General features: G+C 43.7%; 61 protein-coding genes and 1 other annotated feature (1 of these 62 running past the window's edge). Of the genes, 53 read left to right on the forward strand and 8 right to left on the reverse strand.

The features are described 5' to 3' along the window. The 4 genes from ctaG to FHS45_RS04295 form a co-directional block, all read left to right on the forward strand. Positions 1-705: the 3' portion of a cytochrome c oxidase assembly factor CtaG gene (gene ctaG / locus FHS45_RS04280; protein WP_062445678.1), read on the forward strand. 204 nt of this gene lie to the left of the window's left edge; the window shows 705 of its 909 coding nt (coding positions 205-909); its start codon lies off the left edge, out of view; its stop codon occupies positions 703-705. 199 nt (positions 706-904) lie between these two features. Next, positions 905-1,360 carry a DUF420 domain-containing protein gene (locus tag FHS45_RS04285; protein ID WP_062445679.1) on the forward strand — a complete coding sequence of 152 codons (456 nt, stop codon included), beginning with the start codon at positions 905-907 and terminating at the stop codon, positions 1,358-1,360. A 120-nt stretch (positions 1,361-1,480) separates the two neighbouring features. Beyond that, positions 1,481-1,981 carry a GNAT family N-acetyltransferase gene (locus tag FHS45_RS04290; protein WP_062445681.1) on the forward strand — a complete coding sequence of 167 codons (501 nt, stop codon included), beginning with the start codon at positions 1,481-1,483 and terminating at the stop codon, positions 1,979-1,981. Then, positions 1,982-3,145, forward strand: coding sequence for a GNAT family N-acetyltransferase (locus tag FHS45_RS04295; RefSeq protein WP_062445683.1), 1,164 nt, complete (start codon positions 1,982-1,984; stop codon positions 3,143-3,145). It begins immediately after the preceding gene. A 74-nt stretch (positions 3,146-3,219) separates the two neighbouring features. On the opposite strand, the gene ytvI is transcribed toward FHS45_RS04295, so the two are convergent. Beyond that, positions 3,220-4,278 carry a sporulation integral membrane protein YtvI gene (gene ytvI, locus FHS45_RS04300; protein ID WP_062445686.1) on the reverse strand — a complete coding sequence of 353 codons (1,059 nt, stop codon included), beginning with the start codon at positions 4,276-4,278 and terminating at the stop codon, positions 3,220-3,222. Between the two features lie 142 nt (positions 4,279-4,420). Continuing rightward, positions 4,421-4,792: a YugN family protein gene (locus FHS45_RS04305; protein WP_062445688.1), complete on the reverse strand. Its 372-nt coding sequence runs from the start codon at positions 4,790-4,792 to the stop codon at positions 4,421-4,423. A gap of 182 nt (positions 4,793-4,974) precedes the next feature. Here FHS45_RS04305 and FHS45_RS04310 point away from each other — a divergent pair, with 182 nt between their 5' ends. Both FHS45_RS04310 and FHS45_RS04315 read left to right on the forward strand, forming a co-directional pair. Next, positions 4,975-5,403 (forward strand): CBS domain-containing protein, encoded by a 429-nt coding sequence (locus FHS45_RS04310; protein WP_062445689.1) that lies wholly within the window; start codon positions 4,975-4,977, stop codon positions 5,401-5,403. Positions 5,404-6,158: 755 nt separating this feature from the next. Beyond that, a complete protein-coding gene (locus tag FHS45_RS04315) occupies positions 6,159-7,241 on the forward strand; it encodes a CAP domain-containing protein (RefSeq protein ID WP_062445691.1) in 1,083 nt (360 codons plus the stop codon). Here the strand turns inward: FHS45_RS04315 and FHS45_RS04320 are convergent. After that, complete coding sequence (locus FHS45_RS04320; RefSeq protein WP_062445693.1) at positions 7,238-7,576, reverse strand: hypothetical protein; 339 nt, start codon at positions 7,574-7,576, stop codon at positions 7,238-7,240. The genes FHS45_RS04315 and FHS45_RS04320 overlap by 4 nt on opposite strands. Before the next feature lie 87 nt (positions 7,577-7,663). Between FHS45_RS04320 and ylbD the strand changes: the two genes are divergently transcribed. From ylbD to FHS45_RS04335, 3 genes are read left to right on the forward strand one after another with little or no spacing between them, the layout of a single operon-like run. After that, positions 7,664-8,059 carry a spore coat protein YlbD gene (gene ylbD / locus FHS45_RS04325; RefSeq protein ID WP_062445695.1) on the forward strand — a complete coding sequence of 132 codons (396 nt, stop codon included), beginning with the start codon at positions 7,664-7,666 and terminating at the stop codon, positions 8,057-8,059. A 6-nt stretch (positions 8,060-8,065) separates the two neighbouring features. Next, positions 8,066-8,302 (forward strand): YlbE-like family protein, encoded by a 237-nt coding sequence (locus FHS45_RS04330; RefSeq protein WP_062445697.1) that lies wholly within the window; start codon positions 8,066-8,068, stop codon positions 8,300-8,302. Between the two features lie 57 nt (positions 8,303-8,359). Further along, positions 8,360-8,797: a YlbF/YmcA family competence regulator gene (locus FHS45_RS04335; RefSeq protein WP_062445700.1), complete on the forward strand. Its 438-nt coding sequence runs from the start codon at positions 8,360-8,362 to the stop codon at positions 8,795-8,797. Between the two features lies 1 nt (position 8,798). Here FHS45_RS04335 and FHS45_RS04340 read toward each other — a convergent pair whose 3' ends face one another. Further along, on the reverse strand, positions 8,799-9,128 hold the full coding sequence (locus FHS45_RS04340; protein ID WP_062445701.1) for a hypothetical protein: 330 nt from the start codon (positions 9,126-9,128) through the stop codon (positions 8,799-8,801). Between the two features lie 152 nt (positions 9,129-9,280). Here FHS45_RS04340 and FHS45_RS04345 point away from each other — a divergent pair, with 152 nt between their 5' ends. Continuing rightward, on the forward strand, positions 9,281-9,556 hold the full coding sequence (locus FHS45_RS04345; RefSeq protein ID WP_062445703.1) for a YlbG family protein: 276 nt from the start codon (positions 9,281-9,283) through the stop codon (positions 9,554-9,556). 115 nt (positions 9,557-9,671) lie between these two features. Here the strand turns inward: FHS45_RS04345 and FHS45_RS04350 are convergent, their stop codons facing one another. Continuing rightward, positions 9,672-10,061 carry a DUF7147 family protein gene (locus FHS45_RS04350; protein ID WP_062445705.1) on the reverse strand — a complete coding sequence of 130 codons (390 nt, stop codon included), beginning with the start codon at positions 10,059-10,061 and terminating at the stop codon, positions 9,672-9,674. A gap of 446 nt (positions 10,062-10,507) precedes the next feature. Here FHS45_RS04350 and rsmD point away from each other — a divergent pair, with 446 nt between their 5' ends. Both rsmD and coaD read left to right on the forward strand, forming a co-directional pair. Further along, a complete protein-coding gene (gene rsmD / locus FHS45_RS04355) occupies positions 10,508-11,056 on the forward strand; it encodes a 16S rRNA (guanine(966)-N(2))-methyltransferase RsmD (RefSeq protein WP_062445708.1) in 549 nt (182 codons plus the stop codon). Between the two features lie 12 nt (positions 11,057-11,068). Continuing rightward, a complete protein-coding gene (gene coaD, locus FHS45_RS04360; RefSeq protein ID WP_062445711.1) occupies positions 11,069-11,551 on the forward strand; it encodes a pantetheine-phosphate adenylyltransferase in 483 nt (160 codons plus the stop codon). Positions 11,552-11,592: 41 nt separating this feature from the next. Here coaD and ylbJ read toward each other — a convergent pair whose 3' ends face one another. Beyond that, positions 11,593-12,807 (reverse strand): sporulation integral membrane protein YlbJ, encoded by a 1,215-nt coding sequence (gene ylbJ / locus FHS45_RS04365; protein WP_062445713.1) that lies wholly within the window; start codon positions 12,805-12,807, stop codon positions 11,593-11,595. Between the two features lie 169 nt (positions 12,808-12,976). Here ylbJ and FHS45_RS04370 point away from each other — a divergent pair, with 169 nt between their 5' ends. Both FHS45_RS04370 and FHS45_RS04375 read left to right on the forward strand, forming a co-directional pair. Next, entirely contained in the window at positions 12,977-13,759 is a 783-nt protein-coding gene (locus FHS45_RS04370) for a patatin-like phospholipase family protein (protein WP_062445715.1), read from the forward strand. A 1-nt stretch (position 13,760) separates the two neighbouring features. Continuing rightward, positions 13,761-14,786 carry a SepM family pheromone-processing serine protease gene (locus FHS45_RS04375; RefSeq protein ID WP_062445716.1) on the forward strand — a complete coding sequence of 342 codons (1,026 nt, stop codon included), beginning with the start codon at positions 13,761-13,763 and terminating at the stop codon, positions 14,784-14,786. Between the two features lie 40 nt (positions 14,787-14,826). Here FHS45_RS04375 and FHS45_RS04380 read toward each other — a convergent pair whose 3' ends face one another. Beyond that, positions 14,827-16,056 carry a nucleotidyltransferase gene (locus FHS45_RS04380; RefSeq protein WP_062445717.1) on the reverse strand — a complete coding sequence of 410 codons (1,230 nt, stop codon included), beginning with the start codon at positions 16,054-16,056 and terminating at the stop codon, positions 14,827-14,829. Positions 16,057-16,447: 391 nt separating this feature from the next. Between FHS45_RS04380 and FHS45_RS04385 the strand changes: the two genes are divergently transcribed. From FHS45_RS04385 to FHS45_RS04400, 4 genes are all read left to right on the forward strand, one after another. Beyond that, positions 16,448-16,972, forward strand: a complete 525-nt coding sequence (locus FHS45_RS04385) for a YceD family protein (RefSeq protein WP_062445720.1) — start codon at positions 16,448-16,450, stop codon at positions 16,970-16,972. 46 nt (positions 16,973-17,018) lie between these two features. Further along, entirely contained in the window at positions 17,019-17,192 is a 174-nt protein-coding gene (rpmF, locus tag FHS45_RS04390; RefSeq protein WP_028782672.1) for a 50S ribosomal protein L32, read from the forward strand. A 201-nt stretch (positions 17,193-17,393) separates the two neighbouring features. Then, positions 17,394-18,164 carry an enoyl-CoA hydratase/isomerase family protein gene (locus FHS45_RS04395; protein ID WP_062445722.1) on the forward strand — a complete coding sequence of 257 codons (771 nt, stop codon included), beginning with the start codon at positions 17,394-17,396 and terminating at the stop codon, positions 18,162-18,164. Positions 18,165-18,794: 630 nt separating this feature from the next. Next, positions 18,795-19,265, forward strand: coding sequence for an RsfA family transcriptional regulator (locus FHS45_RS04400; RefSeq protein ID WP_062445726.1), 471 nt, complete (start codon positions 18,795-18,797; stop codon positions 19,263-19,265). Between the two features lie 135 nt (positions 19,266-19,400). Here FHS45_RS04400 and FHS45_RS04405 read toward each other — a convergent pair whose 3' ends face one another. Beyond that, positions 19,401-19,895 carry an N-acetyltransferase gene (locus tag FHS45_RS04405; RefSeq protein WP_062447904.1) on the reverse strand — a complete coding sequence of 165 codons (495 nt, stop codon included), beginning with the start codon at positions 19,893-19,895 and terminating at the stop codon, positions 19,401-19,403. A gap of 164 nt (positions 19,896-20,059) precedes the next feature. On the opposite strand from FHS45_RS04405, the gene FHS45_RS04410 reads away from it, so the two are divergent. The 35 genes from FHS45_RS04410 (at position 20,060) to FHS45_RS04580 (ending at position 57,522) form a co-directional block, all read left to right on the forward strand. After that, entirely contained in the window at positions 20,060-20,947 is an 888-nt protein-coding gene (locus FHS45_RS04410) for a 2-dehydropantoate 2-reductase (protein ID WP_062445728.1), read from the forward strand. Continuing rightward, entirely contained in the window at positions 20,940-21,323 is a 384-nt protein-coding gene (locus FHS45_RS04415; RefSeq protein WP_062445730.1) for a DUF3397 domain-containing protein, read from the forward strand. The genes FHS45_RS04410 and FHS45_RS04415 overlap by 8 nt, the downstream gene beginning before the upstream one ends. A gap of 82 nt (positions 21,324-21,405) precedes the next feature. Further along, positions 21,406-23,031, forward strand: coding sequence for a bacillithiol biosynthesis cysteine-adding enzyme BshC (gene bshC / locus FHS45_RS04420; protein ID WP_062445732.1), 1,626 nt, complete (start codon positions 21,406-21,408; stop codon positions 23,029-23,031). A gap of 198 nt (positions 23,032-23,229) precedes the next feature. Beyond that, complete coding sequence (mraZ, locus tag FHS45_RS04425) at positions 23,230-23,661, forward strand: division/cell wall cluster transcriptional repressor MraZ (RefSeq protein WP_062447906.1); 432 nt, start codon at positions 23,230-23,232, stop codon at positions 23,659-23,661. 26 nt (positions 23,662-23,687) lie between these two features. Next, complete coding sequence (rsmH, locus tag FHS45_RS04430) at positions 23,688-24,665, forward strand: 16S rRNA (cytosine(1402)-N(4))-methyltransferase RsmH (protein WP_062445734.1); 978 nt, start codon at positions 23,688-23,690, stop codon at positions 24,663-24,665. Next, the gene (ftsL, locus tag FHS45_RS04435; RefSeq protein ID WP_062445736.1) at positions 24,665-25,027 is read left to right on the forward strand and encodes a cell division protein FtsL; all 363 of its coding nucleotides are present in this window, start codon (positions 24,665-24,667) and stop codon (positions 25,025-25,027) included. The genes rsmH and ftsL overlap by 1 nt, the downstream gene beginning before the upstream one ends. A gap of 23 nt (positions 25,028-25,050) precedes the next feature. Beyond that, positions 25,051-27,258, forward strand: coding sequence for a penicillin-binding protein (locus FHS45_RS04440; RefSeq protein WP_062445738.1), 2,208 nt, complete (start codon positions 25,051-25,053; stop codon positions 27,256-27,258). Positions 27,259-27,336: 78 nt separating this feature from the next. Continuing rightward, complete coding sequence (locus tag FHS45_RS04445; RefSeq protein WP_062445739.1) at positions 27,337-29,259, forward strand: stage V sporulation protein D; 1,923 nt, start codon at positions 27,337-27,339, stop codon at positions 29,257-29,259. 205 nt (positions 29,260-29,464) lie between these two features. Next, complete coding sequence (locus FHS45_RS04450; protein WP_062445741.1) at positions 29,465-30,937, forward strand: UDP-N-acetylmuramoyl-L-alanyl-D-glutamate--2,6-diaminopimelate ligase; 1,473 nt, start codon at positions 29,465-29,467, stop codon at positions 30,935-30,937. Continuing rightward, positions 30,937-32,298, forward strand: a complete 1,362-nt coding sequence (locus FHS45_RS04455; RefSeq protein WP_062445743.1) for a UDP-N-acetylmuramoyl-tripeptide--D-alanyl-D-alanine ligase — start codon at positions 30,937-30,939, stop codon at positions 32,296-32,298. Before FHS45_RS04450 ends, FHS45_RS04455 begins: the two co-directional genes overlap by 1 nt. 35 nt (positions 32,299-32,333) lie before the next feature. Continuing rightward, positions 32,334-33,320: a phospho-N-acetylmuramoyl-pentapeptide-transferase gene (gene mraY, locus FHS45_RS04460; protein WP_062445744.1), complete on the forward strand. Its 987-nt coding sequence runs from the start codon at positions 32,334-32,336 to the stop codon at positions 33,318-33,320. Then, on the forward strand, positions 33,317-34,666 hold the full coding sequence (gene murD / locus FHS45_RS04465; protein WP_062445745.1) for a UDP-N-acetylmuramoyl-L-alanine--D-glutamate ligase: 1,350 nt from the start codon (positions 33,317-33,319) through the stop codon (positions 34,664-34,666). Before mraY ends, murD begins: the two co-directional genes overlap by 4 nt. A 93-nt stretch (positions 34,667-34,759) precedes the next feature. Next, complete coding sequence (gene spoVE / locus FHS45_RS04470) at positions 34,760-35,842, forward strand: stage V sporulation protein E (RefSeq protein ID WP_062447910.1); 1,083 nt, start codon at positions 34,760-34,762, stop codon at positions 35,840-35,842. An 892-nt stretch (positions 35,843-36,734) separates the two neighbouring features. Continuing rightward, positions 36,735-36,905, forward strand: coding sequence for a hypothetical protein (locus FHS45_RS04475; protein ID WP_166761359.1), 171 nt, complete (start codon positions 36,735-36,737; stop codon positions 36,903-36,905). 90 nt (positions 36,906-36,995) lie between these two features. Beyond that, positions 36,996-37,823, forward strand: a complete 828-nt coding sequence (locus FHS45_RS04480) for a cell division protein FtsQ/DivIB (RefSeq protein ID WP_062445746.1) — start codon at positions 36,996-36,998, stop codon at positions 37,821-37,823. Further along, complete coding sequence (locus FHS45_RS04485; protein WP_062445747.1) at positions 37,807-38,508, forward strand: DUF881 domain-containing protein; 702 nt, start codon at positions 37,807-37,809, stop codon at positions 38,506-38,508. The genes FHS45_RS04480 and FHS45_RS04485 overlap by 17 nt, the downstream gene beginning before the upstream one ends. Before the next feature lie 5 nt (positions 38,509-38,513). Then, on the forward strand, positions 38,514-39,239 hold the full coding sequence (locus FHS45_RS04490; protein WP_062445748.1) for a DUF881 domain-containing protein: 726 nt from the start codon (positions 38,514-38,516) through the stop codon (positions 39,237-39,239). Further along, on the forward strand, positions 39,239-39,607 hold the full coding sequence (locus tag FHS45_RS04495) for a small basic family protein (RefSeq protein WP_062445749.1): 369 nt from the start codon (positions 39,239-39,241) through the stop codon (positions 39,605-39,607). Before FHS45_RS04490 ends, FHS45_RS04495 begins: the two co-directional genes overlap by 1 nt. Before the next feature lie 183 nt (positions 39,608-39,790). Further along, positions 39,791-41,095 (forward strand): cell division protein FtsA, encoded by a 1,305-nt coding sequence (ftsA, locus tag FHS45_RS04500; protein ID WP_062445750.1) that lies wholly within the window; start codon positions 39,791-39,793, stop codon positions 41,093-41,095. 74 nt (positions 41,096-41,169) lie between these two features. Beyond that, complete coding sequence (ftsZ, locus tag FHS45_RS04505) at positions 41,170-42,339, forward strand: cell division protein FtsZ (RefSeq protein WP_062445751.1); 1,170 nt, start codon at positions 41,170-41,172, stop codon at positions 42,337-42,339. Between the two features lie 697 nt (positions 42,340-43,036). After that, a complete protein-coding gene (gene spoIIGA / locus FHS45_RS04510; protein WP_062445752.1) occupies positions 43,037-43,948 on the forward strand; it encodes a sigma-E processing peptidase SpoIIGA in 912 nt (303 codons plus the stop codon). Between the two features lie 16 nt (positions 43,949-43,964). Beyond that, positions 43,965-44,684, forward strand: coding sequence for an RNA polymerase sporulation sigma factor SigE (gene sigE / locus FHS45_RS04515; RefSeq protein ID WP_062445753.1), 720 nt, complete (start codon positions 43,965-43,967; stop codon positions 44,682-44,684). 118 nt (positions 44,685-44,802) lie between these two features. Then, positions 44,803-45,582, forward strand: a complete 780-nt coding sequence (gene sigG, locus FHS45_RS04520; protein WP_062445754.1) for an RNA polymerase sporulation sigma factor SigG — start codon at positions 44,803-44,805, stop codon at positions 45,580-45,582. A 309-nt stretch (positions 45,583-45,891) separates the two neighbouring features. Further along, positions 45,892-46,158, forward strand: coding sequence for a YlmC/YmxH family sporulation protein (locus tag FHS45_RS04525; RefSeq protein ID WP_062445755.1), 267 nt, complete (start codon positions 45,892-45,894; stop codon positions 46,156-46,158). A 63-nt stretch (positions 46,159-46,221) separates the two neighbouring features. Then, positions 46,222-47,046 (forward strand): peptidoglycan editing factor PgeF, encoded by an 825-nt coding sequence (gene pgeF, locus FHS45_RS04530; RefSeq protein WP_062445756.1) that lies wholly within the window; start codon positions 46,222-46,224, stop codon positions 47,044-47,046. A 1-nt stretch (position 47,047) separates the two neighbouring features. Further along, complete coding sequence (locus FHS45_RS04535; protein WP_062445757.1) at positions 47,048-47,716, forward strand: YggS family pyridoxal phosphate-dependent enzyme; 669 nt, start codon at positions 47,048-47,050, stop codon at positions 47,714-47,716. Between the two features lie 27 nt (positions 47,717-47,743). After that, positions 47,744-48,190: a cell division protein SepF gene (locus tag FHS45_RS04540; RefSeq protein WP_062445758.1), complete on the forward strand. Its 447-nt coding sequence runs from the start codon at positions 47,744-47,746 to the stop codon at positions 48,188-48,190. A 4-nt stretch (positions 48,191-48,194) separates the two neighbouring features. Continuing rightward, positions 48,195-48,458 (forward strand): YggT family protein, encoded by a 264-nt coding sequence (locus FHS45_RS04545; RefSeq protein WP_062445759.1) that lies wholly within the window; start codon positions 48,195-48,197, stop codon positions 48,456-48,458. Between the two features lie 683 nt (positions 48,459-49,141). Continuing rightward, on the forward strand, positions 49,142-49,915 hold the full coding sequence (locus FHS45_RS04550) for a YlmH family RNA-binding protein (protein ID WP_062445760.1): 774 nt from the start codon (positions 49,142-49,144) through the stop codon (positions 49,913-49,915). Between the two features lie 88 nt (positions 49,916-50,003). Further along, a complete protein-coding gene (locus FHS45_RS04555; protein ID WP_062445761.1) occupies positions 50,004-50,513 on the forward strand; it encodes a DivIVA domain-containing protein in 510 nt (169 codons plus the stop codon). Positions 50,514-50,585: 72 nt separating this feature from the next. Next, positions 50,586-50,815: a binding site (T-box leader), on the forward strand. A 120-nt stretch (positions 50,816-50,935) separates the two neighbouring features. After that, positions 50,936-53,692 (forward strand): isoleucine--tRNA ligase, encoded by a 2,757-nt coding sequence (gene ileS / locus FHS45_RS04560; protein WP_166761360.1) that lies wholly within the window; start codon positions 50,936-50,938, stop codon positions 53,690-53,692. A 153-nt stretch (positions 53,693-53,845) separates the two neighbouring features. Continuing rightward, positions 53,846-54,319, forward strand: a complete 474-nt coding sequence (gene lspA / locus FHS45_RS04565) for a signal peptidase II (RefSeq protein ID WP_062445762.1) — start codon at positions 53,846-53,848, stop codon at positions 54,317-54,319. Next, the gene (locus tag FHS45_RS04570; protein WP_082412046.1) at positions 54,316-55,224 is read left to right on the forward strand and encodes an RluA family pseudouridine synthase; all 909 of its coding nucleotides are present in this window, start codon (positions 54,316-54,318) and stop codon (positions 55,222-55,224) included. Before lspA ends, FHS45_RS04570 begins: the two co-directional genes overlap by 4 nt. Positions 55,225-55,395: 171 nt before the next feature. Next, positions 55,396-55,941 carry a bifunctional pyr operon transcriptional regulator/uracil phosphoribosyltransferase PyrR gene (pyrR, locus tag FHS45_RS04575; RefSeq protein WP_062445763.1) on the forward strand — a complete coding sequence of 182 codons (546 nt, stop codon included), beginning with the start codon at positions 55,396-55,398 and terminating at the stop codon, positions 55,939-55,941. 189 nt (positions 55,942-56,130) lie between these two features. Next, the gene (locus FHS45_RS04580) at positions 56,131-57,522 is read left to right on the forward strand and encodes a solute carrier family 23 protein (protein ID WP_062445764.1); all 1,392 of its coding nucleotides are present in this window, start codon (positions 56,131-56,133) and stop codon (positions 57,520-57,522) included. The last annotated feature ends 149 nt before the right edge of the window (positions 57,523-57,671 follow it).

Consider the following 57,671-nt stretch of genomic DNA (forward strand, 5'->3'; position numbering starts at 1 on the left):
ATTGATCTGCTTGCCCATATCATTTTCACTGCGCATATGACACAAATGGCCCTTTATTACTTATTGTTCCCGATATTAATCATTAAAGGAATTCCAACGTGGATGTGGAAGAAATTATTCAATATCCCGGTAGTTCGTCCGATTTTATTGCTCCTTTCTAAGCCGTTGATTGCCTTGTTATTATTCAATGCTTCATTTTCACTTTATCACCTGCCATCGGTATTCGATTACGCGAAAACCGGTGAGTTTGCTCATGCAGGCATTACCCTTGGTATTTTGTTTACTGCCTTTTTGATGTGGATGTCCGTTTTTCCTCCACTGGATGAGTTGGATCGTCTCAGTGAACTATTGAAAATTGGTTATATTTTTGCGAATGGTGTATTGATTACTCCGGCATGTGCTTTGATTATATTTGCAGATACTCCTTTGTACGCAACGTTTACAGAAGGAGGTCCATGGGTACAGGCATTAAGCCTATGTGTTCCTCCAGATGTATTAAGTGGTATGACTGGATTGAAAATGAGTGGGCCTGAGCTGTTCTCTCCACTATCTTTATTAGATGATCAGCAAAGTGCAGGAATTATTATGAAAGTTGCCCAGGAAATCATTTTTGGAGCTATTATCGCAAAAATCTTCTTCACCTGGTTCAACAAAGAGCGGGACATCATCGATCCGGTGCCAGCGCATATAACCCAAGATTCCTGATAACCTGGAAAGCTTTCCTGACTTGTCAGGAAAGCTTTTTTTTATCCTTTATGAAAAGCAAACATTGCTAAAGGTTTCCTTAAACGGTACGATGATAATATTCTGGGATTTCTGGAGTTATTTAACAAACTTGTGCAATTTACTTATCTTTATTAGTATGAAAGAGTATCAGGATTTTGCTTGAAGGGAATGACCGTCTATGCCTTTACTGCCAACAATCAGCACATTATTTATTGCTATTAGCGGTACGCTTGTAGCGATTGGATGGGTGCTGATTGCAAGAGGACACCGTCGCCGTCACCGGCAAGTGATGTTGTCCGCGGCCATCAGTGCACTATTATTTTTCATTATTTACTTAACTAGAACCATTTTAGTTGGAAATACAAGCTTCGGTGGACCAGAAGGGGTAGAGACGTACTATACCATCTATATGGTTTTCCATATCATATTGGCTACAACAGGTGCTATCTTCGGCTTAGTAACTCTGAGGCTTGCTTTGAAGCGTAATATCGCTAAGCACCGTAAACTAGGGCCAGTCACCAGTGTGATTTGGTTTTTCTCAGCTGTTACCGGCGTCATTGTATTTTTCCTTCTATACATCATCTACGAACCTGGCGAAACAACGAATGTTTTTCGAGCAATTTTCGGTTTCTAATCAGTAGAGTCGCATGGAGTCCAAAACGGTTTCATGCGACTTTTTTATTCTGTATGTAAGGTGAAAAGGATAAAATAACGTTTGTTTGAATCCCGGAAACGAAGAGAGGAGAAGGTTTATTTGTTTTTGGTAACAAAAAGGCTTCAGGCTCATGCGATGACTCAGCTGGAAGCACAATGGCTGATCAATGAAAGGGATAAGTTTTTTCAGGAAAATCACTTGATTAAAACCAACGAGTGGCCTGGTAATGGTCTGCTAGCTCTGCTTCCTTTTTATTCAGAAGCACTGGAAGCAAAAGAACTGGAAGCCGGCTTCGGTCCCTGGTATTTGATGGAGAAACCAATCAGGAAAGTAATCGGTAATGTTAACTTGAAGAGTGGAGATAAGGGTGAGCAAGTGGAGATAGGCTATACGATTGTTCCATCGGCAAGAGAGAAGGGTTTTGCCCAAGAAGCAGTAGCAGCAGTAACTGATTGGGTCTTCACCCGAAAAATCACTGCTATTACTGCACAATGTGATCAATCGAACATTCCTTCGTTACGAGTACTAAAGAACACCGGTTTTAAAATTTATGGTCGCGAGGATACCATATTATTTTTTAAGAAAGTGAGGAACAGTTAGATGAGTGAACTGAAAAAAATTACAACCTCGAACTATGATGATTGTTTGAGGTTAGGTGAGAACGCTTTTAATTATACTTTGACGCAAGCTCAGATAGAAGACAGAAAATGGCAGATGAATAAGCAGGATATTTATGGAATATTTGATGGGGAAAAGCTGGCTGCTAAGCTTCATCTTCATTCATTTCAAGTTACATTAAATGAACAGATAATTAACATGGGCGGGATTGCCGGGGTGGCAACATGGCCGGAAGACAGGAGGAAAGGATATGTCGGCGCCCTGATGAAGCATGCACTGCGTATTATGTACGAACAGGGGACAGCCCTTTCCATGCTTCATCCATTTTCTATACCATTTTATCGTAATTATGGTTTTGAACTCACGCAACACACCTACACGTATAAAGGGAAATTGGAGCATCTTATTACCAGTACTGCCTCTGAAAATGGAAAATTGAAGCGAATACATAAGGAAGATGCAGCCCGACTGTTGAACCCTGTTTACGAACAGGCAGCATCAGACTATATGCTGATGCTAAAGCGGGAACAATGGTGGTGGGAACGGCGGGTCATCTCGGAAAATACACAGATCATCGCCTACGAAGCAAATGGGAGAATAGAAGGTTACCTGCTAGCGGAAATGAAAAAAGACCGCTTGGTGATCGAAGAGTTCATTTACCAAAGTACAGAGGCTTTCACAGGCTTATTGCAATGGATGAAGAATCATGATTCCATGACAAGCGATATCGAACTTTCGATGCTACCGGGTGATTTGGACGCGTTTCATTTTTCTAATCCTTCCTTCAAGGAAGTTAGAAAACCATACTTTATGGCAAGAATTGTAGATGTGGTTAAATTCTTTGAGGAGTATCCTTTTGTGAAGCAGGGGAACGGTTCACTTAAGTTGAAGTTAACAGACCACTATGCACCATGGAATGAAGGAGTATGGGTATGTACGCTTACTGATGGCAACATGGAGGTTGAGAAGACAACAGGAGATGCGGATATAGAAATGGACATCCGGACTCTCTCCGCTGTTCTCTCAGGAAGTCTTTCTTTAGAGAAAGCCGCTTTTATGAACAAATTATCAGGAGAATCAGTAAGCGTGACGCTGCTGGCAAGCTGGCTTCCGAAAAATAACCCGGCATTTCTTGATTTTTTCTAACCCTATTAAAAAAGCTGAACCATTTCGTCTTGTTAAAGACTTATCTGGATCAGCTTTTTTTAAGTAGTTTTCTGTTATATTTTGAAGTTCCAGCGGATTATGCCAGCTTCTTTAGCTGAATTAAAGGCAATTAAAATCAATGGTCCGAGAATGAAACCCATAATCCCCATCAATTGAAGACCGAGAAACATGGCAACCAATGTAGCCAGTGGAGACAGACCGATATGTCTTCCCATCACTTTCGGTTCTACTGTACGGCGGATGGCAAGGAGCAGCACCGCTAAGATAGCAAGTTTCGTACCTGCCACTGCGTCCCCGGCAAGGTACATATACAATGACCAAGGAGCTAAGATGACAATCGAACCGATGATCGGGATGAAATCAATGGCCCATATGATTAGAGCCATCACAACGGCAACTTCGGGTGAGATAAACAATAAGCCGATCAAGGTTACTATGAAAATGATGATACTTACAAGAAATTGGGCTTTTAAAAACCCGAATACCACATATGATAAGCGAGCATTCATGAATTTCACTTTTTCCGATGTTTCTTCTGTCATGAATTCGTACGTATTTTCTTTCAGCCTTGGCATTTCAAGCATGAACAGGAATAAAGCGATTAAATAGACGATAAAACTTACGAGATATTCCGGAATTTTAGCAAACATTTTCGTTATGTTTTCGATGGTAAGGGTATCCGTTATGGTTTCACTGAGATTTCTCACATTGCTTTGCATCCCTGCAGTAATTTCTGTTACAAATTCATCCGGCAGGTCTTGGGCATAACGATCAATGCTTTCTTCCCAATTCTGTACCATCTGGTTGATCTGTTTCACATACGTCGGTGCATTTTCTGCAACATGCGCTACTTGTGTTACTGTTTTGGTGACTACAAAAGTACCGAGTATGCTGATCAGTAATAAAAAGAGAAGAAAGGTGATGATCACCGCCAATTTCCGCTTCATGCGGAATCGGAATTGCATCATCCGGATTGCCGGATTAAGAAACAAAGCGGTCACGAAGGCCATGATTAAAGGGACAGAGACTGGCAGTAGGAAATAAGCTGCAATGATGAAGAGCAAGGTAATTACAATCAAGATCCATTGACGTTTTGTAAGGTAGCGGAACAATTTGTTTATGTATCTCCTTTCCTAAATAACACCTATAATTCAAAATATAGCAAAGTCGTGGGTGTTTGAACAGTTAATGTGCGTAAGATGTTAAAAAAACCGCAACCTGACTAGTTAGTTAGGATGCGGTATCAGATATTGCTTAAACCACTTCTTGATGATTCTTGATATCCCCGGCAGTTTTTTCGACTAACTTAGCTGCACGGTCCATCAAGTCCTCAGAAAAGCCTTCCTGCTCTCCATATTCAACCCCGTGAGGATAGTAGTGGCGGCCTAGTAAAGGTGTCAGCATTTTGAAGACTGCATTTCCTGAATCTACATCTCCTTCAATTGCATAACCCTGGACACGCACATAATAAGTAATATTCTTTTCAGGCGAACCGATTTTGTAATCATATGTGACGCGTTCGTAATCCCATTGCCCGCCACGAATAAAGCCGGCTTTGTTCATGATATGATGAAGCGCTTTTTGTTTAATGACTAAACCTTCGATACCAGTACCTTCTAGTTTCATTCCAAACACCTCTCAAAAATTGTATGTAGTTAAGATTATCATAGTATGAAATTGAGCACGTTGCAATTCATTATACTATAAATCGATTAACGTTGCATGCAAACTTTCTTTCGTTTTGGATAAACTACCTGATGAATGGACAGTTATGACTGTCTTTTTTATTAGAAGGAGGGACAAAAATAATGAAATCAGTTCGTGAAGTGATGACATCAGAAATTTCATCCTGTACAGCAGATGACCACTTATTTGATGCAGCAACATTGATGAAAGAACGAAATGTAGGTGCTTTGCCTGTAGTAGGAAGCAATCAGGAGCTGCTTGGTATGGTGACTGACCGCGACTTAGTCATCCGTGGCTATGCCAATAAAAAGCCTGGTTCCACCCCGATCCAGGAAGTGATGAGTGACAAGCTTTACCATGTTATGCCAGATGCTACTTTACAGGAAGCAAGTGAAGTGATGGCAGACCACCAGGTACGTCGATTGCCAGTAGTCGAACAAGGTAAACTTGTAGGGATTCTTTCTTTAGGCGACTTGTCATTGGACGATATGTCCGATCAAGCGGCGGGAAAAGCCTTAGAAGAAATCTCAGAACGTCCAGAATTGCATTAATCTCCAAAAACACGAGCCTCCGATACAGGCTCGTGTTTTTTTATGACTCCGTTAAATTTCTGTGTTGATATTCCATTAAAGCCCCCTTTTACTGAAGACTCAGTTTCAAGATAAGTTGTTTCCGTTACGTTAGTAACGGTTTGGAGGTCCGGGAAATCACTTGCTTTCCATGGGCGTTCGGTGAGCTTCCTCGGGCTTAAAGCCCTGCGGGATCTCACCATGTACTATCGTCCCATTGGAGTCTCGCAATTTCCCGGGCCTCCTTGAGTTAGTATGTGTAACGAAAACCCTATAGGTACTGAAAATTATAAAATGATGAAAGGGCGAGTTCTATCCCCCATCAACTAAAAGGAAGCTTGGGGATGTGGGGCGCTGACTCAGGTAATGCGTGGGTCCGTTAAGCTTCTTGATAGTTGGGTGGCGGGGAAACGGTGAGACTCCCGTGGGAGAAGGATCCAGACGAGACCCCACAGGGAGTGAAACGACCGAGGAGGCTCGGCGGCTCCCCCACAGGAAAGCGAACCGTTTTCCAGCCGCCCTTACTTCGGATTCGGCAACGGATCCCACAATATCTCAAAATCAAGTCTTCGACTAAACTTGATAGTAAAATCATTAGCAAAAATAGCTGTGGTAGTAAAGAACGTCTCTGATGCGGTTGGGATAGTCATAAATAGTTGCAGGTTCGACTATACTGATGGTAAAAATATAGTAGCATCTGATAGAATCCACATGATTTAAAATAAGGGAGAGAAGACATGAATCTGATACGCCTCGTCCTGCTGGTTATGATAGCTGGAGGAATCTACCTGGCAGTAACAGGAGATTTCGCTGATGGAAAACTTGAAGAGGGACTGCAGAAAGGAAAGGATGCTGCAGTAAAGATTGCTGAAATGTTAGAAGAAGATCAATCACAAGAACAACCTGATACAAGCGAAGAAGAGGAAAGCTTGTCTATTGAAGGGGATATGTATAAATGGATCGGCAAGGACGAACAATCCTTGATCGATGAGTACGGAGAGCCCGAACGAAAAGACCCAACTGCTTATGGGTATACTTGGTGGGTTTATAATCAGGATTCGAATAAGTATTTGCAATTCGGTATCGATGATAACAAAGTTGTGACCTGGTTTTTGACCGGGGACGAAACAAATGCTGATCCGTTAACCATTGGTGATGATTATCAAGCGGTTCAATCCCAGCATAATTTTGAAAAAAAAGTCACCTATAAAAAAGGTGTGGAACAATACACCTTTCAATTATCCGAGGATGATTTGAAGACCCGGCCGCTGGTGCAATTAAGTGACAGTGTTTATGCCCAGCTCTATTTCGATACATTTACCGAACAACTTTCATCCATTCGCGTCATGAATTATGAAGTTCTGTTAAAACAGCAGCCATACCAGATTTCTTATCGGGGAAAACTTCCGAAGAAATCGGTATTGGAGGAAGACTGGGAAGCGATTGAAGAAGCGAGGGAGCGACAAATCTTTGATATAACCAACCGCTACCGTCATCGGTTTGGAAAAGGTGCCTTGGTGTGGTCGCAGCCTGTGGCAGAAGTGGCTTTCAAGCATAGTAAGGATATGAGAGATAATAATTACTTCTCTCATTATACACCGGACGGGGTTGGACTTCAGGAACGGTTACAGGCTGATGGATTGACCTACTCGCGTGCTGGTGAAAATATAGCTGCCCAATATCCGGATGCAGCTGCAGCAATGGAAGGATGGTTGAATAGTGAAGGTCATCGGGAAGCCTTGCTTCATGATCATTATTCCCATCTAGGGGTTGGTGTCTATAAAGACTACTATACGCAAAACTTCCTTGTCCCTCGTTAAAAATAGAAAGTGGAATGATGCCATTCGCCAGATAGACGGACATGTTCCCCGGTATGGAACCCTGCCTTCTCATTGTCAGAGAGTGCGGGTTCTTTTTTTATCGCTTTCACTCTTCCTTGCTTACCATCGATCCATAATTCCGTAACCTGCAGATAAAGGTCCTGGTAAAACTTTTCTTTATATGAGACGGTTCGAAGGATTCTCCCCTCCAGAATAGCGGTGGATTTAACATTTCCGTAAGTTCGCCATTCCTTTTCATATTTTTCCCGTTCTCTTTTTGTACGCAGATAAAAATAAAAAATGAGGATAGGAACCACTACTGATGCGATGAACATGTAAATCCTCCTCGTATTCCCCGCACATTTTATAGGCGTGGGCATAGGCTGATAACAGGTAATCCTTGAGTAAAAGAGGTGCAGCATATGGTAAGCAACAAGCTTCATCCAAGTGTTGAACAGTTCCGAGAATTCGTAAATAAACATCCGAAACTGAAAAAAGAGCTGCGCAGTAATCGTGAAAGTCTCCAGCACTATTATGAAAAGTGGCTTCTATTAGGAGAAGATGATCCTTTCTTTGATGATTATCGAAGCGATGACCATCACGATCAATCACAAGAGAAGAAGTCCACGGATAAAAAAGAATGGATGAATCAGTTTGTCCAAATGGTCGACCAGGTCAATTGGGAGAACATCAACGGCCATATCCATCATTTGAATGGGGCGCTTGGAAATCTGGAGACACTGGTAAAGCAGTTTCAAGAAATGAAAAATTCCCCTAAAGGCCCAGGTAACAACAACTTTCCATTTTTAAAGGACTGATCTGAATTGCAAGCAGAAAACTATCGTTTTTTACAGGAGAATGAGGAACGCCTGGCTTTCATTCGTATGAATCCTGAATGGTACAGAAAGTTGACAAGAGACCCAGGACAGCAGACAGTCTTTGATAAAGAGATGAAACGGTTCTTTGGACGGACACCGATTCAGCGCGTGGAAAAAATCGGGAACCAGCTGCAAATGATGAATATGCTGGTTCAGATGGCCAGGGCTATGAAAGATGAATAACCTGGTGCATTTCTTTCTACTATCATATTTGATATGATGGTAGTGGAGGTGAAACAAATGCTGGCCACGATGGAAATCGTCGATTTGTTGGATTCCTCTGAGCAAATCGGGCAAATGATTTTGCAATCAGAGGTCATGGAGGACTACCAAACTGCGAAAAAGCAGCTGGAAGAAGACGATCAGGCACAACGTCTGATTCATGACTTTCAACAAATCAAAGATCAATATGAAGATGTGGAGCGGTTTGGCCGCTACCATCCTGATTACTACCGTATAATGAAAGAGGTTCGATCCGTAAAAAGGGAAATGGACATGAATGATAAAGTTGCCACTTTCAAAATTAAAGAACGGGAACTGCAGAAGCTTCTTGATGAAGTGAGTCAACTTGTGGCCTTCAGTGTTTCAGAAAATATCAAAGTACCCCGTGACGGCATGGCCCTTACTGACAGCGGCTGTGGATGCGGTACTGGCGGAGGCTGTGGATGCGCCTCCTGATTCATAAGGGATCAGTGAAACGGATGCAGTCATCACAAAGGTTTCCGCAACAGAACATTTTACGCTGAGGGACCAGAAATCGGACCCTATACACATAGAACGCTTGGCTTTTGCGAACGAAACTCATCGCAAGAGTCAGGCGTTTTCCTTTCATAGCACCGGCTGCAGAGCGTTTCAGGAGCTCTTCCAAATCCTGCTGGGAGGTTTCTGGCTGGGGCTGGATATAAATGAAAGGGAGGCCGGTAAAGGATTTCACCTCGAAGGTACGGATGCTTTCTGCTTTTTTCATATAGTTTGTGAATTTCTCCCATGCACGTTCGTGATCCGTCATTGCCATCCCTCCATTCCTGTACCGCGTTTATTCTATCCTATCTTTCCCACTTGTGTTTTTCAATAACAAGCAAATACTATGCCAGAATAATTGCCTGAAAATTATAATTCTGATACACTTGCTGTAAATGCCTATAAAAGCGAGGAAAAACTATGAACGTCGAGCGACAAGGTATGGTCATTTATTTTCAGCATATGAAGAACTTAAGACAAATTAAAAAGCATGGGCATTTGATCTATGCTTCCAAAAAGAACAAGTATGCCATTTTATACGTAGATAAAGAGCAACACGAAGATACGATGGAAAAACTCGAACGTTTTCCGTTCGTCTCGAGAGTGCTTCCTTCCTATAAGCCAGAGGTAAAAACAAACTACGAAAACGCAAAGCCAGATAAAGCTAAACAATACGATTACAAAATGGGTATTTAATCGTGAAAAGCCAGTCCTCCTTCGAAAGATGGACTGGCTTTTTTTATTGTATTGGCTTACTCAATATTTGATTCGGACAGGCTGTCGAGTAAATACGGTAACCTGATAAGGATATCTAATTTAATGGTGCAATATAACGATTCATCCGTAAGATTCCGATCAGGTGCTGATAAAAGAGCGCTGTCTCATAAAATTGATCGGAAGATTTCACTGTAAGAGGAATGATAGACTTATCCAGTCGGACCGCGAGCTGTTCAAACATTTGATAACGTTGTGTTTTCTTTTCTTCAGGATCTGGTATACCCTCGCGGCAGATATAAATCGGCTGGAATTTATCTTCGCCTGATGGATGTAGAACGACAGCGAGTGATACGACAGGCTGCCCGTTTTTAATGGTAGCGAACGTCATCAGGTGTTTAACGCGGTCAGCCATCCGGTCTCCGATTTCAATCAGTTCATACAAGTCAGCGGTTCCTTCTCCCAGTTCAATGAATTTTTGGTTCATGTATATGCCACCTCATTTTATGTAATGTGTCCCGCATTTACTTTAGCATGTAATAAAGAAGTTGTGAACGGTTAAGCATAGTAACGATTAACTTGCACGAGAAATAAAAATAGGGCTGCCCGGTAAACGGACAGCCCGTCTTTTTGTTTCTGACTTGGAGAAACAAAAAGCAAAGGGAGAGGAGAAACCGGAGGAAGGCTTATGGGGATGTAAGCCTTCTCCGTCTTCTAAAGCAGTAAGCCATTGCTTCCTGCTTCATTGGTTATTATGAACGCTACATCAGGAATTTATACAAAAATTTTTCCTTATTTTTATTAGAAATGGGAGAAGTTTCACGAAGAAGTAAGTTTGTGGTAGGATAATGTAGAATGACTTGGCATCACCAATCCTTGTTATTTTGTAAAAAGAAATGAGCTGATAACAGATCTACATAAGGAGGATATCTTGTGAGAGTGATTGCTGGAGAACATAAAGGAAGACAACTGCGTCCGGTCCCCAACCGGCTTACACGCCCGACAACGGACAAAGTGAAGGAAGCATTATTCCAAATCATCGGTCCTTTTTTCGAAGGCGGCCAGGCACTTGATTTATTCGCAGGAAGTGGCGGTCTTGGCATCGAAGCATTGAGTCGGGGGTTTGACCATTGTGTTTTCGTCGATAAACATCCAAAAGCAATTCAGACAATATACGAGAACTTGAAGACGCTTGATATAGAAGAGCAGACAGAGGTATTCCGCACAGATGCTTTCCGTGCTATGAAAGCTGCCGGTAAGCGTGGCTTGAAGTTCAATATCATTTTCCTTGACCCTCCCTATCAGCAAGTATCCTACGAAAAACTAGTGGAAGCGATCAGGGAACATGACCTGTTGAAAGACGAAGGCATCATCATATGTGAACATGATGCCGATGAACACTTGCCTGATGAGCTGGCCGGTGTACCTTTAATGAAACATGAAGTTTATGGTGGCACGATTGCCATCAGCATATACCGATAAGGAGGATATAGTATGACACGTCTAGCCATTTGTCCTGGCAGTTTCGACCCGATTACATATGGACATCTCGATATCATCCAGAGAGGTGCCAAAGTTTTTGATCATGTCATTGTAGCCGTTTTTAATAACCAATCAAAAGCCCCGCTTTTCGATGTGGAAGAACGAAAGGCGTTGATTGAAGAAGTGACTAAAGATATTGAAAACGTTTCCGTTGATTCCTGTGGTGGTCTACTAATGGAATATGCTCAAAACAAGAACGCACAGGCGATTCTTCGCGGGCTAAGAGCCGTCAGTGACTTTGAATACGAAATGCAAATCACCTCGATGAATAGGAAATTGAATGAAGAGATTGAAACCTTTTTTATGATGACAAATAATCAATACTCCTTCCTGAGCTCGAGCATAGTCAAAGAGGTAGCAAAGTATCAGGCGTCCGTTTCTGATCTCGTGCCGCCTCCAGTCGAAGCTGCGTTAAAGAATAAATATTCCGGATAATGAAAAAAACCTGCCGTTAACGATTGGCAGGTTTTCCTTGATTATTTGTAGAAATGACTGGTTTTATGCTGTTTCCACAGGATGAGGCTTCCAGCCATCAGGCTGGCAATGGTAATTAAAGGCCCGTATTGCGACAGCTGTTCCAGAGCATGCATCGGCCACCCTGAGTCTTTGATTTTTGAAAGGACTGGTACAGCACCTGACGACCCTTCGGTTTGGGAGACATATAGCGGCTGGAATAGTAAAATACATAATACACTCGCAAAGAGACCGTGCATCAGGCGGCCGAGAAAATATGGGTGAAAACGTATATCTGTCTCCGCAAGGATGCTTGCGACTTGGGCCTGGACGGAAAATCCATTGAAGCCAAGGATAAAGCTGACAGCGATAGCTGCAAACAGCAATTCGACTCCTGATTGGGAAATCATTTGAGAACCCATGGTAATTTCCATCAACCCTGAGAAAATCGGGATATTTAATATTTCCGGCAAATGCAGGAATGTTAATAAAAAGGTAAAGCTGGTGGCAATTATTTCGGTGACTCCTGTAACGAACAACAATTTATTTAAAACTGAAAAAATGATGATGAACCCGCCAATCATCAATAACGTCTGTATAGAAGACAAAACAGCATCACCGAATAGTTTTCCGAAGGGACGCTCGTCCTTTATCCTGGTTTCGTGCAGCTCCCGGAATGCCCGTTTGAGCGAGAAGCGCTGATGACTAGCTTTGGGGCTTTTATCTTTACGGTGGTAAAAGCGCATGACTATGCCAACCATCGTGTTGCCGCCATAATGGCTTACCGCAAGGAGCATGCCTAATACAGGATCATTAAAAAAACCAACAGCTATCGCCCCAAAAATGAACAATGGATTCGAAGCGTTTGTAAAGGAAACCAGCCGCTCTGCTTCAATTCGGGTTAATTGTTTTTCCTGTCTGAGACGAGCGGTGATTTTAGCTCCGGAAGGGTACCCGCTGGCCATGCCCATCGCCCATACGAAGCTTCCGGAGCCAGGGACATTGAACAGGGGCCGCATAATCGGTTCGAATAATACGCCGATAAAGGTCACTACCCCAAATCCGATCATCAATTCCGAAATGATAAAGAAAGGGAGCAGAGAAGGAAAGACAATTTCCCACCACATGTTCAAACCTCGGATGCTGGCAGATAAAGCCTGGTCTGGGTATTGGATAAGCAGAATAGCAAAAAGAATCGTTACAAGGGCGAGTATGAAAGATTTAATTTGTGACTTCATGTCCGCCTCCTCAAGAAAAGCGTTCAGATTTCTGTACTTCTATTTTTATCCATAGTAGAATGTTTACAATTAAGACAAGCATACGTTCGTCTTTTAAAGATATGCACATAGTGCCTTCTGATATGCCATAAAATAGAAGTAAAATAACGACATCAGGGAGAGATCATGAGTGAAGCGTCCAAAAATTGGTCTGGCATTAGGTTCGGGTGGAGCGAGAGGCTTTGCCCATCTGGGAGTGTTGAAGGCTCTTCATGATCACAATGTTCCGGTCGATATAATTGCCGGGAGCAGCATGGGGGCACTTGTAGGGGCATTTTATGCAGCTGGTCAGAAAATTGATGACTTATATAAATTGGCAGCAACCTTCAAACGGAAGTATTACCTTGATTTTACTGTCCCGAAAATGGGTTTCATTCAAGGGAAAAGAATCAAAGAATATATAAAACTGTTCACATACAATAAGAATATCGAGGACTTCGTCGTTCCGATGGGAGTGGTGGCCACTGACCTGTATGCAGGAAGCAAGAAAGTATTCACGAAAGGAAATGCGAGTAATGCGGTCCGTGCCAGTATCAGCATTCCGGGTATTTTTGTGCCGGAAAAAATTGAAGGTCGATTGTACATAGATGGCGGTGTTATTGACCGGGTTCCTGCTTCTGTTGCAAAGGATATGGGAGCGGATATGGTGATAGCCGTAGACTGTGCGCATTTCAGCGGAGATGCCGACATTCATTCGATCTATGATGTGATCACCCAAAGTATTGATATTATGCAGGATGAACTCGTCAGTCATTTAGGTGTTTCGGCAGATATCATGATTCGTCCTGATGTCTCCAGGTTTAGTACACGAGCATTTACGGATATTGAAGAGATTGTAGCAGAGGGAGAGAAAGCAGCAGTAGACCAAATCAGCAAGATTAAGGGACTGTTGGCAAATTGGAAGGAGTCGTAGCATGAAGTTAAGCAGGCGTTATATTATTACAGCAATCATAACGATCTTATTAGCATTGTTTCTGGGTGGTTACCGGCTGCCGTTTTATATTTATAAACCGGGAGGAGCAGAAGAGCTCAATCCTGTCGTCCAGGTGGAGGGCGCGTATGACAGCTCAGGAGAAATGCACCTGGTGACGGTAAGAGGAGGACAGGCGACCCCGATCCAGTACTTACTGGCAAAAGTAAGATCTTATCATCAAATTTATCCGATAGAAGATATCCGGCCGGAAGGCATTTCTGAAAGCGAATATTATCATGCCCAGCTGCAGATGATGGAGACCTCACAGGAAGCGGCCCAGGTTGTAGCCTATCAAGCGGCAGACAAGGATATCGACATTCAGTATGAAGGTGTCTACGTGATGAACTTACTTGAGGGAATGCCAGCCGAAAATGAATTGAAGCCGGGAGACAGAATCATTCAAGTGGATGATACGAAAATCAACGAATCCAGTGACCTGGTGGAATACGTAGAAAAAATGGGGGCAGGAGATTCTATAAAACTTACGCTAGAACGGGAAGGCGAAGAAATGGTCAAAGAAATCGAATTGTCTCCTTTCCCGGATCAGAAAGAAAAAGTAGGCGTCGGTATTACCCTTGTTACGGACCGGAGTGTGGAGGTCAATCCTAAAGTTCAATTCAAAAGCGGGGAAATCGGCGGTCCTAGTGCCGGCCTGATGTTCTCCCTGGAAATTTATGATCAGCTGACCGAAGAGGATGTCACGAAAGGTTATATGGTCGCTGGTACGGGTGAGATTTCCTATGAAGGGGAAGTAGGCAGAATTGGCGGGATTGATAAGAAAGTAGTGGCCGCGGACAGAGAAGGCGTAGATATATTCTTTGCTCCTAATGAAGGTGGCAAAAAAGGTTCAAATTATGAAATAGCAAAGAGGACAGCAGAAAAGATTGATGCATCCATGAAAGTTGTCCCAGTTGATAACTTCCAGGAAGCCCTTGACTACCTGGAACAATTGGAACCGAAAGCATAAACGAAAAATGACCTGGCAGCTTTGTCTGCCAGGTCATTTTTCATTCATCTTGGTTGTCATGTATCCGGAGCGGGGGCTGTAATTCCTGTTGCAGCATATATTGCTTCAGTTGAGCTGGAAAGTTGCTGTAATAGGCGTTCGAAGCCCGTTCATCCATCCTTAATAGCGGATCGTCCATTTGCTGGATTTGATTGATGAATGGTACATCGGCTTCTCTACGTACTTCTTTCAAATAGGCCTGCCCTGTTTCATTCATGCCAAGAATCCGCACATAAGGCATTTTTTCAAGCGAAAGCAAGGCCTCTGCTTCATCTTTTTTTGTGTTGCATAGAATATGGGTGAACATCCGCTGCAGCCTGGTCCAGGTGTATCGTTTTGTTTTCATATTTTCCATCAGTTCGCGGAAAGTTCCGGACTGTTTGGCAACCCGTTTAATTCTGTTTTCAAGCCCTTCTTCCACCGTATGGATGTTTCTTAATTCTGTGGCACTCATGGTAAGGATACGATAATGCAGAAAGGGAAAATATAATTCCCAATCATGCCACTGTTTTGTTTTTCGCTTATAGTCGCTCAGCATGGTTCTTGTTGTTTCAGGGAGGGCTTGAGCAGCTTTCGCCGTCATGGAACAAGCAGACAAAAGTTCCTTCCGTATGCTTGTGGCACTTGCGATTTCCCCGGTGATGGTTTCATCATGATAGTCACTACTGATTCGCTGGATTGTCGCTGCTTTTACTTCTGGAGCATATTTGAGCAATTGTTTGACATAACTAAAACCAAGTATATTATTCGGTTTGGCTAAATCGACTTCTCCCTCGGTCAGCCCGATTGACTGGTAAGCGTGTCTTGCTGCCTCCGGAAAAGATAGCCCGGAGGATAATAATTCATGCAGCTGACTGTCAAATTCTTTTTGAGAGGATGCGTATACTTTGGCCGCTTCTGTGAAGCTCGTGATATTTCCATGTTCACTTCCAAAGCATAAGGCGTCAATACCAAGCTCTTTCAAGGTCAGAACAGCCCCCTTGCTGAATAAGTCACTATGCTCCACAGCAAACAGGGAAGGAAGTTCCACTACCAGGTCGACTCCTGATTCCAGTGCGGCCCTGGCTCTTGACCACTTATCTATGATAGCTGGCTCGCCACGCTGCAGAAATGGCCCGCTCATGACAGCAATCATACAAGCAGCGCCTGTTTCTTTTTTGGATTGTTCCAGATGGTGAAGATGCCCATAATGGAAAGGGTTATATTCGACCACCAGTCCACATGCTTTCATTATAACCGTTCCTTTCCTTACTATAAGATTGTTGACTGTTTAGACTTATTGTAGCAAAAATATCCAGGCCGTGTAGTGCAATGATTCGCCAATAAGGTTTCGGATGTGTTATTTTAGTAAAAACATGATATAAATGTGGGGCAGAAGTCCAGGCACTTCCTCTTTTCTTGTGTCTGGCTACAACGCCTAGCGACTCGTGTACTTCCTTCACCTCCGTACGAAAGGCGACATCGATTCACTACGTTCATCGTGTTTCCTTAATCTCCTACGGAGCAGTCCAGTTCCTTCGTCGCTAAACGGCCGCCTACGCTTTTCGTGTGTGTAAAGAAAATATGTTGACAAAAGGTTAAATTATATTTACAATTACTCTTGTTGCCATGAGGTGATATTAATGAAATTTCCGCTACAAAAGCTCAAGCAAGCTGGTGATGAGCCGTTTGTATTTGAAGATGATGTAGATATTAGTGAATTAGAAGAAATGAAAAATGATATTCGGCAGATACCGCCGGTCCAAGTCAAAGGGCAGGCGACGATGCAGGGAGAAGAGATCACTTTTCAATTCACCATTGATGGAACGATGATCCTTCCGTGTGCCCGCACACTGGTAGATGTTGAATATCCATTTCACGTGGATGCCATAGAAGTCTTTTCCACGTCACCTTTTTATGAGGAAGAAGATGAATCTGAAATTCATCCAGTGGATGGAGAAGTTCTTGACTTGACGCCTTATATAAAGGAAAATGTACTCTTGGAGGTTCCTTTTCGCGTGTTTTCCGAAAAACAGGAAGCATATGATCAGGCACCACAGGAAGGTCAGGGCTGGCAACTGGTCACAGAGGAAGCCCAGGAGAAAAAAGTGGATCCTCGAATGGCTAAACTGCAATCATTACTCAATGATAACCAAAAAGAAGACTGAGAAAATCCCTATAGAGATTTTCGATCGATTGAAGGAGGTGTAGAACATGGCAGTACCAAAGCGTAAAACTTCTAAAAAAGTGAAGAACCAACGTCGTACACACAAAAAACTTCACGTACCAGGTATGGTGGAATGCTCCAACTGTGGAGAATACACGAAGCCTCACCATGTTTGCAAATCTTGTGGACATTATGATGGAAAGCAAGTAGTCGAACAGTAAGCAAGGAAAAAGATGTCTGATATCATTTCAGGCATCTTTTTTATACTTTAAAAAAAGTTGAACGTTGTTAACGAATTAAAGTATAAGTAAAGACTTTGCGGATCATATGAAAATATAGATTTTTTGTAATGAAAACTTGGCGACAAGCCAAGTTTTTCTAATATATAATGGATGTTAGTCAGTAGGCAGGAGGAGATTGCTATGAGTTATGAGACGATTACATATGAAAATTTCCCGTCTGGTTTAGCAAAGATTACATTAAACCGTCCAGACAAAATGAATGCTGTTTCTAAGCAGATGACGGCTGAACTTTCTGAAGTTCTGAAACAGGCAAGAGACGAAGAAGAATTGAAATGTCTAGTAATTACCGGTAGTGGAGACCGGGCTTTTTGTACAGGAGGAGACTTACAAGATTTACATGGCGACTTGAATGCTGGGGAAGCCTTCCAGGTCTTATACCCCATGAAGGAAGTTCTCTATCAACTGGCATCTTTCCCAGTCCCTACAGTAGCGGTGTTAAATGGACAGGCTCGTGGTGGGGGGTGTGAAATTGCTACGGCATGTGATTTCCGATTTGCCATCCAAAATGCGTCGTTTGGATTTGTCCAGGGGGAATTAGGCATCACTCCTGGCTGGGGTGGTGGTGCGTTGTTATATGAAAAAATCCGCCCGGAATTCGCTTTCCAGTGGCTGGTAGAAGCGGAAATGTATAGTAGCGAGCGTGTGGCTGAGATGGGCTGGGCACATCGTCTCATAGAGAGGGAAGAGCTTGAGAACCTGGAACAGCTGCTCTCCGGCTTTCTTGATAAATCCATCGAACAAATGAAAGTATGGAAGAGACAATATGATAAAAAACTCTCCATGATTGCCTTGTCCCCGGTTATGGATGAAGAAGTACGTGCGTGTGCAAAACTATGGGAATCAGAAGAACATAAAGAAGCTGTCAACCGATTCATGAACCGCCGCTCCTGAATCAACTCACCAGTCTATTCACTTAAAGTCCCGAAAAGTCGAAGACTTGATTTCGAGATATCTACGGTTCTTTACCATAAAAGTGGGGGGGCGGCTGGGAAACTACTCGCTTTCCTGCGGGGGAACCGGCGAGCCTCCTCGGTCGTTTTCACTCCCTGTGGGGTCTCGCCTGGCTCCTTCTCCCGCTGGAGTCTCGCAGTTTCCCAACCAACCCATCCGAAGGATGGGAGAAAAGAACCCCTGTTATAGGTGAGACTGTCTTCTACAATCAATAGTAACAAGCACTTTTTACAAGTAGTTATCCCTTTGGTTGAAGGACTTCATAACAATGTTTCCGTTTTCTCATAAACGCAAGGAGGGCCGGGAAATTGCGAGACTCCTATGGGATCATAGTACATGGTGAGATCCCGCAGGGCTTCTGCCCGAGGAAGCTCACCGTACGCCCGTGGAAAGCGAGTAATTTCCCGGACCTCCAAACCGTTACTAACGTAACGGAAACAACTTATCTTGAAACTGAGTCTTCCACTAAAGGGAGCTTTTATGGTAATTTGAGTACTGAGATTTAACAGAGTCATTCTATTAAATCTCTGTCTTGCATACATATAAAGCAAACGATAGAGGAGGGATGGAATGGACGTCAATCGCCAGGATGCGTGGAAAGAAAATGAAGATTTACTATTGGCAGAAACAGTTCTCCGCTGCATTCGACAAGGGAGGACGCAGCTGGAAGCTTTCCGGGAAGTAGCTGATAAACTCTCCCGAACCCCTGCTGCCTGTGGCTTTCGCTGGAATGCCAATGTACGCAAGCATTACCAGCAGGCTATTGAAACTGCCAAGAATGAAAGAAAAAGGAAACAACATGCAAAAGCGGCATTTCCAGATGCTGCCCTGAATATGTCGCTGGATGATGCTATTTCTCTACTTACCGAGATGAAGGAAAAACAAAATTCCGCTGGAGACCCTAAAGTGCAGGAGCAGGTAAAAACATTGAGGGAAGAAAACCAGGCGTTAAAAGACGCCGTAACTCGCTACCAGTCAGCATGGAAAGAAGTGGAAAAACTGATGGACTGGGTACAAAAAGATAAGAACTTGCCGGTTTAATGGCATTATTTTTTTATGAATCCTTATCGGGTTACGTCCTACGGTATACCACACAATCCTATCAAAAATAGAAGCCACGCTATCGAACTCATAGCGCGGCTTATTTTATATTTCGCAGTGTGCTGACTTTTTAACTTACTCCGGATTTTCTCCAGTTTCTTTTTCCTCTACACCAGCAGGCATCCAGATTAATGGATTTTCGCCCAGGTCCCGTTCCATTTCGTAATGTGCTTTTTGGAAGCCCATTTTCTCCCAGAATCCGTGAGAATTGATACGCGGATTGGTTTTGATCGGCAAATCATAGCTTTTCGCAAAATCAACTAACGCCTTTCCATACCCTTGTCCGCGGTAATCAGGCAGAACTTCGAGTTTCCATAACTCATGGTAATCCTGCGGGGGATTGAAGTATTGGTCATACTTTGCACCTACGCGGTAAAGACTCATCCTGGCTACTAAAGCGTTTCCATAATAGATTCCGAAAAACGGCGACTCGCTGTCATTTTCCACAATATTGCTTTGCAAATCCTCAAGCATAGAAAGTTCCTGGTTGCCATATTCTTTAAACCGTTTAAATTCTTCAAGGGTCTTATAATTAACTAATAAACGTTCTACTTGTAAAGTTTCCACCATGATGATTTCCCCTTTCATATCTCTATACCCTTATTATAATATAAAAATTTTCAGAATGAAACGAACAATTGAGTGTTCGCTCAATTTATGGCAAAAACTAGTGCTCTTTCATTCATTCGTTTGCTACAATATTTAGTAAAAGAAGAGGGATTGGAGGCAGCAATGTGGAAATAGGTATCATCGGTGGTGGGGCTACTGGAATGCTGCTTGCCCATTATCTGGGTGATAACCATCAGGTAACCTTATACGTACGCCGGAAGGAACAGGCAGCAAGTATTGAAAGTAAAGGAATCCAGCTCGCGGTCACGAATATTACTACGATAATTCATGTACGGCAAATCGATGAAGGCATCAGAAATCATGCCATCTTGTTTGTTTGCGTTAAACAGAATCACCTGGATCATTTAACCCCGGTTCTTAATAAAATTGCTGATTCCACAACAGTAATCTTTCTGCAAAATGGGATGGCTCATATAGAAAAAGCAAAAGAGCTGTCAGCTAATGTGATGGTCGGGGTGATTGAACATGGTGCCTTGAAAGTTTCTGACCACACGGTCCGTCACAGCGGAAAAGGGATAATCCGGGTGGCTTATCTCACGGGAAGTGTGGATAGCATCAGTTTGGTGGAACGATTGAATCAGGAAAATTTCCCGTTTGTATTAGAGCCAGACTACTATCCAATGCTGGCGAAGAAATTAGTCATCAATGCTGTCATAAATCCACTGACAGCACTTTTTGAAATACGTAATGGCCAGTTGCTGGACAACCCATTCCTTACTCAGCTTGCAAGGCAGCTATGCAGGGAAGCCTGCCAGGTGCTTCACCTTGATGAAATAGAAGAATGGACGAATGTGATGCAAATTGCCCGGGCGACAGCCGGGAACTATTCTTCGATGTATAAAGATATTACCAACGGAAGGACAACAGAAATAGATGCGATCACTGGTTACCTATTGAAAAACTCTACGGAACAAATTTCAGGACATGCATTGCTCTTGCAAGCCATAAAAGCAAAACAATATGAAAAGAGAAAGGAGGGAGAGGATGAGTAATTTCTTCATATACATGTATGCCGCCGCTATAACGATGCCCATCCCCATATTACTTATTTTTTACTTTATCTACCGAAAAATATACCGTCACAAATGGAAAGCGATCCATAAGACGACCAACCTGGCAACGCTCCTATTTATCCTGTCTGTCGACCTATTAGCGAAAGTACTGTTTGAGCAGTCTTTTTTCGGTTATATCCTGCTAGTCTTGCTGCTGGTACTGACAGGAGCTATCATTATCCAGTATCGCCTTCATGAAGAAATAGTGTTCAAACGGGCATGGAAGGGGTTTTGGCGTTTCAATACGTTATTATTCGGTTTCCTGTATATCAGCCTCAGTTTGTATGGACTTGCCGGAAAACTACTCGCATTATAAAACATAATATGTGAATTACGCGCTCCTTTTTTGTACAATACATAAGTATACATATTTCAGAATGAAAAGGAGACCTTCACATATGCGCATTGATCCAATTGATTTACAAACAACCAACCCTTTGATAAAAGATTATCGCCAGGCAAGGGAGCGCGTACAGGATAAGTTCCACTATCATCCTTTTCACTCGACGGTATTCGCGGATCGGAAAAAAGATTTGAAGGAACAATCTTTCCAACGAGATGAACTCGTGCGTGTCTTACATGAGATAAATGGGGAATGGGATGCCCCACGCAGTACGGTGGAAAATATCGACCGGCTTGCTGATACTAAAAGCACCGTCGTTATCGGAGGTCAGCAGGCAGGCCTGCTGACCGGTCCGTTATATTCTGTTCATAAATTGATTTCTATCATTTATCTGTCAAGGAAGGCAGAGAAAGAAGAAGGAACCCCGGTGATCCCGGTGTTTTGGATTGCCGGAGAGGATCATGATTTTGATGAAATCAATCATGTCTTTCTTCCTGAAGACAACCGTATGCAAAAATACCAGGTGAAGCATACTCCGGTTAAAAAATCTTCCGTGACCGATATACCAATGGATAAACCGGCAGTTGAAGAATGGCTGGGGCAGGTGTTTAGCCAGCTGGAGGAATCCGTATATACGAAAGATCTGGAAAATCAAATCTATCAAGTAATAAGCCAATCGAACAGCTATGTGGATTTCTTTGCCCGTCTGATATTCCATCTGTTTCGTGAAGAAGGAGTCGTTTTGGTCGACTCCCATCATTCCTCCTTCCGCAAACTGGAATCACAGCATTTTAAAGCGATGATCCATAACCAGCAACAAATCACCCAGGGGGTGTATGCTGCCTGGCAGCAGAACATGCAGCAAGGCTATCCGGTTTCTCTTGACTGTAATCTGGCAGATGTCCATTTATTTTACCATCACGATGGGGAAAGGGTACTCTTAATGAAGGGGGAGGACGGGAAGTATTACGGTAAGCAAAACGAAGTCGTCCTGACGAAAGAACAGTTGCTGGACTTGGCTGAAGAACACCCGGAATCCCTGAGTAACAATGTGGTGACCCGGCCATTGATGCAGGAATTAATGTTTCCTACACTAGCTTTCATTGGCGGTCCCGGGGAAATCAATTATTGGTCGGTGTTAAAACCTGCTTTTGAGGCGATGGAAGTGAAAATGCCTCCAGTGTTCCCGCGTCTTTCGTTTTCCCTTATTGACCGGAAAACGGCAAAATATCTTGATCGGTTCCATTTAAGAGCGGGGGATGTGATTGAAAAAGGGGTCAGTCATGAAAAGACAGCCTGGCTCACCTCACAAAGTTATCCCCCATTAGAGGCGATTACGGAACAGGTGAAAAATGGTATTGAACGTATTCACCAGCCATTGAGAGAGAAGGCGGCTGAAATTCGTGATGATGTCAGTCAACTGGCAGATAAGAATTTAGCTTATCTTTTTAAAGACATTGAATTTCTGGAACAGCGGATGACGAAGGCTCTAGAAGAAAAGCACGCAAGCGAACTTAACAAATTTGACTACCTTGAGCTAGTACTGCATCCAGGGGAAGGACTTCAGGAACGGATGTGGGGCATCCTCCCATGGATGAACCAGTATGGATGGGAAATCTTTCAAGAAATACTGGAGCATGATATGAGATTTGAGGAAGCTCACCACTGTATTTACCTATAATCCCCCACCATCCTCCACCAAGGCGTCAAAAACCGTGAAAAACCTTGATGTGACAACAATTTAGCGTCGAAAAATAAAGAAGGAATCCTGCTCTTTGGAGCAGGATTTTTTTTAGTGTGGGGAGAAAGTGTATGTTAATGTGGAGGAAAGTGGGGGAATGTGGTACACTGGATTTATTCAGAAAGTGGGGAAGACTCTATGTTCATGGGCGAATTCCAACACAACATTGATACGAAGGGTAGAATCATTGTTCCTGCCAAGTTCCGTGAGGGCCTGGGGGATAGTTTCGTATTGACCCGTGGACTGGATAAATGTTTGTTTGCTTACCCAATGACTGAATGGAGAATCCTTGAAGAAAAACTAAAAAAACTCCCACTTACTAAAAAAGACGCCCGCGCCTTCACACGTTTCTTCTTCTCTGGTGCAGTAGAATGCGAAGTGGACAAGCAGGGAAGAGTAAATATCGCACAACCACTAAGAAATTTCGCAGAACTTGAGAAGGAATGTGTCGTAATCGGTGTCTCTAACCGGATTGAATTCTGGGCCAAGGATAAATGGGAAGACTATTTTGAGGAATCCGAAGAATCCTTTGCGGAGATTGCTGAAAATATGATGGATTTCGATATTTAATTCGAAAATAAGAAGCGGGTGATTGGATGTTTGATCATTATAGTGTATTGAAAAAGGAAGCTGTCGAGGGATTACAGATCCAGCCAGAAGGTACATACGTTGATTGTACATTAGGTGGTGGAGGTCATACAGAAGCCATTTGCGAGCAACTAAGCACAGGTGGAAGATTGATTGCTTTCGACCAGGATGAAATGGCACTCGAGGCAGCAAAAGAGAGGCTGAAACCTCATCACGACAAAATTACATTTGTACATGCGAATTTTAAAGAATTGGAGTCTCAATTAGAGAAGCTTGGGATCGAACAAGTGGATGGGATTTTGTTTGATTTAGGGGTGTCAAGCCCCCAGCTGGATGTGAAAGAGCGTGGGTTCAGTTATCAAAATGATGCGCCGCTAGACATGCGGATGAATCAGCAGGATTCATTTTCAGCTTATCAGGTCATCAATGAATGGCCATATGAGAAGCTGGTGAGGATTTTTTTCCAATATGGTGAAGAGAAATTTTCGAAGCAAATTGCCAGAAAGATAGAAACAAAGCGGGAAGAACAGCCGATTGAAACGACGTTTGAACTAGTCGATATCATTAAAGATGCGATCCCGGCTCCCGCCCGCAGAAAAGGCGGTCATCCGGCGAAACGCGTATTCCAGGCAATTCGAATTGCGGTCAATGATGAGTTGGGCGTATTCAGCAATGTGCTTGATCAGGCTGCTCGTTCCGTTTCTGTTAACGGACGGATCGCTGTGATTACGTTCCATTCACTGGAAGACAGGATTTGTAAACAGGCATTCAAAAAGTGGAGCAGCATCCCACCGGTGCCAAAGAACATCCCAATCATTCCAGAAGAAAAGAAACCGCCATTCAAGCTCATTACCAGAAAGCCGATCGTACCGGATGAGGGCGAATTAGATGACAATCGCAGGTCAAGGTCCGCTAAGTTGCGAATTGTAGAGAAAGTAAAAGAATGGACAGAAGAATTCAAAAGCGATGAAAGGTGGAACCAATAATGAACGCAGAGCAAATAAAACATATGCAACAGCCTGAAGAACAACAGCAAAAACAAGTGAAAGTAAAAGTCCAGAAAAAACGCTGGATTTCCAGAGGGGAAAAATTTCTTTATACCGCAGTAAGTGGAATAGTACTCACTGCCTCTGTTTTTATGGTACAATTTTCATCTACGACTGACGCCTTAAATAGAGATGTACAGAAATTAGAACAACATGTCAAAGTACAGAAGGCAGAAAATGAAAGTCTTCAATATGAAGTGAAAGAATTAAGCAATCCGGATCGCATCCTTAAGATTGCGAAGGAGAACGGATTGAATATTCAAAATGCCCAGGTTAAACAGGCGTCAACTATCGGAAATTAACAAAAGATTGTGGTGATCATCTGATGAAAAGCAAGAATACCCACCGGATGGCTAAAGTATGGATGCTGCTTTTTTCCTTGCTGTTCATGCTGCTGTTAGGTAGATTTCTTTATATCCAGACAACCGGAGAGGTGCAGGGGATCGATTTGGATGAATGGGCTGATAAGAAACGTACAAGTGCCTATCAGCTTGATGCGACCCGCGGCCGGATCCTGGATCAGAATGGCATGACACTGGCCTATGATCGCCCGACCTACAGACTTTATGCCATCGTCGATGAAAGCTATTCCACTAACCTTGAGGAGCCAAAGCATGTCACCGACCCGGAAGAAACGGCGGATATGCTGGCTCCTTTATTAGATATGGAAGCTGGTGAAATAGAGTCAAAGATTGAATCAGGCATGAAAGACGGTCGGTTCCAGGTGGAATTCGGAGCAGCGGGAAGGGATCTATCCCAGCAGACGATGAAGGATATCAAGGAAAAGAACATCCCAGGTATTAATTTTATCGAAGAATCGAAAAGGTATTACCCGAATGGAACATTCGCTTCGCATGTCATCGGTTTCTCCCGTACGGAAGATGGGGAAAACAAAGGGATCACAGGCGTAGAGAAGCAAATGCAGAAATACTTAGATGGAAAACCCGGCCGAATATCTTATCAGCGGGATAAATACGGAGTGAAGCTCCTGGATCCAAAAGAAGTGATCCAGCAGCCGGAAGACGGCGATGATGTCGTCCTCACTATCGACCAGAAGGTCCAGACCTTTTTAGAAGATGCTATGTCGCAAGTAGAAGAGCAATACAACCCGAAGCGGATTATGGCAGCCGTCATGGATCCGGATACCGGGCAGATTCTGGCGCTAGGCAATCGGCCAAGCTACAACCCGAATCAGATTGGTGAGGTGGAGAATTGGTATAACGATATCGTTTCTTACTCTTTTGAGCCAGGTTCTACCATGAAGATCTTCACGTGGGCGGCAGCGATGGAAGAAGGAGTTTACAATGGTAACGAAAAATTTTCTTCCGGCAGCTATCAGTTTGATGAAGGAAGCCGCCCAATTCGAGACCATCGCCGCGAAGGATGGGGAGACATTACGTACGATAAAGGCATGCGTGTTTCCTCTAACGTAGCGGCAGCCAAGCTTTCCGAAAAAGTCGGATCCGATAAATTTCTTGATTACTTGCATGACTTCGGGTTTGAAAACAAAACAGGCATCGACTTGCCTGGAGAAGAAACAGGAAAAATACTTTATAAATGGCCGGTTGAAAAATTGACCACCGCCTATGGACAAGGTACGACAACGACTCCAATCCAGCTATTGACCGCAGCGAGTGCAGTAGCGAACGATGGCAATATGATGCGTCCATACGTATTATCCCAGGTTTTAGATGGTGAAACCAAAGAAGTTGTAAGTGAGAATGAACCTGAAAAGATCGGTGATCCTATCTCACCTGAGACGGCAGAAAAAATGCGAGAACTGCTTGGAACTGTCGTTTCTGAAGATGATGGTACTGCAAGCGTCTATCAGCTTAATGATTATTCGCTTGCAGGGAAGACAGGTACGGCACAGATCCCGGATTCAGAAACAGGGAAATATATGACAGGCAAGAACAACTACATGTTTTCCTTCCTGGGGATGGCCCCCCAGGAGGATCCGGAATTACTGATTTATGTAGCTGTACAGCAGCCAGAGCTGGAAGTGACCGAATATGGACCTGAGCCTGTCTCTCACATCGTAAAGACAGTGACAGAGAACAGTCTCCATTATTTGGACATCCGTCCGGATCAGGAAACGAAAGAAACGGTGGACCCAGTTGAATTGCCTGATGTTTTTGGTGATAAGGTTAAAAAGGCAAAAGAGAAACTTGGTGATACATTCAACCGTGTGACAGTAATCGGGGATGAAAATGATAAGGTGGAACGAATTTATCCGGAACCAGGGGCGCCTGTTCTTCCGAATCAGCGTATCTTCCTTGTTACCGATGAACCGACGATGCCGGATATTACTGGATGGTCAGCCAGAGATGTCTTCCATTTTGCTGATATGTTTGGTTTGAAGGTGGAAACGATGGGGAATGGTTTTGCCTATAAACAAAGTGTTTCTGAAGGTGCGAAGATTCAAGAGGGCGGATATCTGGTAGTAGAATTTCAGCCCCCAGGACTAGAAAATGAAGAAGAGACAGAGGAAGAGGATCAGAATCCAGATGAAGAAACGGACTCTTCCTCCTGATTTGAGCAGTGTTCTAATCGTTTTTTGACTGTCATATAGTGATACAAGCTAAGTCTATGCGCGAAAGGGGCCAGGTTGATGAAGCGCGTATCACTCGTAACAGTCAGAAAACGGTTGATCACTGTTTTTATTTTGGCAGCGGTCATTTTCTTGATCATTATGATCAGGCTGGGATATGTTCAATTTGTGCTTGGAGATTTTCTAGTGGCAGATGCAGAAGAATCATGGAGCAGGGATATTACCTTTGAGCCAGAACGAGGGAAGATACTGGATACCGAAGGTGAAGTTTTAGTAGGCAACGTATCAGCTCCCACAGTGATGGTCGTCCCAAGACAAATTAAGGAACCGAAACGAGCGGCACAGGAGCTGGCTCGTATTTTGGACATGCCTGTGGAAAAAGCTTATCAGCATGTAACTAAAAACATTTCAATCGAAAGAATTCATCCAGAAGGCAGAAAGATATCAGAGGAACAGGCAAAAGCTATCCAGGGATTGAGGATGGAAGGAATCTATGTCGCACAGGACTCCAAACGGCACTATCCTAACGGCGCTTTTCTTTCCCACGTACTCGGGTTTACCGGTATCGATAACCAGGGTCTGATGGGGCTTGAGGCTTTCTATGATGAAAAATTGAGCGGGGATCCGGGCTATCTTTCCTTTTACTCGGATGCCAAAGGAAAACGGATGCCTGATAAAGCCGATGTTTATAAAGCTCCTGAGGATGGTATGGATTTACAACTTACCATTGACCAACGAGTACAGACAATCATGGAGCGGGAACTGGATATTGCAGTTTCTAAATATAATCCGGATGGGGCGATAGCCATTGCGGTCGACCCGAAGACCGGAAGAGTACTCGGGATGTCGAGCAGACCCAATTTCCACCCGGAAAAGTATCAGGAAGTTGATGCTTCTGTATACAACCGTAACCTGCCCGTATGGAGCACCTATGAGCCAGGTTCCACCTTCAAAATAATCACGTTGGCTGCAGCACTGGAAGAAGGAATGGTGGATCTGCATGAAGACCATTACCACGATTCTGGATCAATCAATGTCGATGGTGCTAAAATAAGGTGCTGGAAGAGTGGTGGGCATGGAGGTCAAACCTATTTGGAGGTCGTTCAAAATTCATGTAACCCGGGATTCGTCAATTTAGGGCAAAAGCTGGGAAAAGAAAAATTATTTCAGTACATCGATAATTTCGGATTTGGTAAAAAAACAGGAATAGACTTGCAGGGAGAAGGGAAAGGGATATTGTTCAAGCCGGAAAATGTAGGACCGGTAGAACTTGCGACCACGGCTTTCGGGCAAGGGGTATCGGTTACACCAATCCAGCAGGTAATGGCGGTAGCGGCAGCTGTCAACGGTGGTTATCTCTACGAACCATATATCCAGGAAGGATGGCGTGACCCTGTGTCAGGTGAATTGGTAGAAAAAAATGAGCCAAAGCTGAAAGAACAGATTATATCCGAAGAAACTTCGGAGGAAGTCAGCAAAGCTTTGGAAAGTGTAGTAGCCAGTGGGTCAGGCAGGGGAGCCTATGTAGAAGGTTACCGTGTTGGTGGAAAGACTGGTACCGCTCAGAAAGTCGGCAAAGATGGAAACTATATGAAAAATAATTATATCGTATCCTTCATTGGGTTTGCTCCCGCGGATGATCCGGAGTTGGTTGTATATCTCGCTGTCGACAACCCGAAGAATACTATTCAGTTTGGTGGAGTGGTAGCTGCTCCGATTGTAGGGAATATTATGGAGGACAGTTTGCGGGCGTTAGGAGTCGAACAAAGAGACGGCGGTCTGGAGAAAGACTACAAATGGCCGGATCAGCCGATGATCGAGATGCCTGATCTGGTCGGTATGGACAGGGAAGAACTCACCAATTACCTTATCGATCTCAACATAGACGTCAGTGGAGAAGGCGACAAAGTTATCCAGCAGGCACCAGCCCCAGGCGTGAAGTTAGAAACGGGATCATCCATCAGAATTTACTTAGGAGATTGAAGTTTTACACCATTAGCTTCTGCTAGGACTCCCATTATTTAAAGACTCCGTTTAGCGGTAGCTTGGTTCGGCTGGGTGCCTTCATCAAGATAAAGGGTATTTCGTTCTTTCAAGTTTTTTCTGAGTAAATTTTCTTCTGTCATCGTGAGATTGAAAAACTTTTGCTATAATAAATGAGAATGTGCTTACAGTTAGGATGATAATATTGAAACTACCAGAAGTATTGACCCATATACCTTATTTCCAGACAAATCAATCGATAGCAGAAATTGAAATAACCGGAGTGGAAATGGATTCCCGTGAAGTGAAAAAAGGGGATTTATTTATCTGTCTGCCTGGGGAACATTTTGACGGGCATGACTTTGTGGACCAGGCGATCAAAAAAGGAGCAGCAGCGCTCGTTTGTGAGCGCGCTCTTGATGTATCTATACCGTATGTGGTTGTGCCGGATTCCAGCAGGGCAATGGGCAGTATTGCCAATACTTTCTACAAGTATCCGACGACCGGAATGCAGCTGGTCGGTATAACCGGGACAAATGGGAAAACGTCGATCAGCTATCTGCTTGAGGAAGTTTTCCAAATGAATCACCATAAGACCGGCTTGATCGGTACAATCCAAATGAAAATCAATGAGTCGGTGTATCCTGTGAAAAACACGACACCAGACTCATTGTTTTTGCAAAAAAGTTTTCATACCATGAAAGAGCAAAACGTGGATACCACCATTATGGAAGTTTCTTCTCATGCATTAGATAAAGGAAGGGTGCATGGCTGCGACTTTGATGTGGCCGTTTTTACGAACTTGAGTCAGGATCATCTGGACTATCACAGCACCATGGATGAATATCTTCATGCTAAGTCACTGTTATTTGCCCAACTGGGGAATACATACAATCCTCAACATCCGAAGTTTGCCGTCATCAATGAAGATGATGATGCGGCAGGTGTCATGAAACGCAGTACTGCTCAGCCGGTTCTTAGTTATGGCATTCATAAGGAGGCTGCTATCATGGCGAAAGACCTTCACCTGCATGAAAAAGGGACGACATTTACATTAAGTACCCCTGAAGGAGAGACCCTAATTAACAGCAGTCTGATGGGTAAATTCAATGTTTATAATATGCTGGCTGCTGCCGGGGCAGCGATTGCCTCTGGGGTGAAGCTCGAAGTGATAAAAAAGGCGCTGGAGGCTTCCAAAGGGGTCCGTGGCCGTTTTGAACCTGTTGAGGAGAATCAGCCATTCGGCGTGGTCATCGATTATGCTCATACACCTGATTCCCTTCATAATGTGTTACAGACAATGCGGGAGTTTTGTAAAGGCAAAGTAAGGGTAGTTGTCGGTTGTGGTGGTAATCGGGACCGGACAAAGCGTCCGCTGATGGCAGATGTAGCGATGGAATTCGGCGACCATGCGATTTTCACATCGGATAACCCGCGTACAGAATCGCCAGAACAGATTCTTGATGACATGACGGAGCACTTGTCGGGCGGGTATGACAGAATAGTCGATCGCCGGGAAGCCATAGAGTATGCTTTGGGAAAAGCACAGCCAGGAGACATGGTACTGATTGCCGGGAAGGGTCATGAAACCTATCAGGAAATTAACGGAAAACGTTATGAGTTTGATGACAGAGAGATAGCGCGAGAACTTTTAAAGCAGCTAAAGGAGAGTAAGTGATGTTGTTTGCTGTAAAAGAATTATGTGAACTTTTTCCTGAACATAAGGGAGTAGCGATGGATAGCATTCCTTTGCGTCAGGTAATGACAGACTCAAGAAAAGAGATGAAACAAAGTGTTTTTGTGCCGATTGTCGGTGAAAATTTTGATGCGCATGAGTTTTTAAAGCAGGCAATCGAAAATGGAGCTGTAGCTGCCTTATGGCAAAAAGACAGGGAAGTGCCTCGGTTTGTACCGACGGATTTCCCGTTATTTTTTGTAAATGATACGACGGAAGCGATGCAGAAAATGGCAGGCTTCTATTTGGATAAAGTGAGCCCGCAAGTGATTGGCATCACCGGTTCAAATGGAAAAACAACGACCAAAGATTTGACAGCCGCTGTCCTTAGTACTAAATTTCGGACGCATAAGACAGACGGAAACTTCAATAACCATATAGGTCTCCCTTTAACGATATTCGCGATGCCGGAGGATACGGAAGTCGCTGTATTGGAAATGGGTATGAGCCAGGCTGGTGAAATTGAGGTGTTGAGTCGACTTGCCAGGCCGGATTATGCCCTGATTACCAATATCGGTGAATCGCATATTGAATATTTAGGAAGCCGTGAGGGGATTGCTAAAGCAAAGCTGGAAATCAAGGCCGGTCTCAAAGGTGACGGGGCCCTGATTTTTGATGGGGACGAACCGTTACTGGCTGAAGAATTAAAGAATCCGAATCACTGGGGTTGTGGGATGAATGACCATAACAGAACCCAGATCAAAGGCCTTGAATTGAAGGATCTCCAAAGCAGTTTTGTTATTGACGGGGTTCATTATGAATTACCGCTTGCAGGTAAGCATAATGTTAAAAATGCAAGCTATGTTATTACACTAGCCCGTCTAATGGGACTTTCCAGCGAGCTGATTCAGCAGGGGCTTGGCCAGATTCAAGTTACAGGCATGCGGTTTGAACGGCTGGCAGGAAAAGGTGGGTCATTGATTATTAATGATGCCTACAATGCTTCCCCTACTTCCATGAAAGCTGTCATTGAAGTCATCAAAGGCATGAAAGAAAAGAAAAATAAAATACTGGTGCTCGGTGATGTTTATGAACTCGGCAGCCATGCGAAAGCAATGCATCGCAGCGTCGCAGAGGTGATAGATGAAGATATTGCGGCTGTCTATACGTTTGGTGAAGATGCAGTTGAAATCAGTAAAGCCGTAGCTGAAAAGAAATTGAATATCAAATCCGAACATTTTACAGATAAAACATCTTTGCAGCAAGTAGTAGAAAAAGACCTCGATAAAGATACGGTGGTATTAGTTAAAGCTTCCAGGGGTGTGAAGCTGGAAACAATCATCGATCCTTTAGTAGAGAAGTAAACGGACGGTAACCAGGAACAAAGGAGGAATAATAGATGAACGATTTTGTACTATTAATTACAATAGCCATCGCATTTTTAATCACCGTCCTGATTTCACCTGTATTCATCCCATTTCTTCGAAGACTGAAGTTCGGACAGAGTATTAGGGAAGAAGGACCAGAAAGCCACCAGAAAAAATCAGGGACGCCGACGATGGGCGGGCTGATGGTACTGTTTTCTGTCAGCATCACGACCTTGATCATGGCAGCTAAATTCAATCCAGAACCAATGAGTTTTGAAGTCTTTTTACTTTTATTCGTTTTGATTGGGTATGGATTGATTGGATTTCTTGATGATTTTATTAAGGTAGTGATGAAGCGGAATCTGGGGTTGACTTCCAAGCAAAAATTGCTGGCACAGTTTGTCATCGCTGTTGTTGTTTATTTGATTTTACGTCAGCATAATTTCCCGACCTACATAGCTGTACCAGCTACAGATATCCAAGTAGACCTTGGTCTGCTTTATCCTGTTTTAATTCTTGTGATGCTGGTCGGGGCTTCTAATGCCGTCAATTTGACTGACGGATTGGATGGCCTGTTAGCCGGCACAGCTGCTCTGGCATTCGGAGCTTTTGCTATCCTGGCATGGACAGGAAATCCACAATTTGAGATTACTATCTTTTCTTTAGCCGTTGTCGGTTCACTGCTCGGATTCTTAGTGTTCAATGCCCACCCGGCTAAAGTTTTCATGGGCGACACTGGTTCATTGGCATTAGGTGGAGCGATCGCGATCGTTGCAATCCTGACAAAACTGGAAATCCTCCTGGTTGTAATTGGGGGAGTATTCGTCATTGAGACATTATCGGTCATTATTCAGGTAATATCGTTCAAAACGAGAGGCAAACGAATATTCCGGATGAGTCCGCTCCATCACCATTATGAATTGCAGGGCTGGTCAGAATGGCGTGTGGTGACTTCTTTCTGGCTTGTCGGTCTGGTGTTTGCCATTTTAGGAATTTATATTGAGGTGTGGTTAGGTTGAAACGATTAGAAGATTTTCCTTATCAGCATGCATTGATTTTAGGACTTGCCAAAAGTGGAACAGCAGCAGCAAAGCTATTACTGGACAGTGACGTAAACGTCCGTGTCAATGACTATAAAGCAAGCTACGATGACCCGGTGGTGCAGGAACTGGAAAAAGCAGGAGCTGAGGTAGTTCTTGGCGGCCATCCAGTATCTGCTTTGGATGGTATCGATGTCATGGTGAAAAACCCAGGCATCCCGTATGACAATAGTCTGGTAGCAGAAGCGGAAAAGCGAAACCTGCCAGTCATTACCGAAGTAGAGCTTGCCGCACATCTTCATCATGGTCCCATTGTAGGGATTACCGGTTCCAACGGTAAAACAACAACTACAACGCTTACGCATGAAATGTTGAAAGCGAGTGGTAAAGACTCAAGGATTGCCGGTAATATCGGGGAAGTTTCCTGTGAAGTAGCAAGAGAGACAACGAATGATCAGCCGATGGTAATAGAATTGTCTTCCTTCCAGCTGATGGGAATCGAAAAGTTTCGTCCTACCGTTGCTGTGTTATTGAACATCTACGAAGCACACCTGGATTACCATAAGACGTTGGAAAATTACCAGCATGCAAAGGCCCGTCTCTTCAAGAATCAGACGGATGATGATTATCTCATATATAATGCCGATGATCCTGTAATCGCTAAGTTTCTCGATGATGCAGCATCTGTTCTGGTACCTTTTTCTGCGAAGCAGGAATTGGAAGAGGGAGCATATGCAGACGAACAATATATCTATTACAATCAGAGCCCCGTTATGAAACGGGAAGATATCGTCCTCGTTGGAGAGCATAACATGGAAAATATATTGGCAGCAGTAGCAGCAGCGAAATTGAATGGCGCTACCAATGAAGGCATCCAAAAAGTGCTGACAAGTTTCAAAGGTGTTCCTCACCGGCTTGAATTTGTCGCCAATATCAAGGGTCGTCTGTTCTATAATGATTCTAAGGCAACTAATATTCTCGCTACATCCAAAGCATTGGGTGCATTTAAGCAGCCGGTGATTTTACTTGCCGGTGGTCTTGATCGGGGCAACAGCTTTGAAGAATTAGTGCCATTTTTAGACCATGTGAAAGCTATGGTGGTCTTCGGCGAGACAGCGGATAAAATGACACAGGCGGCAGAGCAGGCCGGAATTGCTGAAATTAAAAAAGTTGATAATGTAGGACAAGCAGCGCAAGTGGCATTTGACCTCTCCGGAGAAAAGGATGTCATTCTCCTCTCACCGGCATGTGCCAGCTGGGATCAGTATACTACTTTTGAAGAAAGAGGGCATATGTATGTCCAAGCTGTGCATAAGCTGAAATAGGGGCTTGTTCACAGTTAAAGAAAAGATAGCCCCATTTTCCAATTTAGTTGGAGGAGGGGTTTTTTCTTGAGTAAAAAAAGCCAGCCGAGAGCCATGCCTGATATTTTGTTGATGGTTGGTATCATATCTTTGCTTACTATCGGAGTTATTATGGTATACAGTTCGTCCAGCATTTGGGCGAGCTATAAATTCAATGATTCATTCTTCTTTGCAAAGCGGCAGATTTTATTTGCCGGAGCAGGTGTGTTGGCCATGTTTTTTATAGCAAGGGTGCCTTATCTTTTTTGGAGGACCCATGCCAAAAAGCTCCTGATCATCTGTTTTATCTTTTTAATTGCTGTCTTGATCCCTGGAATAGGGATGGTAAGGGGAGGGGCACAAAGCTGGATTGGTGTCGGAGCTTTCAGTATCCAGCCGTCTGAGTTCATGAAGCTTGGTTTAATCATTTTCCTGGCCAAGTTCCTTTCTGAACGGCAAAAGTATATCACTTCCTTCCAACAAGGCTTTCTGCCAGCTTTAAGCCTGGTGCTTGTCGCGTTTGGATTAATTATGCTCCAGCCTGACTTAGGGACGGGAGTCGTGTTAGTTGGAACGTGTATGCTGATGATTTTTGTGTCTGGGGCGAGGTGGGCTCATTTTGTTGGCTTAGGGCTGCTCGGCCTGGCCGGATTTGTCGCATTAATCGCATCAGCGCCTTACCGGATCAAGCGGATAACCGCCTTTCTGAATCCATGGGAAGATCCATTGGGGAGCGGGTTTCAAATTATCCAATCGCTCTATGCCATCGGGCCCGGCGGGCTGATGGGGCTTGGGCTTGGACAAAGCTTGCAAAAATTCTTCTACCTGCCTGAACCACAGACCGATTTTATATTCGCCATTCTGGCAGAAGAATTAGGGTTTCTTGGCGGTGCGTTCGTCCTGGCCTTGTTCCTGCTGGTGCTGTGGCGCGGAATCCGTGTTGCTTTATATGCACCTGACCTGTATGGTACCCTTCTTGCCCTTGGCATCGTAGGAATGATATCGATCCAAGTGATGATCAATATCAGTGTAGTAACCGGGCTTATTCCTGTTACCGGGATTACCCTCCCGTTTCTAAGTTATGGCGGGTCTTCCTTAACGTTGACCTTATGCTCTGTCGGCATCCTGCTAAGCGTCAGCCGCTATTCAAAACTGTAAGGACACTCTTTGAAAATGCTTTTATTAAACCAATGGAATGTCAATTCCGAATTTCATTTGTACAATTAAAGCTCCCTTTAATGGAAGACTCAGTTTCAAGATAAGCTGTTTCCGTTACGGTAGTAACGGTAGGCAGGTCCGGGAAATCACTCGCTTTCCATGGGCGCACGGTGAGCTTCCTCAGGCTTCGCCTTGAGGGATCTCACCGCTCATGTTCATCCCGCAGGACTTTGAATAAGCTTCTTGAAAAACACCGCACGAAGGAAATGCGTAGCATTTTCGAGGAGTCTCACCGTTTTCTCAACCACCATACGTTTGTAGTTTCTCGAAACTTCGATCAGAAATAGAGCGCTTTTGGAACAGAAAGTACGGTCAACTTACCATTGTCATAGGATTCTCGTCACAAAATATGTCTGGACTTTCCAAACACGATTTCGAGTATCTTATATGGCAAGGGACGTGGGGGAACGGGGAGACTCCTAGGGGAAAAGAGTGCCAGGTGAAACCCCGCAGAGCGTTAGCTCGAGGAGGCTCAACGAACTCCCGTGGAAAGCGACTCGTGCCCCCACGCCCCGCTCCTCCAACCAATATCTCGAAATCAAGCCTTCGACTTTTCGGCCCATTAGTTGAAGATCTTTTTTATGGTAAATCAGCAACAAGAGCTTACATTCGTTGAAAATTTTGATTAATTCGTAGTTGAACAGTCAGAGATTTTTTGCCAAAGCCGTACTATGTGAATGGGCATAGTTGCGGCTTTTTTCTGTATTAAAAGCTGAAAATAAAAGCATCATTAAAAAATCTGAAGTTTTTGCAACAGGGAGTCACAAAACGTAGGCTAACATGATAAAATGAAGGGGTGGATATATGTTTAATCGCTTTTCCGAGCGGGAACATGCAAACGGGTCTGAAAGGTGCTGGCCTTGACAGGCTGTTGAAAGCATCTTTAACAGCCCAGGCTTCATTGCTTTGGAATGCCCCCGTTTTTTTGAATGGAAAAGCAGTTGGCAACAATTATTTCCAAAAGTTAAAAATAACCGGAAGATGGATAGAAACTGTTGTATGATAAAGATATAACGAGCTAGCAGGAATGACTTTTCCTACATAGTATCCCATCTTCCCTGATATTGAACGATGTTAAGGGGAAATCATCATTATGGAGAAAAAAAATATTGTTTCCATTGAAGATCGTATTCCGAAGCTGAAACAGGCCAGGAAGAAGAAAGCGAACAGGCGCTTGATCTTTTATTTGACGATTTTGTTCTTGTTGATTGCCATCGTTGTTTATTTACAGTCCCCCCTTAGCCATGTGAAGCAAGTCACCGTAAAAGGAAATGTCCATGTTTCCGATGAGGAAATCAAAGAAATGAGTCATGTAACTGGAAAAGATAATTTCTGGAAAGTGGACAAGCAACAGGTAGAAACCAGTGTAAAAGGACATCCGGAAATTACAAAAGTCCGGGTAGCCAGAGACTTTCCGAACACGATTACCATCCAGGTGGACGAATATGACCGTGTAGGCTACGTTAGAGTGGACGGAAGCTATTATCCGATTTTGGAAAACGGCAAGCGGCTGGACTCTTATGAACTGCGAGTGACAAATGGTGACGCACCGCTTTTGCTTGACTTTGATAAAGCAACCTATCTGGAGGAAATGTCCAAGGAACTGCGAGAGCTTCCATCGAGTGTCGCGAATTTGATTTCTGAAATCCATTGGACACCAACAGATGACAATCCATTTCAAATTAAGCTTTATATGAATGATGGGTATGAGGTACAAGGGACGATCAGGAATTTTTCAAAGAAAATGAGAGCATATCCGTCAATCGTTACGCAGTTAAGTCCCGAAGATAAAGGGATTATTCATATCGATGTCGGTGCTTACTTTGAATCCTATTCCGACACAGAGCAGGAAGGTTCTTCTGAAGAAGAAAGCAACGGGGAAGATCAACAGGGAGAGAATGAAGATGAAGCTCAGGGGTAAGCATGTTATTCTCGCTTTCGTCCTATTAGTAACCGGCTTTCTAGTCTCTTACAGCTATACACAAGCCGACGAGAGCTCCCAAATGGTAAAACTTGCTGATCGTACATGGGAGAAGGAATACTACTATCGAAAGCAACTGTTGGATTTAGAATCCAAGAACAAAGAACTAAGGGAAGAATTGCAAACGAAAACAGAAGCAGTTCAGACTTATGAAGATGGTCTGGCTGCGAACGAGCAGCAAATTGCAGATTTTGTCGAACGGAAGAAAAGACTTCAGATGCTTACTGGACAATTGCCTGTAAAGGGGCCTGGATTGAGTGTGACTCTAAAGGATGCAGCATATATTCCAAGTGAAGAGCATGCCAATAATTATATCGTCCATGAACCTCACATCCATCAAGTAGTAAACGAATTAAAGAGTGCCGGTGCTAAGGCAATCGCGATTAATGGGCAGCGATACGTCAGCAACAGCTATTTCGCCTGTACAGGCCCGGTCATCACAATAGATGGCGTCCAGCACCCCGCACCGTTCGTGATTACAGCGATTGGTGATCCTGATGTATTGTTTTCCAGTTTATCTTTGAAAAATGGAGTAGTTGATCAGCTTGTTACTGATAACATTGAAGTAGAGCTGGAAAAGTCAGCGGAAATCCAAATGGATGCCAGGCTTTCGAGTGAAGGGTGATTTTATTGAGTAAACGAACGAAATGGCTCATGTCATTAATTTTTGCCCTGGTTGGCTTCATGCTGGCAATCCAGTTTCAAACAGCCTCTTCCGAACCTGAGTTCCGCGATACACGTGATCAGTGGGAGGTCAGACAGGCACTGCAGGAGCAACAGAAACTCCAGCAGGAATTACTGGAGCAAATCGCTCAGGCTGACCGAACGCTTGAAGAGTATGGAGAAGTATCGGACGCTGAAAAACTGGAAACTTTAAAGTCCTCGATTCATCAATTAGAGCAGGAGGCTGGTTTAGCAGAGTTGGAAGGCAGTGGAATCATCATTACACTTGCTCCTATTTTCCAGGAGTGGGAAGAAGGCGCTCCAGCTTATCCTACTGTCAGCCCCTCTCTGTTGACGCATTTGATCAATGAATTGAATACTTTTGGAGCTACAGGGATTGGGGTAGGGGAGGAGCGATTCATCAGTATATCGCCTGTCCGTAATGTAAATGGAGAGACTTATATTAATAACCGCCCAATGCCTCCTTTGCCAATAACGATAAAGGTCATTACCAGTAATCCCAAAAAGATGATGGATTACGTCAATGCGAGTCGCTCCAGAGATATGTTCGCCCTTGATCAGATTGCCATGGAAGTGGAGGCAGGACAGCATATAGAGCTTCCGGGTTATGAAGATAACCTTCAGGTAGACATACTCGAGCTGGATAGAAGTAAAGAAACAGGTGAAGATTAATGTGGCTGCCATTTGCTTTTTTAATCATCGGAGTTATCCTGGGTCTGTTAACAGATTTGCGGGTACCGGACGCTTATACCGATTACTTGACCATAGCGGTTCTTGCCGCTTTTGATACGCTATTAGGCGGAATAAGGGCACAATTAGAAAAGAAATTCGAGGATATCGTGTTTTTGACTGGGTTCTTTACCAATGTATCTCTTGCTGCCTTGTTAGCATTCCTGGGAGTGCAACTGGGTATTGACTTGTATCTTGCAGCAGTATTTGCATTTGGTGTACGCTTATTCCAAAATATAGCGATCATCCGAAGACATCTCATCAATCAAACAATCAACTCTAGAAAACTGAAAAAAAATCCGGAAAAATAAGAGGAATATCACATCTATCTGTGGAAACAGAACATGAATTGATTCTATTTCCATATTTCTGAGTGGAAAGAACCATATAGTATATCAATCTATTTACGAAACGGGAAATGGATTGTATTTTCTTCTTATATTCGATAATATTTGAACTATTCATATGCCTTTAGTGCAGGAGGTGCATCGCTTTTGAATCAGAATGAAATATTAGTAAGCTTAGATATTGGAACCACGCGGATTAAAGTGATCATCGGGGAAATCCTGAATGATTCCCTGAACATCATCGGCGTAGGTACCGCTAAATCAAAAGGAATGAAAAAAGGAGCAATTGTAGATATCGATCAGACTGTCCAGTCCATCCGCTCAGCTGTCGAACAGGCGGAAAGAATGGTCGATATGAAAATAGATCGCGTCGTCGTAGGTGTCAATGGTAACCATATTCAGCTCCAGCCATGTCATGGTGTGGTCGCTGTTTCCAGTGATGACCGTGAAATCGGCGATGAAGATATAAAACGTGTCATTGACGCAGCACAAGTGATTTCGATACCGCCGGAAAGAGAAATCATCGACGTCATTCCTAAACAGTTCATCGTGGACGGCCAGGACGAAATTACAGACCCACGAGGTATGATTGGCGTCCGTCTGGAAATGGAAGGTACGATCATCACTTGTTCGAGAACAGTGCTACATAACTTGTTGAAGTGTGTGGAAAGAGCTGAACTGCAAGTGCTGGATATCTGCCTTCAGCCTTTGGCTGCAGGTACAGTAGCGTTATCAGATGATGAAAAAAATCTTGGGGTCGCTTTAATCGATATTGGAGGAGGCAGTACCACTGTTTCTGTATTTGAGGATGGGCACCTGAAAGGTACAAGTATGACGGCTTTGGGGGGAGATAACATTACGAAAGATCTCTCCATCGGGCTTCGGACTTCCACAGAAGAGGCTGAGGAAATTAAAGTGGAACATGGCCATGCATTTTTTGATGATGCGCGTGAAGAGGAACAATTTGAAGTGACGATTATCGGAAGTAATCGAAAACAAACATTCAATCAATTGCAAATTTCTGATATGATTGAAGCTAGACTAGAAGAGATTTATGTGTTTGCCGCTCAAGAGATTCACAGAATGGGCGTTAAAGATTTGCCTGGAGGTTTCGTTCTGACAGGAGGTTCGATGAGCATGCCTGGTGTAATGGAACTTGCCCAGGATATCTTCCATGCCAATGTCCGTCTCGCTATTCCGGATTATATCGGGGTTCGCGAACCGCAATTCACCAGTGGTGTCGGAATCTTGCAATTCGCTTATCGTAATGCGAAAATACAAGGAAAAGAGATTTTTCCATCTGTCCAGGCGGTGGATGCTCAACAGCCTAGGCCGAAGAAACAGAAAAGAAGTACGGCAAAGCAACAAGAGCAGCAAGAGAAACCTGTAAAAGAAGAAAAAGAGAAAAAGGAATCAGGGATATCCAATCTACTGAAATACTTTTTCGACTAAACAACGTTTCCTTCATAACTGACGAATGGAAGCTGAAATAAGTCTCGTAATCTTTGAACTGGGAGGAACGAAAAATGTTAGATTTTGATACAAGCATGGACCAATTAGCAACGATAAAAGTTATTGGGGTTGGTGGCGGCGGAAGTAACGCTGTCAACCGTATGATCGAACACGGAGTACAAGGTGTAGAATTTATTGCAGTCAACACGGATGCTCAGGCATTAAACCTGTCCAAAGCAGAAGTGAAGATGCAAATTGGCGGCAAGCTGACCCGCGGTCTTGGGGCAGGTGCCAACCCGGAAGTAGGTAAAAAGGCTGCTGAAGAAAGCAAAGAGCAGCTGGAGGAAGCCTTGCAAGGTGCTGACATGGTATTTGTCACAGCTGGTATGGGCGGCGGAACTGGTACTGGTGCAGCGCCTGTAATTGCTCAAGTGGCAAAAGAACTAGGCGCGTTGACCGTAGGTGTCGTTACTCGTCCATTCACTTTTGAAGGGCGTAAGCGTTCCGTACAGGCGACAGGCGGTATTGATGGGCTGAAAAGTGCCGTTGACACGCTCATCGTCATTCCGAATGACCGTCTATTGGAAATCGTCGACAAGAACACCCCAATGCTTGAAGCCTTCCGTGAAGCGGATAATGTGCTTCGTCAAGGTGTACAAGGTATCTCTGACTTGATTGCAGTCCCAGGGCTGATCAATGTTGACTTTGCAGACGTTAAAACCATAATGATGGATAAAGGGTCTGCTTTGATGGGAATTGGAATTGCAACTGGTGAAAGCCGTGCGGTTGAAGCCGCTAAAAAAGCGATATCTTCTCCATTGCTGGAAACATCCATCGATGGTGCCCATGGCGTGCTGATGAATATCACGGGCGGATCAAACCTGAGCCTTTATGAAGTACAGGAAGCTGCAGATATTGTAACTTCTGCTGCCGACCAGGAAGTAAACGTCATCTTCGGTTCCGTTATTAATGAAAATCTAAAAGATGAAATCGTTGTTACCGTTATTGCGACAGGATTTGATGAAGCTCAATTGAGCCAAAGCCAGTCCAAGCAGCGTCCAAACGTGAGTCAAATGGGCGGCGGTGTAAACCAGCAGCCACAACAGCCGGATCGCCTGGAAAGAAGAAGAGAGGAACCTCGCCATCAGGAAATGCCATCCCAGCAACGAGGTGGACAAGGTGCCCAGGAAGAAGACACCCTGGATATTCCTACCTTCCTTCGTAACAGAAACCGTAGAAGATAACTAATATAATAAAGAGGATGAATGTCAAAAATCTTCTTTAATATGAGTCAACCCACGAAGACTTCTGTTTTCTTCGTGGGTTTTTTCAGCTTGTAGAGAAACTCCTGTTTTTCTACAAGCTTTTTTTATTGAAAAATACTTCCATTAAACCTTCCAATTGCTGAATACTCAGTTTCGAGAGAAACTGTTTCCGTTACGGTGGTAAGTGTTTGGAGCTCCGGGAAATCACTCGCTTTCCATGGGCGTACGGTGAGCTTCCTCGGGCTAAAGATCCTCCCATTGGACTTTTAAAAAGCTTCTTGAATAGACACCGCACGAAGGAAATGCGTAGCATTTACAAGGAGTATCGCAATTTCCCGGACCTCCTTGTGTTTATATGAGAAACGGAAACATTGGTATATGGTTCTAGTGAGCTACGCATGAAATATAAGCTTAAAACGGCACCTTTGTTGAATAAGTGTTTTACGAAAATCAATAACATTGTTTAACAGCGTCTATTATTTAAAAGAAAAAGTGTTAGAAAAAAATAGCTTACGGATTCGACAGAGCATAAGCTGACAATTCCGAGTGGTTGTCATTAATGAACGACAAATTCGGCTAAAAAAAGTCTTCCAATCCCATCAGAAAGTGACAGACTTTTAGGAACAGCATGTCTTATACTTGAAATCACCATTCAATAGAAAAGGAGAAAGAGGTGATGATCTATCTTGATGCCGTATGGCTCCTTAATTTTTTAGTTGATGGAATGATTCTGATTATTACACAGGCAGTCACAAAGTCCTATGCTTCTATGAAACGAATGATGTTCGCTGCATTAATAGCCTCCTTTATTGTACCGTTAACTATTTTTTTCCCAAATTCCTGGCTGGTCTCTCCCCTGGGAAAATTCACCTATTCGATACTCATTGTTCTGGCAGCCTTTCCATATAAATCATTGCGCCTTTATATGCGTAATCTGACCACTTTTTACTTTGTGACATTTGCGATCGGGGGTACGATGTTTGCCAGTCATTTCTTTTTGAATATGAATGTGCAGATGGCGACTTCAGGTATTGTGACGTTTTCGACAGGATACGGGGATCCAATTAGCTGGTTGTTTGTCATCATTGGCTTTCCGGCAGCATGGTGGTTTACAAAGCAAAGACTGGAACGGATTGCTGTCCTGAAATTGAAATATGAAGAAATTTATGAAGTGGTGTTGGAATGGAACGGTAAAAAAACAGTATCAACGGGTTTAGTTGACAGCGGAAATCAGTTGGTTGATCCATTGACGAAAAAACTTGTCTTTCTTGGTGATGAGGAAGTATTTCAAGCTTTTGTCTCGGAAGAAGAATGGACGGCACTTAAAGAAGTGGAAGAAACTTTCGACATTAATGGAATTCCTGAATCCCTGCAGGATAGTGTTCACTTTGTCCCTTATCAAGGTGCTGGAGGAGAAAGGAAATTGATGCTTGCTATCCAATTAAGCAAGATCGAATTAGTCAGTGAAGGGAAAAACATATGCATGCATGCTCCGCTGCTCGGGATGCAATTCGGAAAAATGACCGATGATGACAGCTATCATGTACTTCTTCATCCGGAGATGATGCAAAAAGGAAAAGTAGCTTAAAGGAAGGAGTAATGTTATGAGCAAATGGAAGTTGAAATTACGCCTCTGGTATTATCGTATTTTATTAAAATTAGGATTTAAGACCAATGAAATATACTACATAGGAGGAAGCGAAGCGCTTCCTCCTCCATTATCCAGAGAAGAAGAGGCAGAGCTCCTGAAACGGCTGCCTAAAGGGGATAAGGCTGCCAGAGCAATGCTGATTGAACGGAATCTTCGACTGGTCGTTTATATTGCCCGGAAGTTTGAAAATACAGGGTTAAACATTGAGGATTTGATTAGTATTGGTACGATTGGCCTCATCAAAGCGGTGAATACGTTCAATCCCGAAAAGAAAATCAAACTTGCCACTTATGCCTCCCGATGTATCGAAAATGAAATTTTGATGCATTTAAGAAAGAGTAATAAGTTGAAATCTGAGGTTTCTTTTGATGAACCCTTGAATGTAGATTGGGATGGAAACGAACTACTGTTGTCCGATATTCTTGGAACGGAGGAAGACATCATTACGAAAGACCTTGAAGACAAGGTTGACAAACGGCTATTAAAGAAAGCGCTGGAACAGCTGAACGACCGTGAAAAGCAGATCATGGAACTGCGTTTCGGGTTAGTCGATAAAGAAGAGAAGACACAGAAAGATGTGGCAGATATGCTTGGTATTTCACAATCCTATATTTCCAGGCTTGAGAAAAAAATTATTAAAAGATTGAAACGTGAATTCAACAAGATGGTATAGCACTTTCAAGGACTTTTCCGAACGTATATTCTTATATAAGCGAATTTAGCTAATGCATATTATTCCCAGCCCGGGGAGATACTGAATTTTGAATAGCTTCCTGGGAGGGTTTAATACCGTGACTAGACATAAAGTTGAAATATGTGGTGTAGATACATCTAAGCTTCCAGTACTTAAAAACGATGAAATGCGTGTATTATTTAAACGAATGCAAAGCGGAGACCAATCTGCCAGGGAGGAGCTAGTCAATGGCAACCTGCGTCTTGTGCTGAGTGTCATCCAACGCTTCAATAACCGCGGTGAATATGTCGATGATTTGTTCCAGGTTGGATGTATTGGTCTAATGAAATCGATTGATAACTTTGATTTAAGTCATAACGTGAAATTCTCTACTTACGCTGTTCCGATGATTATTGGAGAAATACGAAGGTATTTACGGGACAACAACCCGATCCGTGTTTCTCGCTCGCTTCGTGATACTGCGTATAAAGCGTTACAGATGCGGGAAAAACTGATCAGTGAACGGTCAAAGGATCCGGCGCCGGCTGAAATAGCTAAGGAAATGGGAGTTCCACACGAAGATGTTGTGTTTGCTATGGATGCCATCCAGGACCCGGTTTCGTTATTTGAACCAATCTATAATGATGGCGGAGATCCGATTTTTGTGATGGATCAGTTGAAGGATGAAAAGCATAAAGATTCGGTCTGGCTGGATGAACTCTCGCTAAGAGAAGGCATGAAACGGTTGAATGAGCGGGAAAAAATGATTTTGACGAAGCGTTTCTTCCAGGGAAAAACCCAGATGGAAGTAGCAGAAGAAATCGGCATCTCCCAAGCTCAGGTTTCTCGTCTTGAAAAAGCAGCTATCAAAGAAATGAACACGACGATGTTCGAATAATGCCAGGTTAAAAAGAAAATAAGTTCCAACATCTTTTAGTTCAGTTTTGGTGTACGCCAAAACTGAACTTTTTTTGTGTAATCAAACTGCTGTGTGTAATGGAAACCACTGATACGTGTGCCCACAAAAGACCACCAGATAAAAATCAGCAGTACCTTTACTTAGTTTGTCGCCAACTACTTATGGCGAAAGTCTTGGTATTTTCTTATACCTTCATACTGAAACAAAATTAAACTTTCCTAAAGTATAAAAAACTATCCATGTAATCAGCGTTTCTTACATAGTATGTAACAAGGAAGGTGATAGGATATGATGATTTCAGAATTACAATTGAAGGATATCATCGCTCTCGAAACGGGAGAAAGGCTCGGTCAAATCGCTGATTTAGATATAGATGTGAACACTGGCAAAGTTATTGCAATTATAATTACGCTAAAAGGGAAAATGATGGGGCTATTCGGAAAAGATGAAGAGGCGGTGATTCCCTGGGATCAGATTATTAACATTGGCACAGATGTGATTCTGGTAAAAAAACCTTTTGCACTTCCACCTCAATCGACAAATGAGATAGAATAATGGAATTATAACAAGAAATGTGACTGGTAATGTGGTAAAATATAGGGCAACTGAGGTGGTAATATGACAGAACCGTTTTCGCATAAAGAGGATAGGGTATTCGTAATAGAAGACTGGATGCAGGCTCACCCTAAGTTGCAGGCTGGTTTTACGAGCAGGAAAGGCGGCGTCAGCGCGCCGCCGTATGCCAGTTTCAATCATGGACTGCATGTTAACGATAAGGAAGAAGACGTCATCGCCAATCGCGGGCTTCTTGCTTCTTCCACGGCTATACCGTTAAACAACTGGGTGATTGGTGAACAAGTCCATGGTACAGAAGTCGCTGTTGTCAAGCGAACAGATGGCGGAAAAGGAGCATGGGAACAAGGGACTTCTGTTAAAGGTTGTGATGGCCTGATAACTAATATCTCTGGTTTATTATTGGCAGCCTTTTTTGCTGATTGTGTGCCGTTATATTTCCATGCCCCTGCTGCAGGATGGGTTGGAATCGCCCATGCTGGCTGGAAAGGGACAGTAAACGGAATGGCTTCTTCGATGGTGGCAGCTCTCATCAATGAAGGAGCATCGAGAGAAGATATTCAAGTGACCATCGGTCCTTCTATCAGTAAGAAACATTACGAAGTGGATCAAAGAGTAATCGACAACATTGAAGAACAGTATATAAAATTAGTCACAGAACCGCTTAATGATGGAAAATTCCTGTTAGATTTGAGAGAATTGAATCGACTGGTGCTAGTTGGAGCCGGCATCAAGAAACAGAACATCCGAATAACCGAGCATTGTACATACGAACAAGAAGACGTATTTTTTTCCCATCGCCGTGATAACGGGAAAACAGGCCGAATGCTTGGATTCATAGGCTTTACTGATGGAAAAGGAGACGTGTAGCATGAGTGTGGAATCAAAATGGCAGGAAATTCAAACAAACATCGCAGAAGCTTGCAATAGTTGTGGCAGAGATCTAAAAGAAATTACCGTCGTTGCTGTAACCAAATATGTAACGGTTGAAAGAGCCAGAGAAGCTTTGGCAGCCGGAATCATAGACCTTGGTGAAAACAGGATGACAGGTTTTTTGGAAAAGTATGAAGCAATAGGTGATGATGCCAGGTGGCATTTCATTGGTTCGTTGCAATCACGGAAAGTAAAAGAAATCATTCGCGAGGTGGATTACATTCATTCGTTAGACCGGAAATCATTGGCGAAGGAAATCAACAAACGTGCCGAAAGCCCGGTTTCCTGTTATGTGCAAGTGAATGTAAGCGGCGAAGAATCTAAACATGGACTAGCCCTGGATGAGGTAGAAGAATTCATCGAATGGCTGAAAGACTACCCGAATGTCCATGTAGTCGGGTTGATGACAATGGCACCACATGTAGATGATGAAGAAATGCTCCGAGGTACCTTTCGTAAGCTTCGGGCTATGCGCGACCGAATCAGGGATAAGCACTATCCGCACGCACCTTGCAAGGAGCTATCGATGGGGATGAGTAATGATTATAAGCTGGCGATTGAAGAAGGTGCCACCTGCATCCGGCTTGGCTCCAGCCTGGTAGGCTGATATCAAAATTATTGAGGTGATGGAGAGATGAGTATGAAAAATAAATTCAAATCATTTTTTACCTTAGACGATGAATATGAATATATGGAAGAAGAAGTGGAAGAATCGAACAAAGGTCAGCAAGTAAGTCAACCGCAGAATTATCCAGAACAAAAAGCAAAAAATGTTGTCAGTTTAAAAAGTGCCCAGTCCTCTTCCCGAATGATGCTATGCGAGCCGCGCAACTACAATGAGGCTCAGGATATTGCCGATCACCTCGTGAACCGTCGTGCCGTAGTCATCAATTTACAACGGGTCGACCATCATCAGGCGAAACGGATTGTGGATTTTTTAAGCGGGACCGTATATGCTATTGGAGGGGACATTCAGAAGCTTGGAATGCAAACGTTCCTGTGTACCCCTGATAATGTGGAAATTTCCGGGTCAATTTCGGAAATATTGGCACAGGAAGATGATTTAGACAAAAGGTGGTAAGGAAATGCAGCAACTATTCGTTTTATTGACTAACGCAATACAAATTTACAGCTGGGCATTAATCATTTATATTTTTATGTCATGGTTTCCTGGAGCGAGAGAATCGAAATTCGGCCAGTTCCTGGCGAAAATATGTGAGCCGTTTTTAGAGCCGTTTCGTCGTATTATCCCGCCGCTTGGTATGATTGACATTTCGCCGATTGTTGCCATCCTGGTACTTAATTTTGCAAATATGGGATTGCGGGAACTATATATTATGCTTATGTAAAACTTACATCGACCAACAAAGCTGCCACCGGCGGCTTTTCTTTTGCTATTTACATAGTGGTTAATAGTTTTTACTGGACTCCCTAAATCAAGTAAAGCTCCCATTAACTGAAGGCTCAGTTTCAAGATTGTTGGGGCCGTTACCATGAGAGAAAAGGGATGGGCTGGGAAACGACTCGCTTTCCTGCGGGGGACCTGGCAAGCTTCCTCGGGCTAAAGCCCTGCGGGATCTCGCCTAGCCCCTTCTCCCGCGGGAGTCTCCCCGCTTCCATGCCCATCCAACCATTTTTGTGATAAACGGACCCTTCATAAGAGAAAGATTGTACAGCTCAAACCTTCATCTAAATGCATTTACAAAGGATGTACAAGCAAAAACATCTTCTTTTTATAATGGTAGGTGAGGTCCTAAAAGTTTGATTTCGAGAACTTTTTATGGCAAGGGGGAGTGGGGGAACGACGAGACTCCTGTGGGATACGCGGGTTAGATGAGACCCCGCAGAGCGTCAGCTCGAGGAGGCTCATCACTCGCCCACGGAAAGCGAGTTGTTCCCCAACGACCCTCCCCTCACACGATATCTCGAAATCAAGTCTTCGACTTTCCGGCCCTTTTGTTGAATAAGTTTTTAAGAGAGCTTAGTTTAATCATGCAGTCTGGTTTTATAATTTTAGAGTGGAGAGATAGAAATGGAGATTTATCAGCATTTTCGTAAAGAAGAACAGCCATTTATCGATCAAGTAATATCCTGGCAAGAGGAAGTCGGCCGCAATTTTCAAAGTAAGCTGACCGATTTTCTCGATCCAAGGGAGCAGTTCATTTTCGAGAGCCTGCTTGGTAATCACCCGGACTTCACCTGGAAGCTCTTTGGTGGAAATGAGGAGGCGGAACGCGAGCGTGCTATTCTTGCCCCTTATTATGAAGAGATCGAACCGGAGCACTTTGATCTAACGTTGCTTGAGGCATCCTATCCAGAGAAATTCGTTACGCTCTCCCATCCGGACGTCCTTGGTGCGTTTATGAGTTTAGGAATCAAGCGGAAAAAACTGGGGGATCTAGTGGTGAAAGACGGGGTTGTTCAAATCATCGTAGCAAGTGAAATTGCTGATTATGTACGAATGAATCTGGAGGGGATCAAGAAAGCATCCGTGCAGTTTCAGGAAGCACCTTTTGACCGTATGCTCTCCAGCGATGAAGAATGGGAGCAGGTGGACACTACAGTCTCCTCCCTTCGTCTGGATACGGTTGTTAAAGAAATCTACCGGATGTCCCGCCAAAAAGCTGCATTATTCATAGATAAAAGCCAGGTAAAAGTGAATTTTCGTATTGTTGAAGATCCATCATTCAAGCTGGAAGCAGGGGACATGATCTCGATACGTGGAAAAGGGCGCAGCAAATTGGAAGACGTCTTAGGCACAACCAAAAAAGATAAATACAAAGTCGTCATCTCCCGGCTAAAATAAACCACCGGACAAGCAGGAATCTGAAAAGTTTTGTCGAAATGGGAATATAACTCGAAAAAATGTCCGATACTTTGAGGAGGTGGCTGGTGTGCCATTAACACCATTGGATATCCATAATAAAGAATTCACACGCGGTTTCAGGGGTTATGATGAAGACGAAGTCAATGAGTTCCTCGAACAGGTCATCAAAGACTACGAATTGGTCATTCGTGATAAGAAAGCGCTTGAAGAGAAAATGGAGCAGCTGAATGAACGCCTGGGACATTTCACAAATATCGAAACAACCCTGAATAAATCCATCCTGGTAGCTCAGGAAACAGCTGAAGAAGTGAAAAACAATGCCAGTAAGGAATCGAAGCTGATTGTGAAGGAAGCAGAGAAGAACGCGGACCGGATCATCAATGAAGCCTTGCAAAAGTCTCACCGGATTGCCATTGAAGTAGAAGAACTTAAAAAGCAGGCCAAAGTCTTCCGTACACGTCTGCGGATGCTCGTTGAAGCCCAGCTGGATATGATTGATACGGATGATTGGGATCATGTGTTTGAAACAGAAATTGACGAAAAGGTCGATGGTAAAAAAGAGATGGTAGAAAAATAGCCTTGACGTATGCAGTAATATTACATATAATTCATTAACATGAAATATTTCCTGCAGCAACTGAATATATAACGATAAACGATGACAGGGAAAGTACACAAGCCCGCTTGCAGCTTAAGCGATCCAGGGATGGTGAAAGCCTGGAGCAGCGTCTTGAAGGAAGATCACCCTTGAGTTTTCCATTCGAAAAGCAATGAGTAGAGATGGACGCTTTATCCACGATACGGATCAACAGAGCGGAATCGGCATGTTTAAAAGCCGGTTCTACAAGGGTGGTACCGCGAGATCCTCTCGTCCCTTTTGGGATGTGAGGGTCTTTTTTATATTTTTAAATAGAAAGACTGAGGCTTTTCTCCATTAAGGCAGGGCGACAAGCAAAGTTTATCTAGCATACACACAGAAAGAGTAAGGAGGAAATGGAAGTGAATTATAAAGACACATTACGTATGCCAAAGACCGATTTCCCAATGCGTGGAAACCTTCCGAACCGCGAACCGAAGATGCAAGAGCGCTGGGAAGAAATGAACATATATGAAAAGGTGCAGCAACGAACCGAAGGACGCCCGTTATTTGTCCTTCATGATGGCCCTCCATATGCAAATGGGGATTTGCACATGGGCCATGCATTGAATAAATCCCTGAAAGATTTTATTGTTCGTTATAAATCAATGGCAGGATATCACGCACCATATGTGCCAGGCTGGGATACACATGGACTGCCGATTGAAACGGCACTTACCAAAAAGAAGAAGGTCGACCGCAAAAAAATGTCCGTCGCGGAGTTCCGCCAGAAGTGTGCGGACTATGCTATGGGACAACTGGACAATCAGCGTAAAGAATTTAAGCGCATGGGCGTACGCGGTGACTGGGATAATCCTTATGTCACACTAAATAAAGATTATGAAGCTGAGCAGATCAAAGTCTTTGGAGAAATGGCTAAAAAAGAGTATATCTACAAAGGACTGAAGCCTGTCTATTGGTCTCCTTCCTCCGAATCAGCACTTGCTGAAGCGGAAATTGAGTACCAGGATAAGCGTTCTCCTTCTATCTATGTATCATTCCGGGTCAAAGATGGTAAAGAGTTGTTTGGCGGGGATGAAAAATTCATTATCTGGACGACAACCCCATGGACGATTCCATCTAACCTTGCGATTGCTTTGAACCCGGCTTATAACTATGTCGTTGTAAAAGCCGGCGAAAATAAATTTGTAATTGCAGAAGACTTGCTGGAAGATGTGGCACAGAAATTGGAATGGGAAGATTATGAAGTCGAAAAAACATTCAAAGGGAAAGAGGCAGAACATGTAACGACTCAACACCCATTCTATGACCGTGAATCTTTAGTCATTTTAGGTGACCATGTTACGACAGATGGAGGTACCGGCTGTGTCCATACAGCCCCTGGCCACGGGGAAGATGACTTCTGGGTCGGAAAACAATACGGTCTGGAAGTGCTCTGTCCTGTTGACAACAAAGGGGTATTTACAGAGGAAGCTCCAGGTTTTGAAGGAATGTTCTATGACAAAGCCAACAAACCGATTACCGAGAAACTGACAGAAGTGGGTGCATTAGAAAAACTGGAATTCATTACCCACTCCTATCCGCACGACTGGAGAACGAAAAAACCGACGATTTTCCGAGCAACTGACCAATGGTTCGCGTCGATCAAAGATTTCCGTGAAACCTTGCTGGAAGAAATTAAAAATGTAAAATGGGTACCACGATGGGGCGAAACCCGTCTCTATAACATGGTGAGAGACCGTGAAGACTGGTGTATTTCCCGTCAGCGTACATGGGGCGTTCCGATCCCTGTATTCTACGGAGAAGATGGCACCCCGATCATCACCGACGAAACAATCGACCACGTTGCTGGCCTGTTCCGGGAACACGGCTCGAATGTCTGGTTCGAACGGGAAGCAAAAGACTTGCTTCCGGAAGGCTTTACTTCTGAACATAGCCCGAACGGAGAATTCACCAAAGAAGAAGACATCATGGATGTCTGGTTCGATTCCGGATCCTCTCACCAGGCAGTATTGCATCAGCGTCCGGAGCTGCAGCGTCCGGCAGACCTTTACCTGGAAGGGTCCGACCAATATCGAGGCTGGTTTAACTCATCCCTGTCCACTTCTGTTGCTGTGACTGGAAAAGCACCATTCAAAGGGATTTTGAGTCACGGATTTGCTTTGGATGGCCATGGTCGTAAGATGAGTAAATCAATTGGGAACGTCATCCTGCCTGACAAAGTAACCAAACAACTGGGAGCGGAAATCATCCGTCTATGGGTAGCGAGCTCCGACTACCAGGCTGATGTCCGGGTATCTGATGACATTCTCAAGCAGGTTTCAGAAGTTTACCGGAAAATCCGTAACACATTCCGCTTCCTGCTCGGAAACCTTCATGATTTCGATCCATCTGCCAATACGGTGCCGGATGATCAGCTGGAAGAAGTCGACCGTTATATGAAAATGCGTCTCAACAACCTGGTCAAGAATGTCAGAGAAGCATATGATAACTATGAATTCAATGTCATTTACCATCAGGTCCACAATTTCTGTACGATCGACTTGAGCTCCTTCTACCTTGATTTTGCGAAAGATATCCTGTATATCGAAGCTCCTGATCATCCACGTAGAAGAAGTATCCAGACCGTCTACTATGAAACGCTGACAGCACTTGTGAAGCTGTTAGCTCCGATTATCCCGCATACAACGGATGAGGTGTGGGAATACCTCCCTGGTGTCAGCGAGGAAAGTGTCCAGTTGACTGATATACCGGCAGAAGTAGCTGTTATTGAAAGCGAGGAGCTTAAAGCTAAATGGGATCACTTCATGGATATTCGTGATGATGTTTTGAAAGCTTTAGAGGATGCAAGAAATGAAAAGGTCATCGGGAAATCACTGGAGGCACGTGTGACAATTGTGCCTAAGGATGAACAAACGCAAAGTGTCTTGAAGAATATCGAACACCTCCATCAGTTATTGATTGTATCCGATGCTGAGGTGGCATTGTCCCATCCAGAAGCCAAAGCATATGATCATGTCGATGTATATGTCGAGAAACATGAAGGCGATAAGTGTGAACGCTGCTGGGTAGCATCTGATAATGTTGGAGAAGATGCCGATCATCCAGAATTGTGCGTACGCTGTGCTACAGTTGTAAAAGAACATTACGAGAATTAAAAAGTCAGAAAGCCGTGTGCGCCCGCACACGGCTTTAAAATTTCATGTAAGTAACTATATCATTATTATGTAAACAAAACTTTTTTCCAGATATCACATAACAGCTACTTGTGGTACAATAATAAAATCGAATAATTATTTTGGAGGAAGTCTATGGTCTGGTATTACATAATAGTTAGCTTTGTGATCGTGCTTGATCAATGGTCAAAATGGATGGTAGTCAAGAATATGTATCTTGGAGAAACCATCACGATCATCGAAAACTTTTTTTATTTGACCTCCCACCGCAATCGCGGGGCGGCATGGGGGATTTTGCAAGGGCAGATGATTTTCTTTTATATCGTGACATTGATTGTCGTCGGAGTCATCATCTATTACATGCACCAATATGGAAAAAAATATCGATTAGCAGGGGTTGCCCTTTCTTTACTATTAGCCGGGGCAATCGGAAACTTTATTGACCGGCTAATCAGAAAAGAAGTCGTCGATTTTTTTGATTTTATTATTTTTACGTATGATTACCCGATCTTCAATATTGCAGATTCCTCGCTGGTGGTCGGAGTCATTCTTGTCATCATCGCTTCTATATTGGATGAACGTAAAAAGAAGGAGAGTACCCAAACGTGAGTAATCAATATCAAGTTACCAACCAGGATAATGGTAAACGCATCGATAAATTAATGATAGAAATCGAACCATCGGTTTCCAGGACACAGGTTCAAAGCTGGATTAAAGAGGGGCATCTGGTCGTCAATGGTGATCCAGTGAAAAGTAACTACAAGGTACAGGAAGAGGATGAAATAACCTGGGAAGTGCCTGAACCAGAACCATTAAAAATTGAAGCAGAAGATATCCCGCTAAATATCGTCTATGAAGATAAAGATGTCATCGTAGTCAACAAGCCCCGGGGAATGGTTGTCCACCCCTCTTCCGGACATCCTAATGGAACGCTGGTGAACGCTTTGCTGCATCATTGTGATGATCTTTCAGGAATCAATGGGGTAACAAGACCAGGGATTGTTCATCGGATTGATAAGGACACGAGCGGATTGTTGATGGTCGCTAAAAATGATAATGCCCACCAATCGCTTGCTGAACAATTGGCCAATAAAACCACGGATAGGAAATACGAAGCGATCGTTCATGGGGAAATCTCTCATGAATATGGTACCATTGAAGCACCGATTGGTCGTGACCCGAAGGACCGCCAGTCGATGGCAGTAGTTGAAGAAGGCAAGTCAGCCGTCACTCATTTTCAAGTACTACAGGTGTTCAAGGATTTCACCCATGTGGAATGTGTACTGGAAACAGGACGCACGCATCAAATCCGTGTGCATATGAAATATATCAATCATCCACTGGCCGGGGATCCTAAATACGGCCCTCGCAAATCCCTGCCAATTGATGGACAGGCGCTTCATGCGAGAACATTGGCCTTCAATCATCCTGTCACGAACGAGCGGATGGATTTCCATGTCGAACCACCGAGTGATTTCACCCAAATGCTCGAATTAATTAAAAAACGTAGTTGACAAACCGTCGAACGTTTGTGATAATCAATTAAAGAATTGAATATGACCTTTAAAGACAGTCCTGTGAGGCTGAAAAGGAAACGGAGCATATAATTATGTTACTCATACCCTTTTTCTGCCCTCATGCAGGAAAAGGGTTTTTAATATGCCTGAACAATCGGAGGTGGAGCAATGAAACCGAAGACTACAGTATTAGATGAAGCAGCTATCCGGCGTGCACTTACCCGGATTTCTCATGAAATCATAGAAAAAAATAAGGGTGTCGATGATGTCATCCTCGTTGGTATCAAAACAAGGGGAGTACCCTTAGCAAGCCGCCTCCAGAAAAGAATCAATGATATTGAAGGTGTCATCCTCCCGAGTGGTGAATTGGATATCACGCTTTACAGGGATGATCTCACTACCAAATCAGGTCAACAAGAACCAGAACTGAAAGAAACGAACATCGAAACGAATATTGATGGAAAAAAAGTCGTACTTGTTGATGATGTATTGTATACAGGCCGGACGGTGCGTGCCGCAATGGACGCATTGATGGATCATGGGAGACCATCACAAATACAGCTGGCCGTCCTTGTCGACCGTGGTCACCGTGAGCTTCCGATCCGGGCAGATTATGTCGGCAAAAATGTTCCGACTTCACTTGATGAAATCGTGACGGTTACCGTATCGGAAACAGATGAGGAAGACGCGGTAGTCATTTTTGAAAAGAATTGAATAAAACAGCACCTTTAAGTAAGTCCAGAGAGGCTTAAAAGGTCGCAAAATCAGCACGTATCGAAGCACATCAGGATACGTCGACCTCTTTGCGGTTTTTTAAGCGAAGAGGTTTTTTTAATGCTTGAAGATTCTTATACCTTGAGTTACCAATTATATACCTTTAAGTAAACAAAGGAGGAAATAAACATGAAATCAAATCAGGCTGCATTAGACGTCAGAGATGTCCCGTCCCTGCATAAATGGATTACCTTAAGTTTACAGCACTTATTCGCCATGTTCGGAGCAACCATCCTTGTTCCATTCCTGACAGGCTTGTCACCTTCCGTTGCGCTCGTTTCCAGCGGTACAGGTACACTTGCCTACCTGTTAATTACAAAAGGAAGGGTTCCAGCCTATCTTGGATCAAGTTTTGCCTTCATTGCACCTGTGATTGCAGCCAGTTCAGCAAGTGGAGTACCAGGAGCAATGGTGGGTAGTTTTCTTGCCGGCCTCGTCTATGGCATTGTCGCTCTACTGATCTCAATGTTCGGTACAGACTGGCTGATGAATTTGCTGCCGCCGGTTGTCGTCGGTCCTGTCATCATCGTCATTGGTCTTGGACTGGCAACTACAGCCATCGATATGTCCATGTACGTTCCAGGAATCGATGATGAGGTATATAGCGCTACGCACTTCAGTGTAGCCCTGGTTACCCTGGCGATTACCATTATCGCATCCATCTTCTTCAAAGGATTTTTCAGCCTGCTTCCGATCCTTGTCGGTATTGTCGGTGGATATTCGTTCGCTCTCATTCAAGGGATTGTCGACACGGCAGAAATCAAAGCAGAGTGGGCAGCCATCACGTCCGCTGATTCCTTTACCGGGGTATTAGGTGCTATTTTCCAAAAACCGGATTTCATCGTCCCATTCGTCGATTATTCTCCGATGAATGTGATCAGTATCGAAATCATCTTCATCATGGTTCCGATAGCGCTTGTCACCATCGCTGAGCACATCGGGGACCAAATGGTACTATCCAAAGTAGTCGGCCGTAACTTCTTGAAAGAACCTGGCTTGAATCGCTCCATTCTAGGGGACGGAACAGCGACCGTGATCGCTTCCTTCCTTGGTGGACCGCCAAACACGACTTATGGAGAAAACATCGGTGTTCTGGCTATTACACGAGTTTTCAGTGTCTTCGTTATCGGAGGAGCAGCTGTCTTCGCTGTTCTGTTCGGTTTCATCGGAATGAGTACAGCAGTAATTGGATCGATTCCATCAGCGGTCATGGGCGGTGTTTCCATCCTGCTTTTCGGTATCATCGCATCCAGCGGGCTTCGCATGCTGATTGACAACCAGATCGACCTGGGAGAAAAACGCAACCTCATCATTTCTTCGGTCATCCTGGTTATCGGAATCGGAGGAGCTTTCATCCAGGTCACTGACAATGTTCAAATCGCAGGAATGGCACTGTCCGCACTCATTGGAGTTGTATTGAACCTGATCCTTCCTGGCAAAGAAAAAGCCCATGGGAACGGGAAAATGTTCAAAGAAACAGTTACAGGCAATAAAAAATCAAATGATGATAATGCAGCATAACAGAACCATCGCACTTTTTAATAAAATCCCGTGAGATTTTGAAGGGTGTAGGGTTTGATTGATTCGTCATGCCTCAGTATGATGATGATAATTGAGCGCCTCCGCACCCCGGAGGCGCTTTTTTTTAACCCTGCGCTGATACACAAACT

The sequence above is a fragment of the Thalassobacillus devorans genome, from assembly GCF_011761345.1.
In the GTDB taxonomy this organism is placed as follows: Bacteria; Bacillota; Bacilli; order Bacillales; family Halobacillaceae; genus Thalassobacillus; species Thalassobacillus devorans.

Bases quoted from the DNA above. Each gene is read 5' to 3' on its own strand.
- FHS45_RS04285 (WP_062445679.1), top strand. From the start codon at position 905: ATGCCTTTACTGCCAACAATCAGCACATTATTTATTGCTATTAGCGGT.
- FHS45_RS04295 (WP_062445683.1), top strand. From the start codon at position 1,982: ATGAGTGAACTGAAAAAAATTACAACCTCGAACTATGATGATTGTTTG.
- FHS45_RS04305 (WP_062445688.1), bottom strand. From the start codon at position 4,792: ATGAAACTAGAAGGTACTGGTATCGAAGGTTTAGTCATTAAACAAAAA.
- FHS45_RS04310 (WP_062445689.1), top strand. From the start codon at position 4,975: ATGAAATCAGTTCGTGAAGTGATGACATCAGAAATTTCATCCTGTACA.
- FHS45_RS04315 (WP_062445691.1), top strand. From the start codon at position 6,159: ATGAATCTGATACGCCTCGTCCTGCTGGTTATGATAGCTGGAGGAATC.
- FHS45_RS04320 (WP_062445693.1), bottom strand. From the start codon at position 7,576: ATGTTCATCGCATCAGTAGTGGTTCCTATCCTCATTTTTTATTTTTAT.
- ylbD (WP_062445695.1), top strand. From the start codon at position 7,664: ATGGTAAGCAACAAGCTTCATCCAAGTGTTGAACAGTTCCGAGAATTC.
- FHS45_RS04335 (WP_062445700.1), top strand. From the start codon at position 8,360: ATGCTGGCCACGATGGAAATCGTCGATTTGTTGGATTCCTCTGAGCAA.
- FHS45_RS04340 (WP_062445701.1), bottom strand. From the start codon at position 9,128: ATGACGGATCACGAACGTGCATGGGAGAAATTCACAAACTATATGAAA.
- FHS45_RS04345 (WP_062445703.1), top strand. From the start codon at position 9,281: ATGAACGTCGAGCGACAAGGTATGGTCATTTATTTTCAGCATATGAAG.
- FHS45_RS04350 (WP_062445705.1), bottom strand. From the start codon at position 10,061: ATGAACCAAAAATTCATTGAACTGGGAGAAGGAACCGCTGACTTGTAT.
- coaD (WP_062445711.1), top strand. From the start codon at position 11,069: ATGACACGTCTAGCCATTTGTCCTGGCAGTTTCGACCCGATTACATAT.
- ylbJ (WP_062445713.1), bottom strand. From the start codon at position 12,807: ATGAAGTCACAAATTAAATCTTTCATACTCGCCCTTGTAACGATTCTT.
- FHS45_RS04375 (WP_062445716.1), top strand. From the start codon at position 13,761: ATGAAGTTAAGCAGGCGTTATATTATTACAGCAATCATAACGATCTTA.
- FHS45_RS04380 (WP_062445717.1), bottom strand. From the start codon at position 16,056: ATGAAAGCATGTGGACTGGTGGTCGAATATAACCCTTTCCATTATGGG.
- FHS45_RS04385 (WP_062445720.1), top strand. From the start codon at position 16,448: ATGAAATTTCCGCTACAAAAGCTCAAGCAAGCTGGTGATGAGCCGTTT.
- rpmF (WP_028782672.1), top strand. From the start codon at position 17,019: ATGGCAGTACCAAAGCGTAAAACTTCTAAAAAAGTGAAGAACCAACGT.
- FHS45_RS04395 (WP_062445722.1), top strand. From the start codon at position 17,394: ATGAGTTATGAGACGATTACATATGAAAATTTCCCGTCTGGTTTAGCA.
- FHS45_RS04400 (WP_062445726.1), top strand. From the start codon at position 18,795: ATGGACGTCAATCGCCAGGATGCGTGGAAAGAAAATGAAGATTTACTA.
- FHS45_RS04405 (WP_062447904.1), bottom strand. From the start codon at position 19,895: ATGGTGGAAACTTTACAAGTAGAACGTTTATTAGTTAATTATAAGACC.
- FHS45_RS04415 (WP_062445730.1), top strand. From the start codon at position 20,940: ATGAGTAATTTCTTCATATACATGTATGCCGCCGCTATAACGATGCCC.
- bshC (WP_062445732.1), top strand. From the start codon at position 21,406: ATGCGCATTGATCCAATTGATTTACAAACAACCAACCCTTTGATAAAA.
- mraZ (WP_062447906.1), top strand. From the start codon at position 23,230: ATGTTCATGGGCGAATTCCAACACAACATTGATACGAAGGGTAGAATC.
- rsmH (WP_062445734.1), top strand. From the start codon at position 23,688: ATGTTTGATCATTATAGTGTATTGAAAAAGGAAGCTGTCGAGGGATTA.
- ftsL (WP_062445736.1), top strand. From the start codon at position 24,665: ATGAACGCAGAGCAAATAAAACATATGCAACAGCCTGAAGAACAACAG.
- FHS45_RS04440 (WP_062445738.1), top strand. From the start codon at position 25,051: ATGAAAAGCAAGAATACCCACCGGATGGCTAAAGTATGGATGCTGCTT.
- FHS45_RS04445 (WP_062445739.1), top strand. From the start codon at position 27,337: ATGAAGCGCGTATCACTCGTAACAGTCAGAAAACGGTTGATCACTGTT.
- FHS45_RS04455 (WP_062445743.1), top strand. From the start codon at position 30,937: ATGTTGTTTGCTGTAAAAGAATTATGTGAACTTTTTCCTGAACATAAG.
- mraY (WP_062445744.1), top strand. From the start codon at position 32,334: ATGAACGATTTTGTACTATTAATTACAATAGCCATCGCATTTTTAATC.
- spoVE (WP_062447910.1), top strand. From the start codon at position 34,760: ATGCCTGATATTTTGTTGATGGTTGGTATCATATCTTTGCTTACTATC.
- FHS45_RS04475 (WP_166761359.1), top strand. From the start codon at position 36,735: ATGCAAACGGGTCTGAAAGGTGCTGGCCTTGACAGGCTGTTGAAAGCA.
- FHS45_RS04480 (WP_062445746.1), top strand. From the start codon at position 36,996: ATGGAGAAAAAAAATATTGTTTCCATTGAAGATCGTATTCCGAAGCTG.
- FHS45_RS04485 (WP_062445747.1), top strand. From the start codon at position 37,807: ATGAAGCTCAGGGGTAAGCATGTTATTCTCGCTTTCGTCCTATTAGTA.
- FHS45_RS04495 (WP_062445749.1), top strand. From the start codon at position 39,239: ATGTGGCTGCCATTTGCTTTTTTAATCATCGGAGTTATCCTGGGTCTG.
- ftsZ (WP_062445751.1), top strand. From the start codon at position 41,170: ATGTTAGATTTTGATACAAGCATGGACCAATTAGCAACGATAAAAGTT.
- spoIIGA (WP_062445752.1), top strand. From the start codon at position 43,037: ATGATCTATCTTGATGCCGTATGGCTCCTTAATTTTTTAGTTGATGGA.
- sigE (WP_062445753.1), top strand. From the start codon at position 43,965: ATGAGCAAATGGAAGTTGAAATTACGCCTCTGGTATTATCGTATTTTA.
- FHS45_RS04525 (WP_062445755.1), top strand. From the start codon at position 45,892: ATGATGATTTCAGAATTACAATTGAAGGATATCATCGCTCTCGAAACG.
- pgeF (WP_062445756.1), top strand. From the start codon at position 46,222: ATGACAGAACCGTTTTCGCATAAAGAGGATAGGGTATTCGTAATAGAA.
- FHS45_RS04535 (WP_062445757.1), top strand. From the start codon at position 47,048: ATGAGTGTGGAATCAAAATGGCAGGAAATTCAAACAAACATCGCAGAA.
- FHS45_RS04540 (WP_062445758.1), top strand. From the start codon at position 47,744: ATGAGTATGAAAAATAAATTCAAATCATTTTTTACCTTAGACGATGAA.
- FHS45_RS04545 (WP_062445759.1), top strand. From the start codon at position 48,195: ATGCAGCAACTATTCGTTTTATTGACTAACGCAATACAAATTTACAGC.
- FHS45_RS04550 (WP_062445760.1), top strand. From the start codon at position 49,142: ATGGAGATTTATCAGCATTTTCGTAAAGAAGAACAGCCATTTATCGAT.
- lspA (WP_062445762.1), top strand. From the start codon at position 53,846: ATGGTCTGGTATTACATAATAGTTAGCTTTGTGATCGTGCTTGATCAA.
- pyrR (WP_062445763.1), top strand. From the start codon at position 55,396: ATGAAACCGAAGACTACAGTATTAGATGAAGCAGCTATCCGGCGTGCA.
- FHS45_RS04580 (WP_062445764.1), top strand. From the start codon at position 56,131: ATGAAATCAAATCAGGCTGCATTAGACGTCAGAGATGTCCCGTCCCTG.